This window comes from Streptomyces sp. ISL-100, from assembly GCF_018614615.1.
Classification (GTDB): domain Bacteria; phylum Actinomycetota; class Actinomycetes; order Streptomycetales; family Streptomycetaceae; genus Streptomyces.
Window position 1 is genome coordinate 1 of record NZ_JAGGOK010000026.1, and the last position, 49,010, is coordinate 49,010.

Genomic DNA, 49,010 nt, shown 5'->3' on the forward strand with positions numbered 1-49,010 from the left:
CCCCAGGGCCACCCCGACATCACCCCCCGCCCCGGCTTGGCCCCGGTGGCGCGCGTAGCCCAGGGCAAGCCAACCTCCACCACAGCCAACGGCATGCTGACAGCCGACCTGCCCCTCCCGACCCGCCCACGCGACGCCCCGTACACGGTCAACGACCAACTCATGGTCGCGACCGCCCGGATGATCACCGCCTGGAACCGCGAGCACGGCAGCCGGCCCCGCCCCATGCGGATCACGATGCCGGTGGACGACCGCTCCCGTGGCCTGGACATGCCCATAGGCAACGGCACCCGCCTGGTAGAAGTCCCCTACGCCCCCGAAGAGCTGGCCCACCCCGACATCCCGGCCCTACTACGCCGCACTGCCCTCCGCACCCGCACCCTGAAGGCACTCCCCCGCCCCCAACTGGGCCACGGCGCGGCCCTGCTCACAGCCCCCGTGCTGCCAGTGCCACTAAGAGCAGCGTTCACCCGCACCCTTCGCCGAACAGCGGCGCCATGGACATCGACCACCCTCCTCAGCAACATCGGCCGGGTCCCGTACCCCCTGGACTTCGGCGAAGGCGCGGGCCGCGCGACGGCCGTGTGGTTCTCGGCCCCCGCCCGCATGCCGCGCGGCCTCACGGTCACCACGGCCAGCACGGCGGGTCGCCTGCACCTGGCGCTGCGCTGGTCGGGCGTACTGCTGGGAGCCGCCGACGGCGAACGACTGCGGGACCTCTTCGCGGAGTACCTGGACGCGACGTCCGGAGACAACGCATGACGAAGACATCCCCACCCACCCTCCAGGACTTCTACGAGAACCCAGCAGTCCCCGTGGCCTCCGGCACCCCCCGCACTCTGCGCCAGGCCCGCATCCTGGCCGCAGCCCTGAGCCGGCACCCGCACCCGCACCGCCGCTCCCCAGCCACCGTCCTGGACATAGGCTGCGGCGACGGCACCGCGGCAGCCACCGCCGCACCACTCCTGCGCGGCCACCACGTCATCGGAGTCGACTGGTCACAGGACGCGCTGCGCCGCGCATCCTCGCACCTCACGCACGTAGTGAGGGGCGAACTGACCAACAACGGCCTGCCCTTCGCCACCGGCGCAGCGGACGCGATCCTCTTCAGCGAAGTAATAGAGCACCTGGTGGACCCCGACAGCGCACTGGACGAGTTACGCCGCGTCCTGACCCCCGGCGGCCACCTCATGCTCTCCACGCCCAACCTCGCCGCCTGGTACAACCGCGCCCTCCTTCTCACCGGAACCCAGCCCGTGTTCTCGGAGGTGAGCCTGCGCGCGGTGCACGGCCGCCCGGGCCGCGAGGTGGTGGGCCATCTCCGCCTCTACACGGCCCGCGCACTGCGTGAGTTCCTCACCGCCTCGGGCTTCGACGTCATCCGGATCACCGGCGCCCCCTTCCACGGCGTCCCCCGCCCCCTGCGCCCCCTGGACCGGCTGATCTGCTCCGCCGCACCCACAGCGGGGTCAATCCTGCTGGCGCACGCCCGCCGCCGCGACGGGGACTGAGGGTGATGTGGTGGGGGGTGGCAGCCGCGCTGCTGGCGAACGTCCTGTACAGCACGGGCTTCGTACTGGAGAAGCGCGCGCTGACCAAGCTCCCGGCACTGAACGTACGCCGCCCCGCCCACCTGCTCCGCCACCTTCTCGCCAGCCCACTGTGGATCGGCGGCTCACTCGCCCTGGCCGGCGGCTTCGCCGCGCAGCTCATCGTGTACAGAACCCTCCCGATGGCCGCGGCCCAAGCCCTGTTCGTCTCAGGCTTGGTGCTGCTCCTCGTCCTCTCGAATCTCTTCCTGGGCGAACGCACATCCACCCGCGAGCGCTACGCGCTGGCCGCAGTCCTCCTGGCCCTGCTCATGGTGGTCAGCTCCCTGAGCCGGCAAACAGACAGCGTCGGCCAGGACGCCCCATACCCACTGGTCCTGCTCCTCAGCGCCCTCTCCCTGGCCACAGGCCTGGCCCTGTACGTCGCCACAGAGCACCGCACGGCGCACCGCCACCGCCGGCCCACGGCAGGCGTCGAGTACGGAGTGGCGGTCGGATTCGTCTACGGCGTGAGCTCCCTGGCGATCAAGGGTGTCTCCGCGCACCTCACCACGGCCACCCTGGAAGACCCGGCCGGCGCCGCACTCACCGTCCTGACGAGCCCGTACCCGTACCTCCTCCTGATCACGGGAGCAACCGGCCTGCTTCTCTCCCAAACGGCACTCCAGCGCTGCAGGGCATCGCTGATCGTCCCCGTCTGCACCACAACATCCTGCCTCTACACGGCAGTTGCAGGAACGTTCGCCTTCGGCGAGTCACTCCCCGACGACCCGCTACTCCTGGCCTTGCACCTGACGGGAGCCACACTCGCGATAACAGCCCTCCTGACCCTCACCGCCCACCAAAAGACACCCCAGACCCCCACCACTCCCGCCCCTTCCCCGGAGTTGAGCCATGACCCCAGATGACCCCCTGCTGAAGATCCTGGCCTGCCCGCTCGACAAGGGCCCGCTCACCCTCCTCGCACCGGAGGACGCCCTCTACAACCCGCGCCTGCGCCGGCGCTACCCGATCGTCGACGGCATCCCCCAGCTGCTTCCCTCCTCAGGCGAACAGGTCCCGGAGGCCGAGCACAACCGCCTTATGACGCTCAGCGACTCCTCCTCATAGTCGCGATGAGCCGGTCGAGCGCCGCACTCAAGGGGGGGTACTCGCGGGCGAGTCCCGTGGGCATGCGGAGTGTGTCTCCAAACGAGCGCTCAGCCATCCGTCAACGCGTAACCACAGTCCGCTGCGCCGAGAAGTCGCCCCACTTCCCGTCCGGCAGCTTCGCGCGGAGCTTGATGCTGTAGCGGGTACCGGGCGGCTCGCTGACGGTGAAGTGGTACGTCGCCGTGCCCGCCGGCGGGGTCGCGCCCCACACGATCGTCGTGGCCAACTCCCCGTCGAGAAACAACTGATGCTCACGAACGACACCCCCACCCCCGACACGCGGAGGCGTCCACCGGAGCTCGATCCCGCGTACGCCCGCCTTCGTACGAGCCGTCGCCTTCAATCCCCGCGGCGCGGTGGACGGACCATCACCACGCCCCGGGGCGGTGGTCAGGTCAACGGCGTTACTGTCCCCCGACGAGTTCTCCGCGGCGTCCCGCGCCCGGACGGTGAAGGTGTAGACGGTCCCGGGCCGCAACCCCGTGATCCGGGCCGAAGTGCCGGCGCCGCGCACGCTGTGGATGCGGGAGTCCTCCTGGTAGATGTCGTACGACGTGACGCCGGTGTCGTCGGCGGACCGCCCCCAGGACAGACTCACCGCACCGGCCCCCTCGACGTGCCCCCGCAGCTTCACCGGCGCGGACGGTGCCTTCCGGTCGTCCGGCGCGAGGGCGGGGGTCCTGACGGGTACGGCCCCGCTGGGGGCGGACAGATTGCCCGCGGCGTCCCGGGCGCGGACGGTGAAGGTGTAGGCGGTGGAGGGAGTGAGCCGGTCGACGTCGATCATGTGCCGCGCCCCCGTTACGGTTTTGACCTTGGCGCCCTTCTCGTACACCTCGTAACCGGTGACCGCCTTGTTGTCCGTCGACCGGTCCCACATCACGTGGACCGAGGTGGCGCTGCCCGCCCGGGCCGTCACCCCGCCCGGCCTGGAGGGCTTCTCGGTGTCCCGTTCCGGCTCGGTCGCGGAACAGGCGGCCCCCGTCACAAACAACAACGCAGAACAGGCCAACACAGCGCATACGGTGGGGCGTTGCACGGTCAGACCCTTCATTCGAGGGCAATGGTCCAGACCTGTATGCCATGTGCGGCGATGCCCGGCAAGAGTGCGCGCACGACCCACTACTAGGCTGACGCCCCAGAACGGAACGGATCAGGAAATAGGGGGCCACCTGAATGGCGATCACGTACAGAATGCTCGACCCCCGCAGCCACACTGCGCGCGGCCGCGACAAATCCATCGCCTTCAAGCCGGGCACACCGGTCATGGTCACGGCCGACGACGGCAGGTCGAAGGACGGCCCGCGCCCCGTGGCGTACCTGCTGCGCAATACCGCCGGCGGCGGCCCCAACGCGTACCTCCCCGGCGCCCGGGAAATCCTTCTGTACGGTGACGATCAGTGCCGCGAGGTCCTCGCCACCGTGACGACCGAACACGGCACCGGCTTCGGATTCGGCGGCCCGCGCTTCGTCTACCGGGTGCTGGACCCGGACGGCACACTCATCGGCCGCATCTCACTGCGCCGCGGGCGGATCTTCCGCATCGGCCGTTCCCACTGGACCATGGACCAGGCGGGCACACCCCCTGTGCGCGGCTCGGCCGGCCGGCTGATGTGGTGGGCGCTGTGGTGGACGGTGCTCCTGCCCCTCAACATCGCGCTGGTCGTCGCCGCCTTCACCGGCATCGCGCAGGACCCGGTCACGACCCCGCGCCGCATCGTCTGGCGGGACAGCGCCGGCCGGGCCGTCATGTCCTTCCGCGGCCTGGCGGGCGACTACCGCGTCATGCAGGACCACTGGGACCCCAGGATGGTGGCGTCACTGGTGGCGATCCATCAGACGTACGTCTCGATCGCCATCAGCGACAGCACGGACTGGTATCACCGCTAGAGGCTCAGGGGCTGCGGTACACCAGCAGATACCGCCAGAACAGCAGCGTGCGCACCCCGCACCCCGGCAGCAGGTCCGCCGCCGCCCGCTTGACCTCGGCCGGCGGCATGACGGGCCGCAGAACCGGGGCCGGTGATGTCGGCCTGCCGATAGTCAGCCGGATCAGCTGGTCATGAACTCCGTGACCTCGTGCGCGAACGGGCGGGGGCGCTCCTCATGGACGTAATGGCCGGCCGGGATGGTGATCAGCCGGCAGTCGGGGATGAGCGCGGCCATGTCCGGCATCCGGTCCTGCGGCATGGAGCTGTCCGGACCGCCAGTGATGATCATGGTCGGTGCGACGATCTCGCCGAGGCTCTCCGCCCAGTCCGGGTCGGGATCGGCGATCTGGCTCGTAATGGCCGGCACGACGGGCCAGTCGTAGTCCAGCGGCGCGTCGGGGCGTACCGCCGGAGCCTCGACGGCGCCGGGGAACGGCGGCGGGGTCTCCTCCAGGACGAGCCGCTCCACGCGGTCCGAGTTGTCCTGCGCCAGCAGGCGGGCGACGATCCCGCCCATGCCGTGGCCGACCACGCCGACCCGGTCCAGCTCCAGCTCGTCGAGGAAGCCCAGTACGTCGTCCCGCATGAGCTCGACGGAGTACTCGTCGGGCCAGTCGCTCTCGCCGTGCCCGCGCAGGTCGATCGCGTAGACCCGCCATTCCTCGCCGAGCGCCTCCCCGGCCTCTTCCCAGCTCGCCGACGACGAGCCGAGTCCGTGCAGGAGCACGACCGGCGCCCCGTACGAATCGCCCCAGGTCCGATAGGCCAGTCGTACGTCGCCGACATCTACTACAGAGTGCTCACCCATGCCCCCGACGCTACAGGCCGGGGCGGGACGTTCCGACCGCCGACCGCACCCCTCGGCATACCGCACCGCCTACACACGCGCCCGGCGACCGCACAAGAGCGTGAGCAGCGCACTTCGCGCCGGAGCCTGGGCTTCCGCACGCCTGGTGACGGTAAGTACAGGTGACGATACTTTTAGTGACGAGCCGAGGTCGTGCGCGGTCGCCGCCGCGCACGAAGAAAGGGGACCACGTGATCACGACGTCACTTGCCGCACGCCTCGCCGGCGATGGCCTGCAACAGTACATGTTCGCCGCGCCCTCCACGGTGGCGGAGCGGTGCAAGGGGGTCGGCGGCGGCTGCATCAGTTCGTACGAGTGCTGCCCCGGCCTGTGGTGCGACTGGGCGTTCATCTGCGTGGTCGTCGAGGCCGAGGCAAGTCAGTGAGAGGGGAGGGAATCACGACATGAGGATCACACCGATCGGCGCACGACTGGCCAGTGACGGCTTGCGGCAGCACCTGTCCACCGCGCCCACCACGGTCGCGGCGGCGTGCAAGCCGTTCGGAGTTTCGTGCATCAGCTCGTCGGAGTGCCTGGTGCCGGTCACGCCGCCCTCGGGTTTTTACGCGTGGGTGCAGTGCGGGGAAGCGGTGGTGAGCACGTCGCTCCCGGTACGGGAGACCTACGTAGAGGTTCATCGATCGGGGCGGGACTGATGACGCAAACGCAGACGGAAACGAAGACCGTGCTGGGTGTGCCAGTGGCTGCGAGGGCACCGATGACCACTGCCCACGCTGCTCCCGGCGCCGCGCCCGCACCGGGCCCCGTACCCACGCCCGTACCCGTGCCCGCGCTGCTTCGGCCGGCGCCGGACGTGACCCTCACCCGGCTGCCGTACGGCGGTTCCGTGCTGCTCAACACGGTGACGCTGGCGCTGGCCGAGTGCGGCGAGCCCCAAGCCTTCGTCATCGACCGGCTGCTGGCCACCGGCCTGTCCATCGCCGACCGGGGCTCGCCGCCCGCGTACCTGGCCGCCGAACTGGTCGCCCACGGATGGCTGACCGTGTCCCCCTCATCCCTGTGCCCCTCGACCGTGTCCCCCACCGCAGAGCAAGAAGGGTGAACCATGTTCAGTGCATGGCCTGATGCTGTCGTGGCCGCTGTGGCCGGCCCTCTGCTGGTGGCGGGAGCGGCCAAGGTGCTCACCTCCGAGGAGAGTACGAACTGGCCGACCGGGCGGTGGTGGCCCCCCGCCCCGCTCGGGCCAAGACTGGCCGGCGCAGTCGAACTCGGCGCGGCGGCCGCCGTCGTGGCCCTTCCCGGGCGCCGGGCGGCCCTGATCGCCCTGGTCCTCTACGCCTGCCTGACCATGGTGGCGCACACGCTGCGCGGGCAGACCTGCGCCTGTTTCGGCGGGGCCGCGCGGGCCACGGTGGGGCCGCTGCATGTGGCCTGTACGGCGGCCGGGGCAGCCGGTTCCCTGGCGGCGCTCGCCGGCGGTCCCGGCGCGACGCAGGGCGGACTGCGGGCGGTTGTCTGTGTTGCCGCCGCAGCGGTCACGCTCGCGGTTCTGCTGGTTGCCGACCGGCAGGGGCTGGTGCTGGGCGGCCCGCTCGGACGGCCGGGCGGCCGGCTTGTGACGGGGCAGAGCGACGACGCGGCCGTCGACTCCACGGAACGGGTGCACGAGGTGCTGCTCTACACCTCCGTCGCGTGTCCGTCCTGCAAGTCGCTGCATCAGATCCTGGACGCCATGGAGCCCGCGCGCCGGCAGGCGGTCACCACGACCGTCCTGGGCGAGGGCGAACAACTCCCCGACTTTCTGGCCGGGTTGGGGGTCCCCGCCGCTTTCGGTCTGAACGCGACGGGAGAGGCGGTGTACGCCCCGGTCTCCGGCATCGGCGCGGTGAAGGCGCTCATCGAGTCGGTCACCATCGGGGCACCGGCGAGCAGTGCCGAGACAGCCGTGGGTGATGCAGTCCATGAACGGTGAGCAGAGATGGCGGGACCACGCGCCCCAGGAGGGGGTGTGGGCGGACGTCCGCGCACCGGCCGGTCCCTCCCTGGCCGAACGTCATCCCGCGACGGTCGCATGGCGGGACCTGATGGTGGACCCGGGGCTGAGCGGGCTGGTGCCGGGCCGCGCTGGCCCCACGCACATCGTCCTCACCGCCCGCACGCCCAAAGCACCTCCGGCCCCCAACGACGCCGCCCCCAACGACGTCGGCGAGGCCCCCGGCAAGGGTGCGGGGCGGTGGCTCCTTCCGCTGCGCGGGGTCCTGGCGACGCCCCTGGCCTGGCACCCGGACCGGCCGCTGGTCGCCGGGCTGGCCGTACGGGACCTCAGGGCCCACCCCTGGGTCGCCGACTACCGCGCCCGTACGGTCACGGTGTACGGCCAGGTCCGTGCCGCCACCGCGCTGACCGGCCTGGGGCACGCCCCTCCGGTGGCCTGGTGCGGGAGCACCCGGCTGGCGCTGCTCGTGCCCCGGGACGGTACGGACGCGGGCCGGGACTCCGGCGCCGCGCCGGCGCGCGGGGCGGTGCCGCTGCCGGTGGTGTTCGAGGCCACCGGGCCCGGCCGCATCAGCTTCGCGCCGGGAATCGAGGAGCTGAAGGCCACGGCCGCCGCGCGGGTCGCCGTACTGGACCTGGACGACGGGGAGGATCCCGTACCGCGTCCACTCAGCGGCCCGCTGCTGGTCCGGAGCGTGCGCCCCACGCCCACCGGAGAGTTCCTGGATGTCGAGTACGCCGAAGAGGCCGAGGACACCTACGCTCTGGGCCGGCGGACAACCCGCCTGAGCCTCTGTGTTCTCGGGCCGCCGCAGCCGGTGTCCGTCGGTGAACGCCCGGCGGGCGGGCCCCGGGACACGGTATGCGTCGTCGCCGAACCGCCCGGCCGGTCGCTCCCGGGGCCCCCTTCCGGCCACGCCGCTCTGCGGCTGATCCCCACCTGCTGCGCCGACGCCCCGCTGACCATGTTCGAGGGCACCGGCAGCGGGCCGCCCGGTGCGGCGGTGCTGTGGATCCGGGCCCACGAGTCCGGCCGGCCGCCGGCCACCATCACCGGCACGGGCTGCCCTGTCGCCGTACTGGATCTGCCGGTCCACTGGCCGTCCGACGCCGGCCTCGACATGCTGCACGCGCGGATCACCGGTCCCATCCGCGTCGCCATGGAGGCGATGGCCCGGCACTACGGAAACCGGAGCAGCGGCGATGTCGTCGTCGCCGGCCACAGTTTCGGCGCCACACTCGCCCTCTACGCCTTGGCTCATGTTCCGGGGCCGGTCGGCGCGGTCGTCCACAGTGGCTGTTACAACCGCACCCTCACACCCACCGGATTCCAGCAGGAACGGCGGTCGTTGTGGCAAGTCCCGGAGATCTACGAGGCCTTCAGCGCCCTGCACTTCGCCGACCTCCTCCGCGGACCGGTCCTGATCGTCCACGGCGCCGCCGACACCAACCCCGCCACGACGCCCGACCAGGCCGCCGAGCTCTACCGCGCCGTCGTCGCCACCGGAGGCCATGCCCGCCTGGTCCTTCTCCAGGTGGTGCGGCGGAAGCCACCCGGCGGGCCGGCGCGCACGTCATCCTCGACGAACCGACGGCGGCGGCAACGGGCGACGACGTGTGGCGCGTACGGCACCGGTAAGTGCCGTACGCGCCAAGTGTCGTCGTCTCAGTGGGCGGTTGCCGGGATCTGGTCCGGGATCTCCGGCTGGGTGGCGTTCTCGTCCTGGCTGTCCTTCTTGCCCAGGTGGTTGAAGGCCAGGTTGAGGACGATGGCCACCACACACCCGGTGCTGATGCCCGAGTCGAGCACCACCAGCAGGTCCTCGGGGAACGCGTGGTAGAAGGTCGGCGCCGCGATCGGGATCAGGCCGATGCCGACGGCGGCGGCGACGATCAGGGCGTTCTCGCCCTTCTCCAGCGCGGCCGTGGCAAGGGTCTGGATGCCGCTGGCCGCGACCGTACCGAAGAGGACGATGCCCGCGCCGCCGAGTACCGGCAGCGGTACGAGGGCGATGACGGAGGCCAGCACCGGACACAGGCCGAGCAGGATCAGGATGCCGCCGCCGGCGGCGACGACGAACCGGCTGCGGACCTTCGTCATGGCGACCAGGCCGATGTTCTGCGCGAAGGCGCTGCACATGAAGCCGTTGAACAGCGGGCTGATCGCGCTGCCCAGGGTGTCGGCGCGCAGGCCGCCCTCGATGGTCTTCTCGTCGGCCGGGCGGCCGACGATCTTGCCGAGGGCGAGCATGTCGGCGGTCGACTCGGTCATGCACACCAGCATCACGATGCACATGGAGATGATCGCGGCGATCTCGAACTGCGGGGCGCCGAAGTGGAGGGGGGTCGGGAAGCCCACCAGGTCGGCGTTCTTGATGGCGTCGAAGTTGGTGATGCCCACCGGGATGGCGATCAGTGTGCCCGCCACCAGACCGAGGAGGATCGCGATCTGCTGGAGGAAGCCGCGCAGCAGCTTCCGCAGGGCGAGGACGATCACGAAGGTCACGGCGGCCATGCCGATGTTGGTCATCGAGCCGTAGTCGTCGGCCTGCGGATTGCCGCCCTGCGACCAGTTGAAGGCCACCGGCAGCAGGGAGATGCCGATGAGGGTGATCACGGTGCCGGTGACGACGGGCGGGAAGAAGCGGACCAGTTTGCAGAAGTACGGGGCTGCGAAGAAGCCCAGCACACCGGCGACGATGATCGCTCCGAAGATGATCGGTATCGCGTTGTCGCCCTCGCCCTTGCCGATGGCGATCATCGGGGTCACACCGGCGAACGAGACGCCGTTGACGAAGGGGAGCTTTGCGCCGATCTTCCAGAACCCGAGGGTCTGGAGGAGGGTGGCGATGCCTGCGGTGAAGAGGCTGGCCCCCATGAGGAAGGCCGTTTCCTTGGCGTCGAGACCCACCGCGGGACCAACGATCATGGGCGGGGCCACCACACCCGCGTACATCGCGGCCACGTGCTGGAGGCCGCTGGTGAACATCTTGCCGGGCGGCAGCTTTTCGTCGACCGGGTGCTTCAGGTCGGGGCCGGACGGGGATCCGGGCTCGACGGGGGCGGATTCGGCGGATGCATCTTTGCGAAACCTGGGCTTGGCGGCCACGGCGGTTCCTCCGGTCGGTTACACGCCAGCGGGGACGTGGATGTCAGGGAGGTGGTGCGGAGTGGAGCGTTGAAGCAGGTGGTGCAGACGTGCATGACGCATGGGGGGTGTGCCGGGGGGTGGCGGTGATGCTGTGGGGTCTGTGGGCCCCGCCGGTAGCGGGCAGCGGTACCGGGGGCGTTGTCACCGTCCCCAGGGGCGCGGGCACTTGGGCCCGCACCCCCGGGCACAGCTGCCGTGGACCCCGCTCGGGTCCGCGGCCGCCGGCTGAGGGCCGTCCCCCTCAGCCGGACTTCCAGGGGGGACGATCAGCCCTGCGCGACGATCCGCGCGAGCCGCTGCGCCTGCGCCCGCGCGTCGCGGGCGATGACGTCCTCGTCCACCGTGATCAGGTGGTTGTCCTCGACGACGGGCTTGCCGTTGACGAGCGACAGGGTGACCGGAGCCGCGGCGCCGAAGACGATCGCGGTGACCGGGTCGGCGATGGTGGAGTGACCGAGACCGTCGATCTTCCACATCACCAGGTCGGCGAGCTTGCCGGCCTCCAGCGAACCGATCTGGTCGGCGCGGCCGAGCACCTGGGCTCCGCCGTACGTTCCGAGGCGCAGCGCCTGGCGGGCGTTGAGCGCCGCCTCACGGTGCGCGCCGAGGCGGTTGATGAGCAGGGCGTTGCGCAGCTCGGTGTGCAGCTCGCCCGACTCGTTGGACGCCGTACCGTCGACGCCGAGGCCGACCGGGACGCCGGCCTTCAGCATGTCGGGGACGCGGGCGATGCCTGCCGCGAGGCGGGCGTTGGAGGACGGGCAGTGGGCGACGCCCGTGCCCGTACGGGCGAAGGCGGCGATGTCGGAGTCGTTCATGTGGACGCAGTGGGCCATCCACACGTCGCTGCCGAGCCAGCCGGTCGACTCGAAGTAGTCGGTCGGGCCCATGCCGAACAGTTCCTTGCAGAACTGCTCCTCCTCGACCGTCTCGCTGCCGTGGGTGTGCAGGCGCACGCCCAGGCGGCGGGCCAGTTCGGCGCCCTGCTTCATGAGTTCGGTGGAGACCGAGAACGGCGAGCAGGGGGCGACGGCCACCTGCGTCATCGCGTCGAACGACGCGTCGTGGTGCTTCTTGACGGTCTCCTCGGTCGCGGCGAGAGCGCCTTCGAGGGTCTCGACGGCGAAGTCCGGCGGCAGGCCGCCGTCCTTCTCGCTGCGGTCCATGGAGCCACGGGCGAGGGTGAAGCGTACGCCCATGTCGGAGGCGGCCCCGATGACGGCGCCGGACAGGTCGCCCGAGCCCTTGGGGTAGACGTAGTGGTGGTCCATCGCGGTGGTGACGCCGCCGCGGGCCATCATGGCCAGCGAGCCCTGCGCGGCGGCCTTGACCATGGGCTCGTCGATGCGCGCCCAGGTCGGGTAGAGGGCGACCAGCCAGTTGAAGAGGTTGTGGTCGGTGGCCAGGCCGCGCGTGATCCACTGGTAGAAGTGGTGGTGCGTGTTGACCAGGCCGGGCGTGACCAGGTGGCCGGTGCCGTCGATCCGGCGTACGACGTTCTCCAGGCCCTCGGGGGCCTTGCCCGCACCGATCGACTCGATGCGGTTGCCGGCGACCACGACGTACCCCGAGGCGTACTCGGTGTCGTTGGCGTCGACCGTTGCGATGGCACAGTTCTCGATGATGGTGCGCGCGGCTGCCTGTGCTGCCATGGTGCGTCCTTCTCTCAGTGATGTGGGCACGGCAGGACCCTAGGAGGATTTGAGTGCCGCAGCCGCGTGGCTCCGGGTGCCGAGATGGTGAAAGAACAGGTTGAGCAGGACCGCTGCCGGTGCTCCGGCACTGATTCCGGAGCCGAGCACGGTCTGTGCCCAGGCGGGGAAATCCGTGTAGAAGGTGGGCGCGGCGAGCGGGATGATGCCCGCGCCGCCGAGTACCGGCATCGGGACGGTGGAGACGACCGCGCCGAGCACCGGGAAGGCGCCGAGGACGAGCAGGGCTCCGCCGGCGACGGCGACGACGTACCGGCTGCGTACTCGGGTGAGCGTGACGACGCCGACGTTCTGAGCGAACGCGCTGGTCGGAAAGCCGCCGAAGACCGGACCGGACAGGGTCGCGATGCCGTCGGTGCGCAGACCGCGTGTGAGGGTCTTCCCGTCGGTCCTGCGGTCGCAGATCTCACCGAGCGCCAGCATGCCGGCCGACGACTCCGTCATCAGTACGAGCATCACGCTGCACAGCGAGAGGATCGCGGCGGGCTGCTGTGTCTGCCCGGGGGACAACCCCCGGACCCCCGGCCGGAAAAGCAGCGCGGAGGAGGGGGCAGGCGCAGCACCCTGCGGCCGACTTCCGCAAAATCCGCGGTTGCTGAAAGGACCATGGACGGGCAGGAGCCCGCCGGACATGGGATCACAGAACAGGACCGCACCATGGCCCACCCGGTTCCGGCCAAAGTTGACGGCGAGGGTACTCCCGGGCCCTCGGCGCAGGCGACTGTGCGAACACGCAATCGCACCGGCCCGATCGAGTGAACCGCTAGGGCAATCTTCGCAGCGGGCCGTCGATTGCGCCGCCGCCGGGGTGCGAAAGCGGGGAACCAGGTCATCCAAGACCGTTCGGGATGACCCGCTGCGCCGAAGCCGGCTCCGGCTCTGCGCCCAGGGACGGTGACGACGCCCCCGTACTTCGGGGCGGAAAGTGAATGAGCGGCACGGACCAGCCGCAAGACGGGGCCCTGTGTGCACGACGTGGACACAGGGCCCGCCGTCGGCCCGGCATACAGGCTTTGCCATGGAGCTTCCCTCCGGTCCGGTACGCCCCCGCCCCGGTGGTGCTGCTTCGGGCGAGCGGGGGCGTACCGGTCCCGCGTCAGAGGTTGGTCATGTCGACCGGGATCTGCGGCTCGACGCCGTCCCGCAGGATGGTGGCCTCGATGAGGCCGTACGGGCGGTCGGCGGCGAAGTAGACCTCGTTGTCGTTCTTCAGCCCGAAGGGCTCGAGGTCGACCAGGAAATGGTGGTTGTTCGGCAGCGAGAAGCGGATCTCGTCGATCTCGCTCCGGCTGTTGATGACGCGCGAACCCATTTGGTACAGGGTCTGCTGGAGCGAGAGCGAGTACGTCTCGGCGAAGGCCTGGAGGATATGCTTCTTGGCCTGGGCGTACGACTTCTCCCAGTTCGGCATCCGGTCTTCGTCGCTGGTCCAGTTGTAGCGCCAGGCGGCGGAGACATCGGTGCACAGGATGCGGTCGTACGCCTCCTTGAGCGTCGTGTACCGGTCCTTGACGTAGCCCCAGAACTCCGAGTTGGTGGAGTTCATGACCGTGAGGTCCTTGAGGCCGGAGATGATCTCCCACTTCTCACCGTCGTAGGTGATCTGTGTGGTGCGCAGCTCCTGGCCCTGGCGGACGAAGGAGTGGTTGACCTCGTCCGATCCGATGAACTTGGAGTTGTTGTCCGAGGTCGCTATGCGATCCCAGGCGTACTCCTCGATCCGGATCCGGGCGCGCTGGATCGGCTCCTGCGACGTCACGAAGTGGCGGGCGAGGTGGATGCCGAACTGCTCGGCGGACTCGATGCCGTACTCCTTGGCGAACGCGTACACCGTGTTCTTGGTGGTGTCCGTCGGCAGGACGTTCGCGTTCGAGCCGGAGTAGTGCACGTCGTCCATGTCGCCGGAGAGGGCGACCGAGACGTTCAGGTCCTTGATGTGGTGGGTGTCGCCGTCCCGCGTGATCTTGACGACGCGGTTCTCTGCTTTGCCGTACTGGTTCTGGCCGAGAATCGTGGGCATGTCGGTGCTAGCTCCCTCGGTATACGGAGTAGCCGAACGGGTTGAGCAGCAGCGGTACGTGGAAGTGTTCGCCCGGTACGACGGCGAACGTGATCGCCACCTCCGGGAAGAACGCGCCGCTGTCCCTTACGCGGGGGGCGTCCTGCTGTGCCTCGGCTTGCTTCTTGGAACTGTGCTTATTGAAGAAGTACGCCTCGGTCTCGAAATCGAGACGTACGTGGGTCGTGCCTTCCGGCAGGGCCGGCAGGTCCTTGCAGCGCCCGTCCGCGTCGGTCGCGGACCCGCCGAGTGCCACCCACTCGGCGTCACTGCCACTGCGGGCGGTGAGCGAGATGGCGACGCCCTCGGCGGGGCGTCCGATGCTGGTGTCCAGAATGTGCGTGGACACCGAAGCAGTGGTCGCGGTACTCATGAGTCCTTAGTCCTCTTCTACGAGACGAGTCAGCCGGATTCGGTTGATCTTCCCGAGTTCGGTGCGCACGATCTCACGCTCCGCCTCGGCGCTGTTGCCGATCCGGACCTTCATCGCGTCACGCATCTGCTCACCGGTCGCACCGGTGGCGCAGATCAGAAAGACATGTCCGAACTTCTCCTGGTAGGCCAGGTTCAGCTCGAGCATCTCGGCTTTCAGTTCCTCGGACGCTCCGGCCATCCCCCGCTGCTCGCGGGAGGAGGTCGGGTCACCGGGCTTAGGCCGGCCGATCGGCGGGTGGCCCGCCATCGCTTCGGCCAGGTCCTCCGCGGTCAGTTCGGCCATGGCGGCGTCACTGGCGAGGAAGAGGGCTTCCGCATTGGCGTACGGGCGCTGGGCGAGCATCTTGCTCCCCCACGCCGAGCTGGCGCATACCTCGTGGAGCGCGGCCGAGGCCTCGCTGTCCGCCGAGGTATTGAACCGGGCGAGGCCCGGCGTCGAACCTGAAGTCACGGGAGCCTCCGTGGCGTGCTGGACGGGCTGCGCATAGCTAACGCCCTCAAGAACAGCTCGTCAACACTTTGTTGAAATCTTGCGAACACAAAAGCCGCCGACCCGTTGCGGGGACGGCGGCCTCTGCGAATGATCGATCAAATATGCCCAGTTACTGGACACCCCGCTACTCGCTCTTCGAGCTGTTTTCCCTGTTCAGGTAGTTGTAGACGGTGAAGCGGCTGACCCCCAGGGCGCTCGCCACCGTCTCCACCCCGTGCCGTACAGAGAAGGCCCCGCGCGCCTCCAGGATCCGTACGACCGACTGCTTCTCCTTACGGTCGAGCTCCGCCAGCGGCAGGCCGTGCCGGCGCTCCAGCGCGGCCAGGATGTGATCGAGGGAGTCCGAAAGCTGCGGAAGCCGTACCGCGACGACGTCCCGGCCCTCCCAGGCCAGCACCACATCGTCACCGCCCGCCCGCTCCGGCACCATCATTTCGCCGCCCATGGCGTCGACCAGCGGCTTGACCGCGATGACGAGGGGGTGATCGTCCGGCGCGCCGATGTCCGTCCCGCTGGGATCCGTCACTTCTCGCCCTCCCCGATCACGTTGACCTGCAACGAGACCCGGGTGGCACCCGCGGCCAATGACTTGCGCAGCAGCGCGTCGACCGCGGTCAGCACCGCGTCCGCCCCACCCTCGGCGGTGTTCCCGAAGGGACCGACATCCACAGCGTCCAGCTCGGCCACCTGGATGACCTCGCGAGCCGCCAGCGCGTGCGCCGGCGCCTCGTCGAGGTCGAAGGGCTCCGTCGTGAACTCCACTCTCAATCGCACCATGCCCCCACGTTACTGGCGGGGCCTCTTGACAGGCATCCAGGCCACCGTGCAACATTCCATCAGGCAGAAAATAACTTCCGCGATACGGAAGGAGCGCCGAAACCCTCATGGGCTACACGGACCAGCGCTTCGATGTGAACCTCTCAATCCTCTTCACGGAACTCCCGCTCGTCGAGCGCCCGGCGGCCGCCGCCGCGGCAGGCTTCAAGGCGGTCGAGCTGTGGTGGCCCTGGATCGAGACCCCCACCCCCGACCAGGCCGAGCTCGACGCGCTCAAGAAGGCGCTCGACGAGGCCGGCACCCAGCTGGTCGGCCTGAACTTCTATGCCGGACAGCTGCCCGGCCCGGACCGCGGCGCACTCTCCGTGCCCGGCGAGGAGTCGGACCGCTTCCGCGCCAACATCGACGTCGCGGCGGACTTCGCCGCCTCGGTGGGCTGCAAGGCGCTCAACGCGCTCTACGGCAACCGCGTGGACGGCGTCGACCCGGATGTCCAGGACAAGCTTGCCCTGGAGAACCTGGTGGTGGCCGCCCGCGCCGCCCACCGGGTGGGCGCGATCCTCCTGATCGAGACGCTCAACAAGCCGGAGTCGCCGCTCTACCCGCTGGTGAGCGCACCGGCCGGCATCGCGGTCGTCGACAAGGTGAACGAGGCGACCGGGCTCGGCAACGCCAAGTTCCTCCTCGACATCTACCACCTGTCGATGAACGGCGAGAACGTCTCCGACGTGATCGCGGAGTACGCCGGCAAGACCGGCCACGTGCAGATCGCCGACAACCCCGGCCGCGGCGCCCCCGGCACGGGAGACCTGCCGCTGGAAGAGCTGCTCAACCAGCTCAAGAACGCCGGTTACGACGGCTGGGTCGGCCTGGAGTACAAGCCCGGCGACCGCCCGAGCGCCGAAGCCTTCGGCTGGCTCTCGAACTGACCATATTTACGCGTGTGTTGAAACGCGTGTGTTGAAAGAGGCACCCATCATGAGCAACCTCCCCAAGATCGGATTCATCGGACTCGGCATCATGGGCTCCCCCATGTCCGAGAACCTGCTGAAGGCGGGTTACGACGTCACCGGCTACACCCTTGAGCAGCCCAAGATCGACCGCCTCGTCGCCGCCGGCGGCAAGGGCGCGTCCTCGATCGCCGAGGCCGTCAAGGACGCCGACGTCATCATCACGATGGTGCCCGCCTCCCCGCAGGTCGAGGCGATCGCGTACGGTCCGGACGGCATCCTGGAGAACGCCAAGAAGGGCGCCCTCCTGATCGACATGTCCTCGATCACCCCGCAGACCTCCATCGACCTGGGCAAGGCCGGCGCCGAGAAGGGCCTGCGCGTCCTGGACGCCCCGGTCTCCGGCGGCGAGGCCGGCGCGATCGAGGCCGTACTGTCGATCATGGTCGGCGGTTCGCAGGAGGACTTCGACGCCGCCAAGCCGGTACTCGACGCGCTCGGCAAGACCATCGTCCTGTGCGGTCCGCACGGCTCCGGCCAGACGGTGAAGGCCGCGAACCAGCTGATCGTCGCGGTCAACATCCAGGCGTGCGCCGAGGCCGTGGTCTTCCTGGAGAAGTCCGGCGTCGACCTCGAAGCCGCTCTGGACGTCCTCAACGGCGGACTGGCCGGCTCGACCGTCCTGACCCGCAAGAAGGCCAACTTCCTGAACCGGGACTTCGCCCCCGGCTTCCGGATCGACCTGCACCACAAGGACATGGGCATCGTCACCGACGCCGCCCGCAATGTCGGTGCCGCTCTCCCCGTCGGCGCGGTCGTCGCCCAGCTGGTCGCCTCGCTGCGTGCCCAGGGTGACGGTGGCCTGGACCACTCCGCCCTGCTGCGCGCGGTGGAGCGCCTCTCCGGTCAGCCCGTCCAGAGCTGACCCCCCTGATTTCCGGGCTGCGGCGGCGCTGACACCTGTCCTGTCGCGCCCAGGCGCCGCCGCCGCCCGGATTCCTCTTTTTTCGCTCCAGTCCGCGCCGATCTCTACCCTCAACTTCAACAAACTGTTGACGTCACGCTCGGTGCGTACTTACGCTCCTCACGCCGCCAGCAGATTTCCGCAGGAAGGTCCCCATGTCGAAGCGTGTGCTCACGACCGAGTCCGGCGCCCCGGTCGCCGACAACCAGAATTCCGCCTCCGCCGGTGTCGGTGGCCCGCTCCTCCTCCAGGACCAGCACCTGCTGGAGAAGCTCGCCCGCTTCAACCGTGAGCGCATCCCGGAGCGCGTCGTCCACGCCCGCGGCTCGGGTGCGTACGGCTACTTCGAGGTGACGGACGACGTCACCGGCTTCACCCGCGCCAACTTCCTCGGCGAAGTGGGCAAGCGGACCGAGACGTTCATCCGCTTCTCCACCGTCGCGGACAACCTCGGTGGCGCGGACGCGGTCCGCGACCCGCGCGGTTTCGCGCTGAAGTTCTACACCGAAGAGGGCAACTACGACCTCGTCGGCAACAACACCCCGGTGTTCTTCATCAAGGACCCGATCAAGTTCCCCGACTTCATCCACTCCCAGAAGCGCGACCCCTTCACGGGCAAGCAGGAGCCGGACAACGTCTGGGACTTCTGGGCGCACGCCCCCGAGGCGACGCACCAGATCACGTGGCTGATGGGTGACCGCGGCATCCCCGCGTCGTACCGCCACATGAACGGCTACGGCTCGCACACCTACCAGTGGACGAACGCCCAGGGCGAGGCCTTCTTCGTCAAGTACCACTTCAAGACGAACCAGGGCATCCGCTCGCTGTCGTCCGAGCAGGCCGCCGAGCTCGTCGGCAAGGACGCCAACTCGCACCAGACGGACCTGCTCCAGGCCATCGAGCGCGGTGTGAACCCGTCCTGGACGCTGTACGTGCAGATCATGCCGGCAGCCGAGGCCCCGGACTACCGCTTCAACCCGTTCGACCTGACGAAGGTGTGGCCGCACGCGGATTACCCGCTCCAGCGGGTCGGCCGGCTGGTCCTCGACCGGAACCCGGACAACGTGTTCGCCGAGGTCGAGCAGGCCGCGTTCTCCCCGAACAACTTCGTTCCGGGTATCGGCCCTTCGCCCGACAAGATGCTCCAGGGCCGCCTCTTCGCCTACGCGGACGCCCACCGTTACCGCCTCGGTGTGAACCACACCCAGCTGCCGGTGAACGCCCCGAAGGCGGCTGCTGCCGACAACTACGGCCGGGACGGCGCCATGGCGACCCGCTACGGCTCGCGCTACGACAAGAACTACGAGCCCAACTCGTACGACGGTCCGGCGCAGACGGACGCGGCGCTCTCCGCCCCGCTGGCACTGGCCGGCTGGACCGGCACGCACGCCGCCGCCGTCCACGTGAAGGACGACGACTTCTTCCAGGCCGGTGAGCTCTACCGCCTGATGTCGGACGAGGAGAAGTCCCGCCTGATCGCGAACATCGCCGGTGGCCTCTCGCAGGTCAGCCGCGACGACGTGATCGAGAAGAACCTCGCGCACTTCCACGCCGCTGACGCGGAGTACGGCAAGCGCGTCGAGGAAGCGGTCCGCGCCCTGCGCGAGGACTAGAACACCAAGACCGCGCGGCGGGTCTGACGGGAGGTCAGGCCCATCGCGCAGTCCGTACCGACGGCCCGAATGAGGGGTGGCCGGCGTTACGGACGGAAGGTGCCGCGGCGGCGTGCGAGCCAGTGCGGTGGTCAAGGCTCAAGGAACGTCCTCCTCGACCTGAGGGGAGGACGCCCGAAAGCTCATCGCCCACCGCCGCGGAACCCCTTCCTCCCTCAGCTCCGCCCGACGGCGCGAACGTCCTGTCGCGCCAGTCTCGTGCCGTCGGGCGGCATCAGCTTCCCTGCCAGGGCGCGGGGTGCGTACGGACGGTCCCGTACGCACCCCGCGCCCTTCAGGCGTTCGTCAGCCGACCGACACCGCCGCCTCCACGGCGTGGGCCGTCACCGGGGTGGCCCGCACCCACCGGCCGATGGCGGTCTCGGCCGTGATGCCGGGCCCGAACCCGGCGATGAGCCCGCCGGCTCCGTTCTCGACGGTGCCCTCCTCGAACAGCCGGGCCAGCGCGTCGAAGACCACCGAGCTGGCGATGTTCCCGCGTTCGGTGAGCGTGGCCCGGCTGAACCGGAACATCTCCGGCGGGAGGTTCAGGTAGTGGCACAGGTCGTCCAGGATGCGCGGCCCGCCCGCGTGGACGATGAAGAAGTCCATCTGAGCGACCTCCCAACTGTGCTGCGCTACAAGTGACTTGAGCGCCGGGGCCAGCATCTCCATGGTTCCCGGGACCCGCTTGTCCAGAAGGAAGTGGAACCCGGTGTCCCGGACGGCGTACGAGATCCAGTCCTCCGTATTGGGTACGAGATGGGAGCCGTTGCGCTCGATCCGCATCCCGACGCCGCCCTGTCCCCGCACCACGGCCGACGAGATCGCGTCGCCGAACAGGCCGTTGGAGAGCAGCGAGCCCACCCCCAGGTCGGTCGGCTGGTAACACAGCGAGCAGAACTCGCAGGACACGATCAGCACATTGGCCTGCGGATACGCGGTACAGAAATCATGCGCGCGGTTGATCGCCGCACCGCCCCCCGCGCAACCGAGTTGGGCGATGGGCAGCTGTCTGGTCTCCGAGCGGAAGCCCATCGTATTGATCAGCCAGGCGGTCAGCGACGGCATCATGAAGCCGGTGCAGGAGACATAGACGATCAGGTCGATATCGCCGGGCTCCACCTCGGCGTGGGCGAGCGCCTGGCGGACGACGCCGGGAACACGCGCCTTGGCCTCGGCCTCGTACAGCTGATTGCGGATCTCGAATCCGGGGTGCCGCAGGGTGTCTTCGATCGGCTGCACGATATGTCGGGTGCGCACCCCCGTGTTCTCGATAAGGCGCAGAACGAGGTCCCGCTGCGGATGGTCCGCGTGCGTCTCACGGGCCAGCGCGAGCGTCTGCTCCATCGTGATGACGTGGTCGGGTACGGCGACGGACGGTCGGCACAGTGTGGCCATGGATTTTCCTTGTCTCATGCCGGGCAGCGGTATCGCCGGGCGGTCGTCACCACGGGGCGGTCGTCACACGGGTGGTCGTCACCACGTGACGGGCAGGCCAAGCGGATAGCGCCAGATCGAGGTCGTGTTCCAGCGCACCTCCGCCGGCTCCACCGCCAGCCGCAGCCCGGGGAAGCGGTCAATGAGCGCGGCGAACACGACCTCCAGTTCCATCGCGGCGAGGGGCGCCCCGAGGCAGTGGTGCGCTCCCCAGCCGAAAGTCATGTGGGGAACGGTGGGCCGGTCCACGTCCAGCTCGTCGGGCCGGTCGAACTTCCGCTCGTCCCGGTTGGCGGTGAGGTACGAGACGTGGACGACGTCCCCGGCCCGGATCAGCACCCCGCTCAGCTCCACGTCCTCGGTGGCGATCCGCGGGATGCCGACGCCCTTGCGGAAGGGGATGAAGCGCAGAAGCTCATCGATCGCCGCCGGGAGGACCGAGAGACGCGCACGGAGTGCGTCGAGCACGTCCGGGCGAGTGAGCAGCGTGTACGCGATGTTCCCGATCTCGTACGTCGTGGTGTCCTGCCCCGTGATGAGCAGAACCATCGACATGACCGCCAGCTCGTCGTCGTCGAGGAGTTCCGCACCGTCGCGGGCGGTGGCCAGCGTGCTGATCACGTCGTCGCCGGGGGCGCGGCGCCGCTCGGCGCTGAGCTCGGCGAAGTAGGCGCGCAGCTCGGCCTTGGAGCGGACGGCCGCCTCCCGGTTGTCGGCGCTCACATTCATCATGGTGAGTGCGTGGGCGCGCAGCCGCGGCCGGTCGTCCTCGGGGATGGCGAGGACCTCACAGATCGTCATGAGCGGTAGGGGCGCCGCCACATGTTCGACGAGGTCGGCGGGTGAGCCGAGGTCCTCCATCCGGTCGAGCATCCGGTCCACGACGCTCTGGGTCCGCTGCCGCATCCGCTCCACATGGCGCGGCGCGAAACTCTTGGCGACCAGGCTGCGCAGCCTGCTGCTCGCCGGCGGGTCCATCAGGTTGATCGACTCGGACTGCACGATCGGCTCGGGTGTCATCCGCGGGAAGTCGCGGCCCTTGACCGCGCTGCGGCTGAACCGCCGGTCGGTGGTGACGGTGCGCACGTCCTCGTAGCGTGTGACGAGCCAGGCCTCGCCGTCGCCGTACGGCATCCGGATGCGGGCCACGGGTTCGGTCTCCAACAGCTGCCGGAGCTGGGGGTCGAACTCGAGGGCCTCCGCGTAGTCGAAGGGACAGCTCCATACGGTGCCGGTGGTCTCCACGTTGCTCCAGACGGTGTGCGGTCGATGTCCGACACACATCCCCAAACGGGGGGACGGTCATGTCCCCATGCGGGTTAATTAACCGATTAGAGGGAGATTCGGACTTCAGCGCGGACACTTGGGAAGAGACGACTGCGACCCGGGCGGCATCGACCGGCGTACCGGCTTGAAGTAGTGGGCCAGCGCCCAGTCCGCGACGCGGTTGCCGGCCTCGCACCCGGCGATGTCCGCGCTGCGGAAGTGGATTCCGCCCCACACCCGGGCGTCGACCATGTCCTTGTTGAACCGGTCGGCGTGCTCGTAGTGCCGTGTGGTGGCAATGGCCTCGGAGCGGACGTTGAGGTCGAGGCGTGAGGTGCCGAGAACCCCGGCCACGGTCCGCAGTACGGCGCCGGCGACCGCCGCGTGGCCGCTGATGTACTCGGGGTGCGGGGGCGTGACGAGCAGCGGCTGCCACTGCGGGTCGGCTTCGGTCTCGGGGTTGTCGTCGGTGTCGGCCTGGTGGATGGCGGTGACCGGCCGCCAGAGTGCGTAGTGGAGCTTGGAGTCCCACGCCGTGACGACCGCGTCGGCCGCCGAGGTGTTCGCCGCCGCGAACAGCCGCGCCGTGTCGGCGATGCCGAGACGGTGCCGGGCTGCGTAGTCCCGGAAGGCTGTCTGGAACTGCACCATCAGATTGCCCCCGAAGAAGAGGGCGGTCTCGGTCTGGTGGGCCGTTCTGCTCGATCCCGTCTTCGCCCCCATGGCCTTGACCTCGTTCACGTCCCGGGCGTAGCGGGCCGAGGACAGAGCGGGCGGCCCGCCGGGACGGAACTGGTCCCCGGCCTCGAGCAGCAGCGGGCGCATCGTGCCGAGCCAGGCGTCGAGATACGGCGGATGGGCGGGCGGGGTGGGCCGCCAGACGCCGGGTGCGGGGGAAGCGGTGTACTCGATCGGTTCGAACCGGCCGTCTCCCTCGCGAAGGCGGATGATGCGGTCTGCGGCGCGTTCGCCGTAGGCCACGCCCTGGTCCTCCGCGCGGCCGTCGGGGATCTTGGCGAGGGACTTGGCGTACTCGGTGTCGAGCCGGGACTGGGACGCGGGGAAGTAGGCGAGCAGCACGCGGTGGGCGGCGGTCACGGCCGCCGCCTCGGGTGATGCGGTGGAGGACCCTCTCGCATTCCACTTGTACAGGGCGTACCGGCCCTGGATGCCGACCACCGCGTTGTAGACGGCGGCGGAGACGAACCCGTGCCAGACGGCCACCTGCCCGGAGGGGTGCATGGCGCCGAGGTTGGCGGTGATGGTCTGGGTGGTGATGGCGTTCCAGTGGCGGACCGCCGCGGGGTTGGCCGAAGGCGCCTGGCGGCTGTCGGCGGCGGCTGTGGGTCCGGCCGTGCCGGGGACGGCTACGAGTGCGAGCGACGCAACGACGCCGATGACCGCTCGTACGCCCGGACGGGACGGCAGGGGGCAGTTCAGGCGCACGGGGGCACTCCCTCGAAGCGGCATGACCGTATATGCGCACCGGGTGTGGTGCTGGAACAAGATCAACCGCTGCGTCCCGGCTCCGCAAGCCGAAGGACGCGCAGGAGTAGCCGCCAAAGCGCCCAAGACCCGGCCTGCTGGAGCAGGCCGGGTCTTGGGACAGGCAGGGGCGCGGGGTGTGTCAGACCTTCAGCGGCTTGATCGCCGTCGGCGCGTGGCCGGGCTCGGTGGCCAGCTCCTCGAATTCGGTGACGTCGCTCATGTCGACCGTCTTGCTCATCGAGATGTTGGTGATGCGCTCCAGGATGGCCTCGACGACGACCGGGACCTGGAACTCCTGGGCCAGCTTCTTGGCCTGCTCGAAGGCGGCACCCAGCTCGTTCGGGTCGGTGACCCGGATGGCCTTGACGCCCAGCCCCTCGGCGACCTTGACGTGGTCGACGCCGTAGACGCCCAGCTCCGGGGTGTTGATGTTCTCGAACTCGAGGTTGACCTCGAAGTTGATGCCCAGGCCGCCCTGCGCCTGGCGGATCAGCCCCAGGTAGGCGTTGTTCACCAGAACGTGGACGTAGGGAACCTTGTGCTGCGCGGCGACAGCCAGCTCCTCGATCATGAACTGGAAGTCGTAGTCGCCCGAGAGCGCGACGATCGGGGTCTCCGGGTCGGCGGTGGCGGCACCGATCGCGGCCGGGATGGTCCAGCCGAGCGGGCCGGCCTGGCCGCAGTTGATCCAGTTGCGCGGCCGGTAGACGTGCAGCATCTGCGCGCCGGCGATCTGGGAGAGGCCGATGGTGGTGACGTAGCGCGTCTCCGGGCCGAAGGCCTTGTTCATCTCCTCGTACACGCGCTGCGGCTTCATCGGGATGTTGTCGAAGTGCGTACGGCGCTGCAGGGTGGCCTTGCGCTCCTGGGCGGACTCGGCCCAGGCGGTGAAGTCGGGCAGCTTGCCTTCGGCCTTGAGCTCCTTCGCGACCTCGACGAAGAGCTCCAGCGCGGCCTTGGCGTCGGAGGCGATGCCGAAGTCCGGGGCGAAGATCTTGCCGATCTGGGTGGGCTCGATGTCGACGTGGACGAACTTGCGGCCCTTGGTGTAGGCGTCCAGGTTGTAACCGGTGTGACGGTTGGCCCAGCGGTTGCCGATGCCGAGGACGAAGTCCGACTCCAGGAAGGTCGCGTTGCCGTAGCGGTGCGAGGTCTGGACACCGACCATGCCGGCGCTCAGCTCGTGGTCGTCGGGGATGGTGCCCCAGCCCATGAGGGTGGAGATGACCGGGACGCCGGTCAGCTCGGCGAACTCGACCAGCAGATCGGAGGCGTCGGCGTTGATGATGCCGCCACCGGCGACGATCAGCGGGCGCTCGGACTCCAGCAGGAACCGGATGGCCTTCTCCGCCTGGGCGCGCGTGGCGCGCGGCTTGTAGACCGGCAGCGGCTCGTAGGTCTCCGGGTCGAACTCGATCTCGGTCAGCTGGACGTCGATCGGGAGATCGATGAGGACCGGGCCGGGGCGGCCGGAGCGCATCAGGTGGAAGGCCTGCTGGAAGACACCGGGGACCTGCGCGGCCTCCAGGACCGTGGTGGCGGCCTTGGTGACGGGCTTGGCGATCGAGGCGATGTCGACGGCCTGGAAGTCCTCCTTGTGGAGCTTCGCGACCGGGGCCTGGCCGGTGATGCACAGGATCGGGATCGAGTCCGCGATCGCGGAGTACAGGCCGGTGATCATGTCGGTGCCGGCGGGGCCGGACGTACCGATGCAGACACCGATGTTGCCCGCCTTGGCACGGGTGTAGCCCTCGGCCATGTGGGAGGCGCCCTCGACGTGGCGGGCCAGCGTGTGCTTGACGCCACCGACGTTCTTGAGCTCCCGGTAGAAGGGGTTGATCGCAGCGCCGGGCACGCCGAACGCTTGCTCAACACCCTCCAGCTTGAGGATCTCCACTGCAGCGGCGGCGGCTGTCATTCGAGGCATCGCGTACTCCTGCTCGGCCATCGGAGTGACCTCACCGCTGCGGGCCGGCGACGCCACTCCATCGTTTCCATAATGCGGAATTCTGATTCTGCTATACGGAAGCAATTTAGGGGGAGGTCCGGCGCGCGTCAAGAGCGGGCATTGGTTGAAGTCCCTCCCCAAGGCCTCGCTCTTGGTGGACGATGGGCGACGTACCGCAGTCACACGTACCGGTCCGAGGGGGACGGTCATGGGAGAGAACGTGCCGGTGCGCTGCCCGGCATGCCGTCGCCAGCACACCTTCACGCCGCCGGTCTTCCCGTGCGCGTGCGGGGAGCCGCTGGCGCCGCCGCTGTTGCGGGGGGCGACCCCGGAGCGGATCACGCACCGCACCTGGACCGACGCGTGGGTCACCGTCCGGTGCGAGGCGTGCGGGCGCCAGGACCAGTGGCCGCAGCCGGAGCTGGGATGCGCCTGCGGGGTGGTGCTGCGCATTCCGGTACGTCCCGTGCCGCGCCCGGCGCCGCCGCCCTCGGCCGGTACCGCCGGCGGGACGCCCGCCTCGGCCACCGGCTATCCGTTCCACATCCCGCTGCCGCCGACCGCGGCTCCCCCGCGTCCGAAGTTCCGCCCGATGACGATCAGGACCGGGCGCGACGCGGTGACCGCGGCGGCGCTCTACCTGAAGTGGCTCGGATTCCGCGACATCATGCAGTCCCCCGAGCGCCCCGCCTCCGGCATCGACCTGCGCGGGCCCGGCCTGGTCGCCCAGGTCGACCCGACCACCCGCCCCGCCGGCCTGCGCGACGTCGAGTGCCTGTGGCTCCACGGGCTCAGCGCGTCGGCGGTGAGCGTGTTCTTCTCGCTCGCCGGGTACGCCGACGACGCGCGGGCCCGCGCGGACGCCCTCGGGGTGCCGCTCTTCGTCATGGACCTCACGGGGACCCCCCAGCCGGTCAACCGCCCGGCGGACGAACTGGTCAGTGCGGGCGCGTAGGGGGCCCGGGCGCCTGCGGCGGGCTGTTTTCCCGACCCGCCCCTTCCCGAACCGGGGGCAGGCCCCCAGCCCCCCGGACGCCCTGCGGGCATGTCCTCAAACGCCGGACGGGTGAATATGCTGCCGCACCCCTCCAGCCTTTCCGGCGTTTGAGGAGCGGGGTCTGGGGCAGCGCCCCTCACGCGGCGGAGCCGCAAAGTGTCACAGCGGGAAGGGGCGGGTCGGGGAAAAGCCCCGCAGGGGCATCGCCCTCCGCGCGATACTCGCCCCATGCGCATCCGTCCCGCCACGCTCGCGGAGCTCCCCGCACTCCAGGCAATCGAACGCGCCGCAGGCGAGCCGTTCCGCACGCTCGGCATGGCCGCGATCGCCGACGACGACCCGCCGACCCTCGACGTGCTGGCCGGCTACCAGCGGGCCGGCCGCGCCTGGGTCGCCGCCGACCACGCCGACCACGACGACCGCCCCAGGGCGTACCTGCTCACCGATGTCGTGGACGCGGCGGCCCATATCGAGCAGGTCTCCGTCCACCCCTCGGCCGCCCGCCGCGGCACAGGCCGCGCCCTCATCGACCACCTCACCAGGACGGCCGCGTCCGAGGGCCTCACCGCCCTCACCCTCACCACCTTCGCGAACGTCCCCTGGAACGCCCCGTACTACGCCCGGCTGGGCTTCCGGACACTCGCCGATGCCGAACTGACGGACGGCCTGCGGGAGATCAGGCGCGAGGAGGCGGCGCACGGCCTCGACCGCTGGCCGCGGGTCTGCATGCGGCGCGAACTGTGAACAGGGAGATCACGATGGCCGCGAGCATGCGTGGGGTGGTCCTGACCGGACCGGGGCCGGTGGAGAACCTCCACCTGCGTGAACTGCCGATGCCACAGCCCCCGCCGGGCTGGGTCCGCATCGCGGTGCGGGCCTTCGGCCTGAACCGCTCGGAGTTGCACACCCGCCTCGGCCTCGCGCAAGGCGTCACCTTCCCGCGCGTACCGGGCATCGAGTGCGTGGGCACGATCGACGCGGATCCGGACGGCGAGTTCAGCGCCGGACAGCAGGTCGCCACGATGATGGGCAACATGGGCCGCACCTTCGACGGCGGCTACGCCGAGTACACGGTCGTGCCACGCGGCCAGGTGATCCCGTTCCGGTCGGAGCTGCCGTGGGAGGTCATCGGCGCGATACCCGAGACCCTGCAGACCGCGTACGGATCGCTCACCACCGGACTGGACCTGCGCCCCGGCCAGACGCTCCTCATCCGCGGCGGCACCTCTTCCACCGGCCTCGCCGCGGCGGCGCTCGCCAAGGACATGGGCGCCACCGTGCTGTCCACGACCAGGCAGGCCGGCCGCGCCAAGGCGCTCATCAAGCACGGTGTCGACCACGTCCTGGTCGACACCGGTCGTATCGCGGACGAGGTACGGGAAATCGTCCTCGCCGGAGTGGACGCCGCGATCGAACTCGTCGGCACCCCCACGCTCCCCGACACCCTCGCGGCCACCCGCGTCCACGGCACGGTCTGCTTCACCGGAATGCTGTCCAACGAATGGACGGTGCCGGACTTCTACCCGATCGGCTATCTGCCCAACGGCGTCCGCCTGACCGGCTACGGCGGCGAGTCCGCCGACCTGCCCGCCGCCGTACTGCAGGACTGCCTCGACAAGATCGCCGACGGGCGCCTCGCGCTCGGTGTGCCGCAGGTCTACCGGCTGGAGGACATCCGCGAGGCCCATGCCGACATGGAGCACAACCGCTCCGTCGGCAAACTCGTCGTGCGCGTCGACAGCCCTTAAGCCTGGTATCGCTCCCGCAGTTCGACCTTCCTGACCTTCCCGCTGACCGTCATCGGGAACGCGTCCATGATCTCCAGGCGGCGCGGGATCTTGTAGTGGGCGAGCTGGTCGCGGCAGTACGCGGTCAGCTCGCCCAGCGTCGGCGGATCACCGGCGTCCCGGGGGATGACGCAGGCCAGGATCTCCTCCCCGTACCGCGCGTCAGGGAGGCCGACCACCTGGACGTCGGAAATCTTGGGGTGGCTGTAGAGGAACTCCTCGATCTCCCGCGGATAGACGTTCTCGCCACCCCTGATGATCATGTCCTTGATGCGCCCGACAATCTGGACGTAGCCGTCCTCGCGGATCACCGCCAGGTCGCCCGTGTGCATCCAGCGGCCCGCGTCGATGACGTCCGCCGTCTTCCGCGGCTCGTCCCAGTAGCCGAGCATCACGCTGTAGCCCCGGGTACACAGCTCGCCGGCCTCGCCGCGCGGCAGCGTCACCCCCGTCGCCGGGTCGACGACCTTGATCTCGACGTGCGGCATGACCCGGCCCACCGTGCCCGTACGGCGCTCCAGGTCGTCGTCGCGGCGGGTCTGGGTGGAGACCGGTGAGGTCTCCGTCATGCCGTAGCAGATGGACACCTCGGCCATGTGCATCTCGGCGACCACCCGCTTCATCACCTCCACCGGGCAGGGCGAGCCCGCCATGATGCCGGTGCGCAGGGAGGACAGGTCGTACGCCGGGAAGTCCGGCAGCCCCAGCTCGGCGATGAACATCGTCGGGACGCCGTAGAGCGACGTACAGCGCTCCTCCTGTACGGCCCGGAGGGTGGCGGCCGGGTCGAAGGACGGGGCCGGGACGACGATGCAGGCGCCGTGCGAGGTGGCCGCCAGGTTGCCCATGACCATGCCGAAGCAGTGGTAGAAGGGCACGGGCAGGCAGATGCGGTCCTGATCGGTGTAGCCGACCATCTCGCCCACGAAGTAGCCGTTGTTGAGGATGTTGTGGTGGGAGAGGGTGGCACCCTTCGGGAAGCCGGTCGTGCCGGAGGTGTACTGGATGTTGACCGGATCGTCGCAGGACAACTCCGCCTCACGGGCGTCCAGTTGCTCGTCCGTGACCACCCGCACCGCATCGAGCAGCACGTCCCACGAACAGTCGTCGATGAAGTAGACGGCCCGCAGCGCCGGGCAGTCCGGCCGCACCTGGTCGACCAGCGCGCGGTAGTCGCTCGTCCTGTGGGACTGTGAGGCGAACAGGACCGAGATCCCCGCCTGCTTGAGTACGTACGCCAGCTCGTGCGCCCGGTACGCAGGATTGATGTTCACCATGATCGCGCCGATCCGGGCGGTGGCGTACTGCACCAGCACCCACTCAGCGCAGTTCACCGCCCAGATCCCGACGCGGTCGCCCTTGGCGACCCCCGTCCCGAGCAGCCCGCGCGCCAACTGGTCGACGGCGTCACCGAATTCGGCGTACGTCCAGCGGGTTCCCGCCGCGACATCGACGAGCGCCTCCCGCTCCGGGTACGCCGCGATGGCCCGGTCGAGATTCTGGCCAATGGTGTCGCCGAGGAGCGGCACGGAGCCGGTGCCGTGGGTGTAGGAGTTCTGGTTCGGGTTCGGGTTCGGGCTCATCGCAGGTCCCCCTCGTCGTACTCCGCCGACGAGCCCTTCGCCGTACGCTCACGCAGCTCGATCCGGCGGATCTTGCCGGACACCGTCTTCGGCAGCTCGCCGAACTCGATCCGCCGGATCCGCTGGTACGGCGCGAGCACCGACCGCGAGTGCGCGAAGAGCACCTTGGCCGTGTCGGGGCCCGGCTCCCACCCCTCCGCGAGTACGACGTACGCCTTCGGCACGGCCAGCCGCAGCGGGTCGGGCGCGGGCACGACCGCCGCCTCGGCCACCGCCTCGTGCTCGAGCAGCGCGCTCTCCAGCTCGAACGGCGAGATCTTGTAGTCGGAGGCCTTGAATACGTCGCCGCTGTCAGGGGACGGATCTTGGCTTAGGAACAACCGGGGATCAACCCGTCCGTGCACCTCAAGGGGCGGGAGCGTCACCCCGCCTTCTGGGAGCAACTCCCCCGGCACGTCGATCAGCGCGTCCATGAGCTGCTCCCAGAAGCCCGTCTTCAGCCACCGCTGCCAAACACTGGCAAGGTTGCCGCCCGGAAGCGGCAGCTCGCTCCAGGCACAACCCTCACGCGCCTTGTGCAGCATGGCGTCCAGCATGCCCCAGGGGTCCTTGGGGCGCCTACCCTTGCGCCCCGTGAAGATGGGCTCAACCTTCGCCCAGGCGTCGTCCGTCAGAACGGGAACACGGCGCTCACGCTTACGGAACCACGCGCTGATCCCGTCATCGCACCGGGCCTTCCGCGGAATCTCCCCCAGGATGGTGACCTGAACCTCCAGGAGGTCCAGAGCATCCGCCTGTTGGCGCGAATCCAGCCCGCGTAGCCGGTGACGAGCCAGTTGAACCAAGCCCTGAAGATCGCGGCTTCGCTGCACGGCATGTTCGGATTCCTGCTGCCACAGCTTGGCGTCTTCCAGGAGCTCAACGGTTTTCTCCCGCTCCTTGGCCAGTGTGAAGACTGCCTGCTCGATGGCGGCCTTGGCGTCACATTGCTTGGCAGCCACGACAACAGCCGCCGAAATGGCGGCGTCATGGGCAGCCACTTGCTTTTCCAGGCCGGCGATCCGAGTGGCATAATCCACGCGGCCCGACTGACTGAAATCGATCCAGTCCTCTGCCATGACCATCAGACGATCGGGGTCCTCCAGAAGCGCACAGACCTCGTCCCAGACCCTCTTCTCCAGCGCATCAGCGTTGATCTGAGCACAGTCGCATCGTGGCGCCCCTGCATATCCCTGCCCCTTGCCCGAGCAGCGGTAGGCCCGTCCGCCGTCCCTGCCGATGCGACTGGTACCGGTGTAGTACTTGCCGCACGCCCCCACGATGCGTTGGCTGAGTGGGTGAACGGCAGCCTCCGGGATGGACTCGCGCGCAACGGTGGGCTTACGAGCAGTGCGGGCCAACGCGGCGTTGAGGCGCCTCAGTTCCTCCTTCGTGAACAGCGGCGGCAGCTCGATGATGACTGTTTCGCCATATAGCGGCTTTCCTGCGGAATCCAATCGTGTGCCACGTCGGCCACTGTTGCTGGCGGGATCCCTGTGGACCCGGATTGCTTCTTGAACCGCGCGGCCGGTCAAAATGTGCCGCAGCGATCCGCGGGGCCAGTACTCCTTCGTCGGACCAGGGATTCCCTGCCGATTGAATTCGTCTTCTACCGCGTGAGGAGCCATTTCGTCTTCGACAATGTGCTTCCATGCCTGACGAAGCAGGGCCGCCGCATGCTCATTGTCGAGGGCAATCCGGCTCTTGCCGCGCTGTCCCTTGTCCTCGATACGCCAGCCGTACGGGGCAACACCGCCGGGATGGCCCCCCTCTTCGGCCTTCTCTTGAACGCCTCCCTGAGTTCGCTCACGGATGAGTTCGCGCTCTTCTTCGGCATAGTCCGCATCCTTGCGCATCTGGGAACGGCCGACGGCCGTGGTGTTGTCGTAGTCCTTCTTGACGACGGCAACGTAGACGCCGAGATCTTCGAGTTCCCAGACCCACTTCCAGAAGGCGCGACCGGTGCGGCCAATACCACGCCCCTCGTTGACCACCACCATGTCGAAGGGACGGGGCGTTCTCCTGGCATCCTCCATCAGGCGCCTCAGATCAGGACGCTCGTGGGCCTCCAGACTTCCGCTGACCTCGTCAGCGTATGTATCGACGTGGGTCCAGCCCTTCTTCTCGATGTACTTGACGGTCCTCTTGCCGGTGTAAGCGATGCCGTAACCCTTGGCCTGCTCCTCGGTGGACACCCGGAGGTAGTCGACAGCACGCAATGCGGGCGTGAGAGTGTGGGTCATGTCAGTCCCCTTCGCGACTGGCCAGGCAGCCCATGGCTGCCCGGACCCCGGGCGTGTTTGCTGCACCCCCGGGGTCATCCATGCAGCGGGCAGCTTACGGGGACGGACGCCCAGAGCGGGAGCTGAACAGTAGGTTCAGCAAACGGCGGTAGGTATCTCGGTCATGCTCTTCATTGATCGCCCAGATCACGTGCACAGTGGGATTTGATAGCCTCCCGAATTGCATTTCGATCCAAGCAGAGGCTTCTTCCTCCGGTAGCGCATCTCCGCTCTGCGCGGCTCCGTCCTCGACTGCCTTGCCCTGACGCTCGCCCAGCGGTCGGGCATGCCGGGTCCTGCGTGCTGGTGTCCTCGGGAGGCGGGGTCGGCAGCGATGGTGAGCCTCAAGTTGACGGCCAGATGTCGCCGGGCTGTCACACGGCCGTTCCGGCAGTCGCGCAAAGCCGCAGCGTTCATTGCCAGGGGACGGACTACCTTGTCGTCCGTCAAACCCCGAATCTGCCGGACCCTGCCCAGTGCTCTCCTCCGCTCGGCATAGCCCGGCCGAGCGTCTCAACACCCGATCCGCAGCCGACAGTGCGTCAACACAAGTCGGCTCAGGGGAATCTGATGGACCGCAAACCTCAGCGGTGGTGTCCTTGCGTGGAGACGGGCTCATCATGCGCCCTCCATTGACCTGCCGCCCGGCTGTAGCGAGCAGCGCGGCGGACAGCTGTCGGTCAGCAGGAGGTCCAGGGCCAGTGCAGCTTGCTGGGGGACGACGCTATTGCCGAGGAGATGAAGCTGGGCAGCGCGGGTGAGGCCCTCGATGGCGGTGACCCACCCGGACGGAAGACCCATCATCCACTCGACAAACTCGGCGGACAGTCTTCGTGTGCCGGGGACGGTGGGCGGCGGGGCGGGGCGTCCGGTGGCGTCTTCCCACCGTCGGATGGCGGGGAGATAATCGCCCCACCAGAGGGCAGGTGAGTGACGGCGGTCCGCAGATTCATGCCGCCTTGACGCTTCGGCGTCGTGCCCGCGCCTCCCCTGGCGTCGGCCGAGGTCGGGGTAGGCAGAAGCCGTCTGGCCTCCTCGTCCGCAGACGTGCCCGGCCGGGTGAGGGCCGCTGCGGTGGAGGCAAGGGTGAGGCCGCCGTTGCGGTAGCGCTGGTTCGGTGAGCCCTTGGCGCCGTCGCTGGCTCTCGGGGTGGGGAGCAGGTGCTCGATCTCGTCGGCCAGGGTGGGGCCGTGTCCGCCCGCTTTGCGTTTGTCCGGGTGCTGGGAGCCGCCGTTGCTGCCGAGGTTCGCCGTCGTCGTCTTCAACAGGGTCAGCGGGACTCGGGGTCGCCGGCCAGGCTGTGAGGAAGACCCTTTCTCGGCGGTGCGGGGCTCCGACGTCGCTGGCGCGTACGCACGTCCAGCAAGCGTCGTACCCGAGGTCGGCCAGGTCCGCGAGTAGCACGCCGAGTGCCCGCAGCCGGGGATGGTCTGCTCGGTCTCCCAGACACTTCGGGCAGGGTTCCACGTCGCGAAGGGGAGGGATTCCGGCTCGGGTGGAGAGGATTCCTCGGACATTCTCGATCACCACCAAGTGGAGTCTTAGGGTGCCGACGGCAGTGACGATGTGGTGCCACAGACCGGAGCGGGTGCCGGGGACGAGGCCGGTGCGGGTACCGACGACGGAGAGGTCCTGGCAGGGGAAGCCGGCCGTAAGGACACAGACCGGCTCGACGCGCTGCCAATTGATCTCGCGAATGTCACCGTGGTTCGGGACGCCGGGCCAGTGCCGGGACAGGACCTGGACGGCGCGGGGATCGGTATCGGCGTGCCAGACAACCCTTCCGCCCAAAGCCGCCTGGGCCCCGAGGTCGAGGCCGCCGATGCCGGAGCACAGACTGCCGATCGTCAGGGAGTCACTGGCCTCCATGGGCGACCTTCGGTGCACAGGTGCGGGAGCGGAAGTTGGCGGGGGTCGCGGGCTTGCGCGAGGACCGGGTCGCGCAGCGTCGTTCGCCATTGGTCTCGGTACTGCTCCCGGGCCTCGCGGCCGGGGGCATCTCGGGGCGTACGGCCACGAGCGCGTCCTCATGCGCGATCAAGGCGAGGGGGAGACCGGTGCGGCGGGCGTCGCCGACGTTCTTCATCTGGAAGAAGGAGGGGCGGGGGATGAGGCGGCCGTCGCGAATGCCGGCGAGGAGGGCGATGTTGCGCTCGACGGGGATCAGGCCCGCGTTCTCGGCGGCAGCCAAGGCGGCGGAGGGGAGGTCGATGAGTTCGCCGCGTTCGCGCCAGGGGCGGGTGGTGATCACGGCGTGGCCGCCGGGGCGCAGCAGGTGGCGGCACTGGGTGAGGATGTCGGTGAAGCCTTCGAGGAGGGCGTCGAGGCCGACGTGGGCGAGGTTGTGGCGGTCGGTGCTGTAGCGGTAGTCGCGTTTGGTGACGCCGCGTTCGCCGGACTCGCGGGTGGAGCGGACCTGGCCGTGCACCGAGGGTCCGTACGGCGGTGAGGTGACGATCAGATCGACGGTGCCGTGGAAGTGGGCGGGGATGTGGGAGACGAGCTGGCGGGCGTCGCCGCAGAACACCGCCGCTCCCCCGCTGGCGCCCTGGCTGTCGGCGTGGCGGAGGTTGGCTTCGGCGAGGTGGGCCCACTGCGGTTCGTACTCGCAGCCCAGCGCGTAACGGCCCAGGTGTACGGCCTCGACGAGCGTGGTGCCGATGCCGCACATCGGGTCCAGGACCAGGCCGCCCGCCTGCGTGTACGTCTGGATGGCGTGGCGGGCGATGGCCGGGAGCATCTTGGCGGGGTGCGCGGCCGAGCCCTTCACGTACCGGTCGGCGCGCTGGGCGGGGCCCGAGGTGGGGGCGGTGTTCCACACCGACAGGGGTCGGGTGTTCATGGTGGGCTCCTTACTGCGCGGTCTGGACGGCGGAGAGCACGACGAGGTCGGAGTGGATCAGGCCGGGCGCGTCGGCGTCGGGCGGGGTCGGCTCGATGCGGTCGCCGATCGGGGAGCCGTGGACGACGGCGATGTGCTGGAGGTAGCGGAAGCCGGCGGTGCGTGCGGTGGCGATGAGCAGGCCGAGCGGGTCGGTCAGGCGTCCGTTCTCGCGGCGCTGGCGGGTGGCGATCAGGAGCAGGCCGTCGGCGCGCAGGAGGCGGTGGGTGCGGTGGAAGAAGCCGGGCCAGCCGTCGTCGATCGCGCCATGTTCGCCGGGGCCGTAGGCGCCGTGCGCGGGGGCGGTGGGCAAGGTGTCGGGGTGGAGTTCGGCCAGAATCACCGGGGTGAGGCAGACCTCGCCCGGTGCCGGGCCGGAGGTGCCGTGGGCCACACAGGGGGTGCGGGTGTCCATGCCGGGGCCGGTGTCGCTGATGGCCAGGCGCAGCAGCCCGGTGGGCAGGCGGCCGGGGCGGTGGCAGAACTCCCGCTCTGCTCGGCGCACCGCCCAGTCGGGCAGCACGCGCCCGTCCGGGGTGGCGGTGGGTGTGCCAGGGGTGGGGAGCCAGATCGTCGTCGGCAGCGGGGTGGAGGCGTTCGGACGGGTGGGAGTGGTGCGGCGGTTGGGGGTCATGGCGGGGATGCGTCGCCACAGGCCGGGTGCCGGTGATTCGTGCTGACACTTCTTAAGGAGAAATCCCCGGTTGATCGTGCCAGCGAATGGGGAATCCGCTGGTCAACGCCCGATCTGCCACAAGCCGTTCCGGGCGGGCGCGATGAGCGGAGAGGCAAGGGTCAAAGGTCGTTCCGGGACTTTTTTCGAAGATTTCCAGGGCTTCTTGATACGGGAGAACGTGCAGGTCAGCGGGCAAACTGCCAGTAGCTGACGAGGCGTTGGCTGGGCTGCGGCAGGCCCGGTGCGGAGCGCGTGCGGCTCGATGGCAGGGCGGTGACAGGAGGACTTGGCGGGATGGGTGGCGTCCCGATTCGCTACCGCAGGCAAGGAGCCCGCTCATGCGCCGCGCAAACGTCCGTACGTCACTGTCGCAGTCTTCCGCCTCCCCCTTCGACCGGGTCGACGTCTCCCTGCTGAATCTGGCCTCCGGGCCCTCCCCGCTGGCTCTGCCGGCCGTGCTGCTGTCGGAGCGTGAGCCGTCGGCCGCCTGGCCGGTGGACCGGGTCCGGGCGCGGATGGCGCACCCCTCCACGCCGGGTGCGGCGCGGGCGAGGGTGTGGGCCGAGATCGTCCGCCGTCGGGCGGCGCACGGTGAGCCGTGGGGCACGGTCGGGGTGGCGATGGTGGTGCCCGCGCTGCGCCGGGCGCTGGCCCGAATGCCGCGCCCGGCGGAGCTGGACCAGTTCGAGCTGGAGCAGGTGGTGCTGGTCGCGGTCGCCGAGGAGTTCGCTGCTCTGGAACCGGGAGAGGATCCGGCGCAGTTCGGGCTTCGGCTGGTGCGGGCCGGTGACCGTGCGGCCCACCGTCTGACGTACGGCGTGCGGCGGGAGCGCCGTACGAGGGTGGAACCGCTGGAGGAGGGTGCGGTGCCGACGGGGCTGCCGGGGACCTCACTCGCGCAGGTGTACGCGGTCCTTGAACGCGCAGAGGCGGCCGGGGTCATCACCGAGACCGAGCTGGAACTGATCGGCTGCACCCGGCTGGACCGGATGAGCGCGGCCGAGTCCGCACGGGGTGCCGGGATGAGCGTGCGGGCGATGTTCCGCAGCCGTGCGGAGGCCGAACAACGCCTGGTCAAGGCCCTGCTGGCCGGGGAACTCTCGGCCGGGACGGGCTGAGGCTGGCACGATCGGCCGCACTTTTCTCCTTAAGGGAGTGAGAGCGCCTTCCGGGTTCCGGAGTCCGGAGTCCGGAAGGTGCTCTTCTCCCCCTCCTGTCCCCGTGGGTTCTGGGTCCTGCCGTTTCGTGCTGACACCTCGAAACCCGCGTACCGCGCCTCGTGCGCGCTGGCTTCCGCAAGGGAGGTGGTGCGCCGCCGCGGGCCCGCCCCGAACCCCGGGGACGGAGTACCCCCTCTTCCCGCCACGGTGCTGACCGCGCCGTCCTCTCCTCTCTCCCCTGTCTGCCGTGTTGGAGGTGTTTTACGTGCTCGCTCTCATGTCCGGGTTGCGGGCAGAGATCCGCCGCCTCGCCCCGCGCCGGCGGGTCCGGGGAGCAGCCCGTGTGCTCGTCGTGGTCACTGCGATGGTCCTGTCGCTGCTGGCGGATCCGCCGTGGGCGTGGGCCGCGGTTGACATCCCGACCGTGATCAACAATCTGCGGGACTGGATCGTCGGGCTGCTCGCCGGGCTTGCCACGCTGTTCCTCACCTTCGGCGGGCTGCGCTATCTGATGGCCGGGGGTGATCCGGGGGAAGTCGAGGCGTCTAAGCGGGCGTTGAAGGCCGCCGCGATCGGTTACGGGCTCACGATCTTGGCTCCGGTACTGGTCACCGTACTCAAGGGCATCGTCGGAGCCGACGCGGGCGGGGGCGCGCCATGACTCCCGCCCGGCGCCTGCTCGGCGCTCTGCTCCTGCTCGCCGTCTCCGGCGCTCTCGTACTCGGGCTGTCGGCATCCGCACCCGCGCAAGCCGCCCCATATGCACCAGCCGCGCCGGCTGATCCGGAGCCTCGGCCCGAGCCCGGCCCCGCGCCCGCGCCTGAACCCCATCCCGAGCCCTCACGGCCCGAGCCGAATCCTGAGCCCGGCCCTTCCCCGGAGCCAGGGCCGCCGTCCCCACGGCCAGACGAGCCGTCCCAGCCAGATCCGGAACCGACTCCGGGCGAGATGCCGCACGCCTGCGAGGTGAACGGCACCAACTGCGAGTACACCGAAGGCTTCGGCTTCGATGATCTGCTGGACATCCCCGGAATGATCGCGAACGCGATCACCGCGTTCCTGGGCATGCTCGTCGAGCAGATCATGAAGCCGATCCGTGAACTCCTCGCCGACACGCTCTTGGCGACCCCCGACGTCACGCGCCAGGCGGACATCAAGCGGCTGTGGAACGGCTCCCTGGGAATCACGGCTGGGATCTACGTCCTGTTCGTGACCGCGGGCGGCGTGACGGTGATGGCTCACGAGACCGTTCAGACCCGGTACGCGCTCAAGCAGATCGCACCACGCCTGTTTGTCGGGATGATCGCTTCGGCGACGTCGCTGACGGTCATGGGCAAGGCCATCGAGCTGGCCAACGCCCTCTCCCACGCGGTGATGGGCACCGACCTGTCGGACTCCGGGCAGGGGCTCGTGGAGCGGGTCATCCCGTTCGCCCTGTTCGGCGTCGGCGGGCTGAAGCTGTACGGGCTCATCCTCGCCATCATCATGATCGTCCTGGTGCTGGCGGTACTGACTGGCTACATCGTGCGCGTCGCGGTCATCGCGCTGCTCGCGGTCAGTGCGCCGCTCGCGCTGTCCTGCCATGCCCATCCGGTCACCGAGAGCGTGGCGAAGATGTGGTGGCGGGCGCTCGCGGGATGCCTGACCATCCAGGTCGCGCAGTCGATGACGTTCATCGTCGCGCTGAAGATGTTCTTCGCTCCCGGTGCGACCCTGCTCGGGTTTCCCAAGCCGACTCAGTTGGGCACGATGCTCGCCGGACTCGGCCTGTTCTGGGTGCTGTTCAAGATTCCCGGCTGGTGTACGCGGAGCATCTTCCGTTCCACGCCGGTCAACGCCTCGTTGCCCGGGCCGCTACGGATGATGCAGTCCGTGGCGATGTGGCGGCTGGTGAACAGGGCCGTACCGGGCGCCTCTGCGATGCGCCGGGGAGGTGGCGGCGGACCCGGCGGCGGGGGTCTGATCGGGCCACGGGGCGGCGGCGGGCGTCCTGGCGGAGGCGGCGGGCGTCCTAGCGGCGGCGGAGGCGGTCACCCGGGCGGCGGCGGAGGAGGAGGACGCGGGGGCGCTCGCGGAGCTGTGGCCGGCGGCGCGGTACGCCGCCTCGCGGGACGTCTGCCGATTCCGGGCGGGGTGGCCGGGTTCGTGGTACGCCGTGGCTTGGCGGTCATCGCCCGCCGGGCCGCACGCGGCCCGTACCCTGCACCCGGTGCGGCAGGCGCTCCAGGCGCCGCCGGCAGCCCGGCGGGCGGCGCGTCCCAGCCCAGGACCCGGCGCAGGACGCCGTCGTGGGCGCCGACCGCGCCGCCGCGTATCGCGCCGGGCCCGCGCAGTGTGATGCACCCCGGTACCGCCCGGCGTACCCGCCAGCTGACGTTGCCGATCAAAGCGACCCGAGTGCCGACTCGCCCCTCACGGCCCACCCAGCTGCGGTTGCCCGTCCCCGCCGTGCGGAGTCCGCGCCCCGCGCGTGCGGCAACCGGACCTGCGCCTCGCGCCTCGGCCACGGCGCGCGGCCGCCAACTCGCTCTGCCCGTCCCCGCCGCCAGGACCCGCGCCCGCACAGCCCGCCCCGTACAGCTGCGCCTGCCCCTCGAACCGCCCACTCCCCGGAGGTGAGTCCCTTCATGGCCGATCACGAGGACGAGACCGTCCTGCCCGCCAAGATCCCCGCCGACGTATCGAGAAGCGATCAGGTCCTCGGGCCGCTGACCGCGCGCCAGACGGCCATCCTCGCCACCACCGGCCTGGTGCTGTACGGCGGATATTGGGCAGCCCGCCCGTTCATGGCACCGGTCGCCTATGCCGCTCTGGTGGCTCCCGTGGCGGTCATGGTGACGGTGGTCGCGGTGGGGCGGCGCGACGGCATCGGCATGGACCGCCTCCTGCTCGCCGCCACCCGCTTCCATCTCACGCCCAAGCGCCGCGTGCCCGCCCCCGAGGGCATCACCCCGCTGCCCGCTCTCACTCCAGGGGCCTGGAGAGTGCGGTCCGGCCGACCGTCGGCCGCGTTGCGGTTGCCGGTCCGGGAGGTCACCGAGACGGGCACCCTCGATCTGGCCGCCGACGGACAGGCGGCCCTCGCCGTGTGCAGCACGCTGAATTTCCATCTGCGCACCGGCGGCGAGCAGCAGGCGCTGAACGAGGCCTTCGCCCGCTGGCTCAACTCACTGACCGGCCCCACCCAGATCCTGGTGCGCGCGCACCGCCTGGACGCCGCCCCGCTGGTCGAGGAGTTGCTCGAGTCCGCGCCCGCCCTTCCTCATCCGGCTCTGGAGCGGGCGGCCCTGGCCCATGCCGACTTCCTCGTCGAGCTGGCCGCCGAACGTGACTTGCTCACCCGCCAAGTCCTCCTGGTGGCCCGGGAGCCCTCCCCCACCGGTGGGGCGCGGGCCGGCCACCGGCTGACCGAGGCGGCCCGCGCCCTGGAGGCTGCCGAGATCACCGTTACCGCCCTGGACGCCCCTGCCACGGCGCAGATGCTCCGCCTGGCCGCCGACCCCGAATCCGTAGCGACCCCTGATGGTGCGTGATGTTCCGCTTCCTTCGCCGCGACAGCGCGGCCGACACGTCCGTCGACGTGCGAGAGACACTGTCCGCGCTGGGCCCCGACGGGCTCGAAGTCCACGCCCGCACCCTGGCCGTCGGCTCCCACCTCGCCGCCACCCTGGTGGTCACCGGCTACCCCTCCGAGGTCGTCCCGGGCTGGCTGGATCCGCTGCTCACCTACCCCGGCCGTCTCGACGTCGCCCTGCACATCGAGCCGGTCGCCAGCGCGCTGGCCGCCCAGCAGCTCAAGAAACAGCGCGCCCGCCTGGAATCCTCCCGCCGCACGAGTCTGGATAACGGCCGCCTGGACGACCCCGACACCGAGGCCGCAGCGGCGGACGCCGCGGAGTTGGCGTACCGGATCGCCCGTGGCGAGGGCAAGCTCTTCCGCCTCGGCCTGTACATGACCATCTACGGGCAGGACGTCGAGCACCTGGCCGACGAGGTCGCCTCCGTCCGCTCGATCGCCGAATCGCTGCTCGTGACGACCGCCCCGGCGACCTACAGGGCGCTGCCGGGCTGGCTGGCCACCTTGCCTCTGGGCCTGGACACCCTGAAGGTGAGGCGGACCTTCGACACCGAAGCCCTGGCCGCCTGCTTCCCCTTCGCCTCCCCCGACCTGCCCGCCGACATCGCCATGGCACCGGGTGGGGTGCTCTACGGGCTGAACACCTCCAGCGGGTCGATGGTGCTGTGGGACCGCTTCGCCCAGGACAACTACAACTCCGTACTGCTGGCCCGCTCCGGGGCCGGCAAGTCGTATCTGACCAAACTGGAGCTGCTGCGCCAGCTGTTCACCGGGTGCGAAGCGATGGTCATCGATCCGGAGGACGAGTACCTGAAGCTAGCCGAGTCGGTGGGCGGCACGGTCATCCGCCTCGGTGACCCCGCTGTGCGGCTCAACCCCTTCGACCTGCCGCCCGACACCGGCGGCGAACAGGACGCACTCACGCGCCGGGTGCTGTTCCTCCATACCTTCCTGGCCGTGCTCCTGGGCGGCGAACTGGCGGCCAACGAGCGCTCGGTCCTGGACCGGGCGGTTCTGGCCACCTACCGGACGGCAGGGATCACCGCCGACCGGACCACCCACACGCACCCCGCCCCGCTGCTCGCCGACCTCGCCGCCCAGCTCACCGCCATGGAGGAAGCAGCTGCGAGTGAGCTGTGCGCACGTCTGGACCCGTACGTGAACGGCTCACACCGCCAGCTGTTCGCCGGGCCGACGACCACCCGCCCCACAGGACATCTGGTGGTCTTCGCCCTGCGTGAGATCCCCGACGAGCTGAAGACCGCGAGCATGCTCCTGGCCCTGGACGTGATCTGGCGCCAAGTCGCCCACACCGGCACCCGGCGCCGGCGTCTGGTGGTGGTGGACGAGGCGTGGCTGCTGATGCGTGATGGTCACGGAGCGAACTTCCTGTTCCGGATGGCCAAGGCCGCCCGTAAGCACTTCACCGGGCTGGCGGTCATCACGCAGGACGCCGACGACGTCCTGGCCTCCGAGCTGGGCCGGGCAATCGTCTCCAACGCCGCCACCCAGCTGCTGATGCGCCAGTCTCCGCAGGCCATCGACCAGATCGGTGCCGCCTTCCGCCTCTCGCGCGGCGAGCGCCACCACCTGCTCTCCGCCCCCAGAGGCTGCGCGCTACTGCTGTCGGGCCGTACGAAGGTCTCCTTCAGCCCGGTGGCCTCCGAGGAAGAGCATTCCTTGATCACCACGGATCCAGTCGAGCTCCAGGCCGACGCCGAAGCCACCGCCGACGAAGCGGGCGACCCGTACGGCCTGCCCGACCTGACGGGAATTCAGCTGTGAGCCCGGCAGCTCCGGGTGGTCCGCTCGGCCAGTTCCTGACCGACCCCGGCGGCTTCTTCAGCACCGTGCTGGAGACTGTTGGCGCTTCCCTCGCCGCCTCCTGGCCCTGGTTCGCCCCCATTACGGTTATGACCGTCGCCGGGGCCAGCCTCGCCCGTACCGCCCTGCTCCACAGGCGGCAGCGTGCGTTCTGCGACCAGGCGCGGCTGGTGACGATCCTGGCCCCGCCCACTGTGCCCGCCACCGGCGGCGAAGTGCTGTGGGCCCAGCTCTCCGGGCTGCTGCGCCCTCGCTATCAACGCCTGCTGCACGGCCAGCCACATGTCGGCTTCGAGTACGCGTGGTCCACCCGCGGCCTGGTCATCCGCCTGTGGCTGCCCGGCAGCATCCCCACCGCGCTGGTGCGCCGGGCGGTGGAGGCCGCCTGGCCAGGTGCCCACACCACCCTCACCGACATCGCCGCGCCGCCTTTCCCGGCCACCTACCGATGCACGGCAGGAACCCTGCGCCTGGCCCGCCCCGAGATCCTGCCGCTGCGTACGGATCACGCCGAGGATCCTCTGCGCGCCCTGCTCCAGGCCGCCACCGGAATGAGCGAGTGCGAGCACGCGCTCGTCCAGGTCCTGGCCCGCCCCGCCACCGGGGCCCGTCTGCGCCGGGCCAAGCGCGGTGCCCGCCGTCTGAAGGCCGGCCGCACCGCGCCCCGCCTCTCGTCGCTCTTCCGCCTGTTCGCCCATGCTCCGCAGCGCACCTCACCGGCTGCCGCCGATCCCTCGCACGGCGCGGAAGTACGCCAGAGCGTCGGCAAGCTCACCGGCCCGCAATGGGAGGTGACCATCCGCTACGCCGTCGCCCTTCCACCCAAAGCCTCACCGGCCGAGCGAATCCAGGCTCGGCTGCGCGGCCGGTCCCACGCGATCGCCTCCGCCTTCTCCCTCTACTCCGCCCGCAACTGGCTGACCCGCCACCGCCTGCGCACCCCGCACCCGGTCCTCTCCAACCGCCACTTCCCCCACCGCGGCGACCTGCTCTCGGTGCCCGAGCTTGCCGCCCTGGCCCACCTGCCCGTCGACCCCGACGCGCCGGGTCTGGCCCGCGCGGGCGCGCGCTCCGTCGCGCCCCCGCCCTCGATCCCCAGCCCAGGTCCCGGCGTCAAACCGCTCGGCCACACCGACACCGGAACCCGCCGCGGCGTCGGCCTGGCCGTCCCCGACGCCCGCCACCACCTCCACCTCACCGGCTCCACCGGCTCGGGCAAGTCCACCTTCATCGCCCAACTCGTCCTGGACGACGTCGCCGCCGGGCGCGGCGCGGTCGTCATCGACCCCAAGGGCGACCTGATCACCGACCTCCTCCATCGCCTCCCCGCCGCATGTGCCGACCGACTCGTCGTGATCGACCCCGACGACACCCACGCCCCGCCCTGCCTGAACGTCCGGCGACGACATCGACGTCGTCGTCGACAACATCACCGGCATCTTCCGCCGCATCTTCACCGCCTTCTGGGGCCCCCGCACCGACGACATCATGCGCGCCGCCTGCCTCACCCTCCTGCGCCACGCGCAGACCACCAACCGCCTGGTCACCCTCGCCGACATTCCCCGCCTCCTGGGCGAGTCCGCCTACCGCCTGCGCATGATCCCCACCATCAAGGACCCCGTCCTGCGCGGCTTCTGGACCTGGTACGAGTCCCTGTCCGAGCCTTCCCGCGCCGCCGTCGTCGGCCCGGTCATGAACAAACTGCGCGCCTTCCTGCTGCGCTCCTTCGCCCGCCAGGCCATCGCCTCCGGCGAGTCCACCTTCCACCTGAACGACGTCCTTGACGGCGGGATCCTGCTGGCCCGCCTCCCCAAAGGGGCGCTGGGTGAGGAGACCTGCCGGCTGCTCGGCTCGTTCATCGTCGCCAAGACCTGGCAGGCCGCCGCCGCCCGCGCCCGTACCCCCGAACGCGACCGGATCGACGCCGCGCTGTACATCGACGAGGCGCACAACTTCCTGACCCTGCCCTACCCGTTGGAGGACATGCTCGCCGAGGCCCGCGGCTACCGCCTCTCGATGAACCTCGCCCACCAGCACCTGGCCCAGCTCCCCCGCGACCTGCGCGAGGGGATCTCCGCCAACGCCCGCAACAAGGTCTTCTTCAACGCCTCCCCCGAAGACGCGCAGGCTCTGGAACGCCACACCCTGCCCACCCTGGCCGCCCACGACCTGTCCCACCTCGGCCCCTACCAGGCTGCCGCACACCTGCTGGCCGACGGCGCGGAGAGCGCCGCGTTCACGCTCACCACCAGCCCCCTGCCCCCTGCCCCCGACCGTCCCGGGCCGCTCCGCCGAGTTGCGAGTCGCCGCCGCACGCCGGGTCGGCTCTACGGCCAGCCGTTCCGGTTACCTGCCCCTGTAGCGCGAGGAGTTACGCCATGCCCACGACCAGTCCGAATCCCGGGTACGTTCCCCGCGCCGCCTCCCGTCGTCGCCGCCCCGCCCAGCCCAGCCGGGCCCGCAGCGACCTCGCCCAGCTCGCCACTCGGCTCACGCCGCGCGACGTGTGGCTGATCGAGGTGCTGCACGAGCACAAGGTGCTGACCTCCCACCACATCACCGCGCTCGCCTTCACCGGCCACCGCACCGCCAACCGCCGCCTGCGCGAGCTGTATTTCATGGGCGTCGTCGACTCCTTCCGCCCGCTGCGCCAGCGCGGATCCGCCCCCGAGCACTACACCCTCGGCAAGGCCGGCGCGGAGCTCCTGGCCGCCCGCGCCGGCTGCGACCTGGCGGCCACCGGCTGGCGCAAGGACGCCTGCGCCCGCATCGCCTTCTCCCCGACCTTGGACCACACCCTGGGCGTCAACACCCTCCTGGTCCACCTCGCCGCCGCCGGACATCTGACCCAGTGGCTTTCGGAGCGCTCGGCGACCCGTCTGTGGGGCGACTGGATCCACCCCGACGCTTACGCCCACGCGTCCCTTCCCACTGGCGAGGTCCTGCCGTTCTTCCTGGAGTACGACACCGGCTCCTACAACCTCGCCCGCGTCGAGGCGAAACTCCCCGGCTACGCCGCCCTGGCCGCCACCACCGGCACCCGCACCCCTCTCCTGATCCACACCGGTGGCGCACGCCGCGAAGCTGCCCTGCGCCACCGGCTCGCCGAGAGCGCCGACCGCCTCGACCTGCCCGTGGCCACCACCAACCCCGCACTCGGCGACCCCGCCAACCCCGTATGGCTGCCCCTGGCAAGCACCCCCACCCGGCGTCTCGCCCTGTCCGAACTCGCCGCCCATTGGCCCGGCCTCGCCCCTGCCCACACTCCCGAGACCGTGTCGGCCCCCTCCGGCCGTCACGCCACCCTGCCGTGGCGGCCGATCCGGCCGCAGCCTCCGACACCCGAAGGCTGAGGCGTGAGCGCGCTCGCGAAGACCGCGGGCGCGGTGGGTTGCGCCGTCCTCGCCCTGCCGCTGCTCGCCGCGCTCATCATCGTCGTGCTGCTCAGCTCACTGATCCCCGGCAGTGGCACGGCCGGTGCGGCGGCCTCGCCCAGCAAGCATGCCCTCGCCGACATCCCCGCGTTCTACCTCGCCCTCTACCAGCGGGCCGCCCCTGAATGCCCGGGGCTGTCCTGGACGATCCTGGCGGCGATCGGGAAGGTCGAGACCGACCATGCCCGCCACCACACCATGGTTTCCTCCGCCGGCGCGGTGGGGCCGATGCAGTTCATGCCGACCACCTTCCTCGCGTACGCCCACCCGGTCCCGCCAGGCGGGAAGAAGCCGCCCACCCCGTTGGATCCGGTCGACGCCGTCTACGCCGCCGCCCGCCTGCTGTGCGCGAACGGCGCGAAGCACGGCCGGAACATCCGCTCCGCGATCTTCGCGTACAACCACGCGGACTGGTACGTGGACAAGGTCCTCAAGCAGGCCGCCGCCTACGAGGCCGCGGCTCCGGCCCCCAGCGCGGCCGCCGGCAAGGCGGTGGCCTTCGCCCGCGCCCAGCTCGGCACGCCATATGTGTGGGGCGGCGACGGCCCCGCCGAAGGCGGTTTCGACTGCTCAGGACTCACCCAGGCCGCCTACCGCGCCGCCGGCGTCAGCCTGCCGCGCGTCGCCCAGGCCCAGTACGACCACGGCCCCCGCATCCCGGCCAAATCCCCGCTCGCGCCGGGCGACCTGCTGTTCTTCGGCACCGGCCCGAACGCCATCACCCACACCGGGATCTACAGCGCACCGGGCCGCATGATCGACGCGCCCCGCACGGGTGCCGTCGTCCGCGAGGCGCCCTTCGACCCCACGGGCCGGGCCGACTTCCAGGGGGCCACCCGCCCCTCTGGTACGAAGGCGGCCCGGTGAGCGCCCCAACGGCCGCTGAGGCGCAGGCGCTGCTGCGCGTACTGACCAAGGTGCTCTGTGCGGTGGCCGTCCTCGCGCTCGTCTTCACCGCCGTCAACATCACCCTCTTCGCTCGCTCGCGCGGTATCCCCCTCGGCATCGCGGCACTCCTGGACCCCATGCTGAGCCTGGCGCTGGCAGCCGTCCTCTTCGCCGATGCCCGCCTCGCGTCCTGGGGCATGCGCCCACCGCGCTGGTCGGCCGCACTGCGCTGGTTCACCGGCATCGCCGCCACCTTGATGAACACCTGGGAAGCGATCTGGCCGACCGGACAGATCGGCTGGCCGATCCACGCCGACCCGGCCAGGATCCTCTTGCATGGCATCCCCACAATCCTGCTGATCCTGCTAACCGAGACGATCGCCGCCTACCGCAGGGTCGTGGCCGATCTTCTGAACCAGATCGGCGAAGCCGATCCTCCCGCCGCGCACTCCGCTCGTGCCACCGATTCCCCCGACTCGGTCGCCGATCACACGGAACCGGTTGGGCCCGGTCCCGAGAACACCAACCATCCGTACGCCCCGACCACCCCCGCACCACAAACCGCCCCGGGGCAGCGTCTGTTGCCGCAGATCACGGCTACGATGGGGGCCGACGCGCCCCGCACCCCGCCGATGGGCCCCGATGCCCAGCCCCCGGTCAACGGCGCGGCAAACGGCGATCTGTGGCGGCGCGCTCTCTCCCTGGACCACGCCGCTCGCGCCGTCGCCGGACGGCCGGTCAGCCTCTGGAAGCTGCGCTCCGAACTGCACATCGGGCCCACCCGCGCCCGCCAGATCCACACCCAGCTCCTCGCCCACCATCGCCCCGCCGAGCCCGCCGATCCGGACCCGCCGATCGGCCGGACCCGATCCGCGACGTGACCGGCCACCCGTACACCGCTCCGGACCGATCGCCCGGCCACCCGGACACGGTCCCCAGACCGTCGACGCCGCCACCCTTCCCACACAGGAGTACGGATCGGCCCGCACGCTCTCCACCAGCGGCAACGGGCCGCTTGACACCGTCGCGGACCAGAGCGTCCATGGTGGTCCGCCGCAAGGCCACGGGTTCACGAACCCCAAGCCCCCCGGCGGACCGGCGGGAGAACTCCGCGATGCGCACGCGGCCCGCCACCCCACGACCGCACCCATGTGGTCGCACCCCGGCCGGGGACCTCACCCCATCAACACCTCATCTGGAACGAGGCCCCACCCATGTCCGAGAACACCACCGCGACCCGAGCCCTCCACGCCGACGCCTCCCCCGAACCGCTGAGCGGGCTGACCGGCGCACCCGCCGCGATCTACACCGAACTCTCCGCCTCCACCGGCGCGACGGTCGCCGAGCTCGCCCTGGCCGCACGCATCGGCCGCTCCACCGCCGGCAAGGCCCTAGCCACCCTCGAAGAGCACGGACTGGCCGTACGCGAGGAGGGCGAGCGCACCGGAGCTCGCCGCACCCCCGACCAATGGCGCTGCGCCCAGCCCGCCGCCGATGCCACCCCGGACACCGACAAGCCGGAGGAAGCCGCCGACGACGCGCCGGACACCAGCGAGCACGTCCTCACGGAGTCGGCGGCAGAGGCCGAGACGGAGACCCCTGCGCACGAGCCGGAGCCCGCTCGGTCCAGCGACGACGAGCCCGTCACTACCGCCGAGGACGCCGAAACCCCCAGCGCGGGCAGTGACAGCACCTCCGCCGCCCCCGACGGGACGGACGCGGAGGACGAGCAGCCCAAGCCCCCGACGATCGCCGCCAGCCCCGCCCCGGCGTCCGGCGGAAAGGCACGACCGGCCCCCGGAGCGCTGCGCCAGCTTGTCATCGACCACCTGACGGCCCATCCCCAGGAGGCGTTCACCGCGACCGCGATCAGCCGGAAGATCGAGAAGAGCTCGGGCGCCATCGCGAACTCCCTGGTCACCCTCGCCAAGCAGAACATCGCCGAGCAGGTCAACGACCGGCCCCGCACCTACCGCCTGGCCGCACGGACCGAGGCCGACTAGTACTCCAGCAGTACTTCGTGGCTTGACCTGGGGAAACGTCGAGCGGTGGGAGTGTAGCGGGCAGAGTGCTGTCACGGACGGCTTCTGCCCGCCGGCCCCTCGAAGGA

Annotated in this window: 41 protein-coding genes and 6 pseudogenes; 27 read left to right on the plus strand and 20 right to left on the minus strand. The window is 70.1% G+C overall.

Annotation, left to right across the window (positions count from 1 at the left end; all coding sequences use genetic code 11):
* The 4 genes and pseudogenes from J7E89_RS11730 to J7E89_RS11745 all read left to right on the plus strand — a co-directional run.
* A pseudogene (locus tag J7E89_RS11730) lies at positions 1–762 on the plus strand (condensation protein); the annotation flags it as partial.
* Positions 759–1,511: a bifunctional 2-polyprenyl-6-hydroxyphenol methylase/3-demethylubiquinol 3-O-methyltransferase UbiG gene (locus J7E89_RS11735; RefSeq protein ID WP_214972409.1), complete on the plus strand. Its 753-nt coding sequence runs from the start codon at positions 759–761 to the stop codon at positions 1,509–1,511. The pseudogene J7E89_RS11730 and the gene J7E89_RS11735, both read left to right, overlap by 4 nt.
* 17 nt (positions 1,512–1,528) lie before the next feature.
* Entirely contained in the window at positions 1,529–2,458 is a 930-nt protein-coding gene (locus J7E89_RS11740; RefSeq protein ID WP_214972411.1) for a DMT family transporter, read from the plus strand.
* Positions 2,445–2,660 carry a Trm112 family protein gene (locus J7E89_RS11745; protein ID WP_214972414.1) on the plus strand — a complete coding sequence of 72 codons (216 nt, stop codon included), beginning with the start codon at positions 2,445–2,447 and terminating at the stop codon, positions 2,658–2,660. The genes J7E89_RS11740 and J7E89_RS11745 overlap by 14 nt, the downstream gene beginning before the upstream one ends.
* A 100-nt stretch (positions 2,661–2,760) precedes the next feature.
* Here J7E89_RS11745 and J7E89_RS11750 read toward each other — a convergent pair whose 3' ends face one another.
* Entirely contained in the window at positions 2,761–3,756 is a 996-nt protein-coding gene (locus J7E89_RS11750; protein WP_214972417.1) for a fibronectin type III domain-containing protein, read from the minus strand.
* A gap of 122 nt (positions 3,757–3,878) precedes the next feature.
* On the opposite strand from J7E89_RS11750, the gene J7E89_RS11755 reads away from it, so the two are divergent.
* Positions 3,879–4,592 carry a hypothetical protein gene (locus J7E89_RS11755; protein WP_214972420.1) on the plus strand — a complete coding sequence of 238 codons (714 nt, stop codon included), beginning with the start codon at positions 3,879–3,881 and terminating at the stop codon, positions 4,590–4,592.
* Positions 4,593–4,754: 162 nt separating this feature from the next.
* Here J7E89_RS11755 and J7E89_RS11760 read toward each other — a convergent pair whose 3' ends face one another.
* A complete protein-coding gene (locus J7E89_RS11760) occupies positions 4,755–5,441 on the minus strand; it encodes an alpha/beta fold hydrolase (protein WP_214972423.1) in 687 nt (228 codons plus the stop codon).
* 230 nt (positions 5,442–5,671) lie between these two features.
* Between J7E89_RS11760 and J7E89_RS11765 the strand changes: the two genes are divergently transcribed.
* From J7E89_RS11765 to J7E89_RS40765, 5 genes and pseudogenes are all read left to right on the plus strand, one after another.
* Positions 5,672–5,866, plus strand: a complete 195-nt coding sequence (locus J7E89_RS11765) for a hypothetical protein (RefSeq protein WP_214972426.1) — start codon at positions 5,672–5,674, stop codon at positions 5,864–5,866.
* A gap of 19 nt (positions 5,867–5,885) precedes the next feature.
* On the plus strand, positions 5,886–6,137 hold the full coding sequence (locus J7E89_RS11770) for a hypothetical protein (protein ID WP_214972429.1): 252 nt from the start codon (positions 5,886–5,888) through the stop codon (positions 6,135–6,137).
* A 62-nt stretch (positions 6,138–6,199) separates the two neighbouring features.
* Positions 6,200–6,544, plus strand: coding sequence for an actinodefensin-associated protein B (gene adfB, locus J7E89_RS11775; RefSeq protein ID WP_214972432.1), 345 nt, complete (start codon positions 6,200–6,202; stop codon positions 6,542–6,544).
* Between the two features lie 3 nt (positions 6,545–6,547).
* Entirely contained in the window at positions 6,548–7,414 is an 867-nt protein-coding gene (locus J7E89_RS11780) for a hypothetical protein (RefSeq protein WP_214972435.1), read from the plus strand.
* 1,192 nt (positions 7,415–8,606) lie between these two features.
* Positions 8,607–8,951: pseudogene (locus J7E89_RS40765) on the plus strand (alpha/beta hydrolase family protein); the annotation flags it as partial.
* Positions 8,952–9,103: 152 nt separating this feature from the next.
* On the opposite strand, the gene J7E89_RS11785 reads toward J7E89_RS40765, so the two are convergent.
* The 8 genes and pseudogenes from J7E89_RS11785 to J7E89_RS11820 all read right to left on the minus strand — a co-directional run bounded on the left by J7E89_RS11785 (position 9,104) and on the right by J7E89_RS11820 (position 16,061).
* Positions 9,104–10,546, minus strand: coding sequence for a nucleobase:cation symporter-2 family protein (locus J7E89_RS11785; protein WP_214972439.1), 1,443 nt, complete (start codon positions 10,544–10,546; stop codon positions 9,104–9,106).
* Positions 10,547–10,854: 308 nt separating this feature from the next.
* Positions 10,855–12,240, minus strand: coding sequence for an 8-oxoguanine deaminase (locus J7E89_RS11790; protein ID WP_214972442.1), 1,386 nt, complete (start codon positions 12,238–12,240; stop codon positions 10,855–10,857).
* Between the two features lie 39 nt (positions 12,241–12,279).
* Positions 12,280–12,789, minus strand: a pseudogene (locus J7E89_RS11795) (solute carrier family 23 protein); the annotation flags it as partial.
* A gap of 607 nt (positions 12,790–13,396) precedes the next feature.
* Positions 13,397–14,320: a factor-independent urate hydroxylase gene (gene pucL, locus J7E89_RS11800; RefSeq protein ID WP_214972445.1), complete on the minus strand. Its 924-nt coding sequence runs from the start codon at positions 14,318–14,320 to the stop codon at positions 13,397–13,399.
* A gap of 7 nt (positions 14,321–14,327) precedes the next feature.
* Positions 14,328–14,732, minus strand: coding sequence for a hydroxyisourate hydrolase (gene uraH / locus J7E89_RS11805; RefSeq protein WP_214972447.1), 405 nt, complete (start codon positions 14,730–14,732; stop codon positions 14,328–14,330).
* Positions 14,733–14,738: 6 nt separating this feature from the next.
* Positions 14,739–15,245, minus strand: coding sequence for a 2-oxo-4-hydroxy-4-carboxy-5-ureidoimidazoline decarboxylase (gene uraD, locus J7E89_RS11810; protein ID WP_214972448.1), 507 nt, complete (start codon positions 15,243–15,245; stop codon positions 14,739–14,741).
* A gap of 166 nt (positions 15,246–15,411) precedes the next feature.
* Complete coding sequence (locus J7E89_RS11815; protein ID WP_308315443.1) at positions 15,412–15,789, minus strand: helix-turn-helix domain-containing protein; 378 nt, start codon at positions 15,787–15,789, stop codon at positions 15,412–15,414.
* Positions 15,790–15,809: 20 nt separating this feature from the next.
* Positions 15,810–16,061 (minus strand): hypothetical protein, encoded by a 252-nt coding sequence (locus tag J7E89_RS11820; protein ID WP_214972516.1) that lies wholly within the window; start codon positions 16,059–16,061, stop codon positions 15,810–15,812.
* A 110-nt stretch (positions 16,062–16,171) separates the two neighbouring features.
* Here J7E89_RS11820 and J7E89_RS11825 point away from each other — a divergent pair, with 110 nt between their 5' ends.
* From J7E89_RS11825 to J7E89_RS11835, 3 genes are all read left to right on the plus strand, one after another.
* Entirely contained in the window at positions 16,172–16,993 is an 822-nt protein-coding gene (locus tag J7E89_RS11825; protein ID WP_214972450.1) for a TIM barrel protein, read from the plus strand.
* A 46-nt stretch (positions 16,994–17,039) separates the two neighbouring features.
* Positions 17,040–17,939: a 2-hydroxy-3-oxopropionate reductase gene (locus J7E89_RS11830; RefSeq protein WP_214972518.1), complete on the plus strand. Its 900-nt coding sequence runs from the start codon at positions 17,040–17,042 to the stop codon at positions 17,937–17,939.
* A 194-nt stretch (positions 17,940–18,133) separates the two neighbouring features.
* Positions 18,134–19,591, plus strand: a complete 1,458-nt coding sequence (locus J7E89_RS11835) for a catalase (RefSeq protein ID WP_214972452.1) — start codon at positions 18,134–18,136, stop codon at positions 19,589–19,591.
* A gap of 345 nt (positions 19,592–19,936) precedes the next feature.
* Here J7E89_RS11835 and J7E89_RS11840 read toward each other — a convergent pair whose 3' ends face one another.
* The 4 genes from J7E89_RS11840 to gcl all read right to left on the minus strand — a co-directional run bounded on the left by J7E89_RS11840 (position 19,937) and on the right by gcl (position 25,751).
* A complete protein-coding gene (locus J7E89_RS11840) occupies positions 19,937–21,031 on the minus strand; it encodes a type III polyketide synthase (protein WP_214972454.1) in 1,095 nt (364 codons plus the stop codon).
* Positions 21,032–21,109: 78 nt separating this feature from the next.
* Positions 21,110–22,315, minus strand: a complete 1,206-nt coding sequence (locus J7E89_RS11845) for a cytochrome P450 (protein ID WP_374196807.1) — start codon at positions 22,313–22,315, stop codon at positions 21,110–21,112.
* A gap of 105 nt (positions 22,316–22,420) precedes the next feature.
* Positions 22,421–23,782: a vanadium-dependent haloperoxidase gene (locus J7E89_RS41790; protein WP_308315440.1), complete on the minus strand. Its 1,362-nt coding sequence runs from the start codon at positions 23,780–23,782 to the stop codon at positions 22,421–22,423.
* Positions 23,783–23,963: 181 nt separating this feature from the next.
* Positions 23,964–25,751 carry a glyoxylate carboligase gene (gcl, locus tag J7E89_RS11855; protein ID WP_214972464.1) on the minus strand — a complete coding sequence of 596 codons (1,788 nt, stop codon included), beginning with the start codon at positions 25,749–25,751 and terminating at the stop codon, positions 23,964–23,966.
* A gap of 229 nt (positions 25,752–25,980) precedes the next feature.
* Between gcl and J7E89_RS11860 the strand changes: the two genes are divergently transcribed.
* The 3 genes from J7E89_RS11860 (at position 25,981) to J7E89_RS11870 (ending at position 28,517) form a co-directional block, all read left to right on the plus strand.
* Entirely contained in the window at positions 25,981–26,727 is a 747-nt protein-coding gene (locus J7E89_RS11860; RefSeq protein WP_214972467.1) for a hypothetical protein, read from the plus strand.
* A 270-nt stretch (positions 26,728–26,997) separates the two neighbouring features.
* Positions 26,998–27,513, plus strand: a complete 516-nt coding sequence (locus J7E89_RS11865; RefSeq protein ID WP_214972470.1) for a GNAT family N-acetyltransferase — start codon at positions 26,998–27,000, stop codon at positions 27,511–27,513.
* A gap of 14 nt (positions 27,514–27,527) precedes the next feature.
* Positions 27,528–28,517 (plus strand): zinc-binding alcohol dehydrogenase family protein, encoded by a 990-nt coding sequence (locus tag J7E89_RS11870; protein WP_251060423.1) that lies wholly within the window; start codon positions 27,528–27,530, stop codon positions 28,515–28,517.
* Here J7E89_RS11870 and J7E89_RS11875 read toward each other — a convergent pair.
* From J7E89_RS11875 to J7E89_RS11895, 6 genes and pseudogenes are all read right to left on the minus strand, one after another.
* Positions 28,514–30,139: an AMP-binding protein gene (locus tag J7E89_RS11875; RefSeq protein ID WP_214972473.1), complete on the minus strand. Its 1,626-nt coding sequence runs from the start codon at positions 30,137–30,139 to the stop codon at positions 28,514–28,516. The two genes, J7E89_RS11870 and J7E89_RS11875, sit on opposite strands and share 4 nt — an antisense overlap.
* Positions 30,136–30,483: pseudogene (locus tag J7E89_RS40775) on the minus strand (AMP-dependent synthetase); the annotation flags it as partial. The gene J7E89_RS11875 and the pseudogene J7E89_RS40775, both read right to left, overlap by 4 nt.
* A 138-nt stretch (positions 30,484–30,621) precedes the next feature.
* Positions 30,622–32,499 (minus strand): annotated as a pseudogene (locus J7E89_RS11880) (recombinase family protein); the annotation flags it as partial.
* 579 nt (positions 32,500–33,078) lie between these two features.
* A complete protein-coding gene (locus J7E89_RS11885) occupies positions 33,079–34,419 on the minus strand; it encodes a DNA cytosine methyltransferase (protein ID WP_308315441.1) in 1,341 nt (446 codons plus the stop codon).
* Positions 34,316–35,302: a TRM11 family methyltransferase gene (locus tag J7E89_RS11890; protein WP_214972481.1), complete on the minus strand. Its 987-nt coding sequence runs from the start codon at positions 35,300–35,302 to the stop codon at positions 34,316–34,318. The genes J7E89_RS11885 and J7E89_RS11890 overlap by 104 nt, the downstream gene beginning before the upstream one ends.
* Positions 35,303–35,312: 10 nt before the next feature.
* The gene (locus J7E89_RS11895) at positions 35,313–35,975 is read right to left on the minus strand and encodes a hypothetical protein (RefSeq protein WP_214972484.1); all 663 of its coding nucleotides are present in this window, start codon (positions 35,973–35,975) and stop codon (positions 35,313–35,315) included.
* 380 nt (positions 35,976–36,355) lie between these two features.
* Between J7E89_RS11895 and J7E89_RS11900 the strand changes: the two genes are divergently transcribed.
* From J7E89_RS11900 to J7E89_RS11945, 11 genes and pseudogenes are all read left to right on the plus strand, one after another.
* Positions 36,356–37,135, plus strand: coding sequence for a hypothetical protein (locus J7E89_RS11900; RefSeq protein WP_214972487.1), 780 nt, complete (start codon positions 36,356–36,358; stop codon positions 37,133–37,135).
* A gap of 406 nt (positions 37,136–37,541) precedes the next feature.
* Positions 37,542–37,838, plus strand: a complete 297-nt coding sequence (locus tag J7E89_RS11905; RefSeq protein ID WP_251060427.1) for a pilin — start codon at positions 37,542–37,544, stop codon at positions 37,836–37,838.
* Between the two features lie 305 nt (positions 37,839–38,143).
* Positions 38,144–39,796: a hypothetical protein gene (locus J7E89_RS11910; RefSeq protein WP_251060431.1), complete on the plus strand. Its 1,653-nt coding sequence runs from the start codon at positions 38,144–38,146 to the stop codon at positions 39,794–39,796.
* A gap of 8 nt (positions 39,797–39,804) precedes the next feature.
* The gene (locus tag J7E89_RS11915; RefSeq protein WP_214972498.1) at positions 39,805–40,710 is read left to right on the plus strand and encodes a PrgI family protein; all 906 of its coding nucleotides are present in this window, start codon (positions 39,805–39,807) and stop codon (positions 40,708–40,710) included.
* Positions 40,710–42,539: a VirB4 family type IV secretion system protein gene (locus J7E89_RS11920; RefSeq protein ID WP_214972501.1), complete on the plus strand. Its 1,830-nt coding sequence runs from the start codon at positions 40,710–40,712 to the stop codon at positions 42,537–42,539. The genes J7E89_RS11915 and J7E89_RS11920 overlap by 1 nt, the downstream gene beginning before the upstream one ends.
* Positions 42,536–44,362 carry a type IV secretion system DNA-binding domain-containing protein gene (locus J7E89_RS40780; RefSeq protein WP_308315442.1) on the plus strand — a complete coding sequence of 609 codons (1,827 nt, stop codon included), beginning with the start codon at positions 42,536–42,538 and terminating at the stop codon, positions 44,360–44,362. The genes J7E89_RS11920 and J7E89_RS40780 overlap by 4 nt, the downstream gene beginning before the upstream one ends.
* A gap of 199 nt (positions 44,363–44,561) precedes the next feature.
* Positions 44,562–44,642, plus strand: a pseudogene (locus J7E89_RS40785) (hypothetical protein); the annotation flags it as partial.
* Between the two features lie 314 nt (positions 44,643–44,956).
* On the plus strand, positions 44,957–45,931 hold the full coding sequence (locus J7E89_RS11930; protein ID WP_214972503.1) for a replication-relaxation family protein: 975 nt from the start codon (positions 44,957–44,959) through the stop codon (positions 45,929–45,931).
* 3 nt (positions 45,932–45,934) lie between these two features.
* On the plus strand, positions 45,935–46,879 hold the full coding sequence (locus J7E89_RS11935; protein WP_214972506.1) for a bifunctional lytic transglycosylase/C40 family peptidase: 945 nt from the start codon (positions 45,935–45,937) through the stop codon (positions 46,877–46,879).
* Positions 46,876–47,781 carry an extensin gene (locus J7E89_RS11940; RefSeq protein ID WP_214972509.1) on the plus strand — a complete coding sequence of 302 codons (906 nt, stop codon included), beginning with the start codon at positions 46,876–46,878 and terminating at the stop codon, positions 47,779–47,781. The genes J7E89_RS11935 and J7E89_RS11940 overlap by 4 nt, the downstream gene beginning before the upstream one ends.
* A gap of 333 nt (positions 47,782–48,114) precedes the next feature.
* The gene (locus tag J7E89_RS11945; RefSeq protein WP_214972510.1) at positions 48,115–48,903 is read left to right on the plus strand and encodes a helix-turn-helix domain-containing protein; all 789 of its coding nucleotides are present in this window, start codon (positions 48,115–48,117) and stop codon (positions 48,901–48,903) included.
* Positions 48,904–49,010 lie beyond the last annotated feature (107 nt).

What these genes read in the sequence shown, in the direction of transcription:
- J7E89_RS11735 (WP_214972409.1), top strand. Translation starts at nt 759, where the DNA reads ATGACGAAGACATCCCCACCCACCCTCCAGGACTTCTACGAGAACCCA.
- J7E89_RS11745 (WP_214972414.1), top strand. Translation starts at nt 2,445, where the DNA reads ATGACCCCAGATGACCCCCTGCTGAAGATCCTGGCCTGCCCGCTCGAC.
- J7E89_RS11750 (WP_214972417.1), bottom strand. Translation starts at nt 3,756, where the DNA reads ATGAAGGGTCTGACCGTGCAACGCCCCACCGTATGCGCTGTGTTGGCC.
- J7E89_RS11755 (WP_214972420.1), top strand. Translation starts at nt 3,879, where the DNA reads ATGGCGATCACGTACAGAATGCTCGACCCCCGCAGCCACACTGCGCGC.
- J7E89_RS11760 (WP_214972423.1), bottom strand. Translation starts at nt 5,441, where the DNA reads ATGGGTGAGCACTCTGTAGTAGATGTCGGCGACGTACGACTGGCCTAT.
- J7E89_RS11770 (WP_214972429.1), top strand. Translation starts at nt 5,886, where the DNA reads ATGAGGATCACACCGATCGGCGCACGACTGGCCAGTGACGGCTTGCGG.
- adfB (WP_214972432.1), top strand. Translation starts at nt 6,200, where the DNA reads ATGACCACTGCCCACGCTGCTCCCGGCGCCGCGCCCGCACCGGGCCCC.
- J7E89_RS11780 (WP_214972435.1), top strand. Translation starts at nt 6,548, where the DNA reads ATGTTCAGTGCATGGCCTGATGCTGTCGTGGCCGCTGTGGCCGGCCCT.
- J7E89_RS11790 (WP_214972442.1), bottom strand. Translation starts at nt 12,240, where the DNA reads ATGGCAGCACAGGCAGCCGCGCGCACCATCATCGAGAACTGTGCCATC.
- pucL (WP_214972445.1), bottom strand. Translation starts at nt 14,320, where the DNA reads ATGCCCACGATTCTCGGCCAGAACCAGTACGGCAAAGCAGAGAACCGC.
- uraH (WP_214972447.1), bottom strand. Translation starts at nt 14,732, where the DNA reads ATGAGTACCGCGACCACTGCTTCGGTGTCCACGCACATTCTGGACACC.
- J7E89_RS11825 (WP_214972450.1), top strand. Translation starts at nt 16,172, where the DNA reads ATGGGCTACACGGACCAGCGCTTCGATGTGAACCTCTCAATCCTCTTC.
- J7E89_RS11835 (WP_214972452.1), top strand. Translation starts at nt 18,134, where the DNA reads ATGTCGAAGCGTGTGCTCACGACCGAGTCCGGCGCCCCGGTCGCCGAC.
- J7E89_RS11840 (WP_214972454.1), bottom strand. Translation starts at nt 21,031, where the DNA reads ATGGCCACACTGTGCCGACCGTCCGTCGCCGTACCCGACCACGTCATC.
- gcl (WP_214972464.1), bottom strand. Translation starts at nt 25,751, where the DNA reads ATGCCTCGAATGACAGCCGCCGCCGCTGCAGTGGAGATCCTCAAGCTG.
- J7E89_RS11860 (WP_214972467.1), top strand. Translation starts at nt 25,981, where the DNA reads ATGGGAGAGAACGTGCCGGTGCGCTGCCCGGCATGCCGTCGCCAGCAC.
- J7E89_RS11865 (WP_214972470.1), top strand. Translation starts at nt 26,998, where the DNA reads ATGCGCATCCGTCCCGCCACGCTCGCGGAGCTCCCCGCACTCCAGGCA.
- J7E89_RS11870 (WP_251060423.1), top strand. Translation starts at nt 27,528, where the DNA reads ATGGCCGCGAGCATGCGTGGGGTGGTCCTGACCGGACCGGGGCCGGTG.
- J7E89_RS11875 (WP_214972473.1), bottom strand. Translation starts at nt 30,139, where the DNA reads ATGAGCCCGAACCCGAACCCGAACCAGAACTCCTACACCCACGGCACC.
- J7E89_RS11885 (WP_308315441.1), bottom strand. Translation starts at nt 34,419, where the DNA reads ATGGCGAACGACGCTGCGCGACCCGGTCCTCGCGCAAGCCCGCGACCC.
- J7E89_RS11890 (WP_214972481.1), bottom strand. Translation starts at nt 35,302, where the DNA reads ATGAACACCCGACCCCTGTCGGTGTGGAACACCGCCCCCACCTCGGGC.
- J7E89_RS11895 (WP_214972484.1), bottom strand. Translation starts at nt 35,975, where the DNA reads ATGACCCCCAACCGCCGCACCACTCCCACCCGTCCGAACGCCTCCACC.
- J7E89_RS11900 (WP_214972487.1), top strand. Translation starts at nt 36,356, where the DNA reads ATGCGCCGCGCAAACGTCCGTACGTCACTGTCGCAGTCTTCCGCCTCC.
- J7E89_RS11905 (WP_251060427.1), top strand. Translation starts at nt 37,542, where the DNA reads ATGGTCCTGTCGCTGCTGGCGGATCCGCCGTGGGCGTGGGCCGCGGTT.
- J7E89_RS11915 (WP_214972498.1), top strand. Translation starts at nt 39,805, where the DNA reads ATGGCCGATCACGAGGACGAGACCGTCCTGCCCGCCAAGATCCCCGCC.
- J7E89_RS11920 (WP_214972501.1), top strand. Translation starts at nt 40,710, where the DNA reads ATGTTCCGCTTCCTTCGCCGCGACAGCGCGGCCGACACGTCCGTCGAC.
- J7E89_RS11930 (WP_214972503.1), top strand. Translation starts at nt 44,957, where the DNA reads ATGCCCACGACCAGTCCGAATCCCGGGTACGTTCCCCGCGCCGCCTCC.
- J7E89_RS11945 (WP_214972510.1), top strand. Translation starts at nt 48,115, where the DNA reads ATGTCCGAGAACACCACCGCGACCCGAGCCCTCCACGCCGACGCCTCC.